This window comes from Micromonospora sp. NPDC048907, from assembly GCF_055586885.1.
Genome location: NZ_JBVJHI010000004.1, coordinates 232,795 through 289,164, shown reverse-complemented (window position 1 = coordinate 289,164; position 56,370 = coordinate 232,795). Strand labels below are relative to the sequence as shown.

Annotated in this window: 53 protein-coding genes (1 of these 53 only partly in view); 41 read left to right on the top strand and 12 right to left on the bottom strand. The window is 75.0% G+C overall.

Annotation, left to right across the window (positions count from 1 at the left end; all coding sequences use genetic code 11):
• The 13 genes from ACZ6PY_RS15370 to ACZ6PY_RS15310 form a co-directional block, all read left to right on the top strand.
• Positions 1-740, top strand: partial view of a carbohydrate ABC transporter permease gene (locus tag ACZ6PY_RS15370; protein WP_466072590.1) — the 3' portion only. Its footprint begins 193 nt before the window's first position; the window shows 740 of its 933 coding nt (coding positions 194-933); its start codon lies off the left edge, out of view; the stop codon is at positions 738-740.
• Position 741: 1 nt separating this feature from the next.
• Entirely contained in the window at positions 742-1,581 is an 840-nt protein-coding gene (locus ACZ6PY_RS15365; RefSeq protein ID WP_466072588.1) for a carbohydrate ABC transporter permease, read from the top strand.
• Positions 1,582-1,620: 39 nt separating this feature from the next.
• Positions 1,621-2,916, top strand: coding sequence for an ABC transporter substrate-binding protein (locus ACZ6PY_RS15360; protein ID WP_466072586.1), 1,296 nt, complete (start codon positions 1,621-1,623; stop codon positions 2,914-2,916).
• A 2-nt stretch (positions 2,917-2,918) separates the two neighbouring features.
• Entirely contained in the window at positions 2,919-4,052 is a 1,134-nt protein-coding gene (locus ACZ6PY_RS15355; protein WP_466072584.1) for an ADP-ribosylglycohydrolase family protein, read from the top strand.
• On the top strand, positions 4,049-5,452 hold the full coding sequence (locus ACZ6PY_RS15350; protein ID WP_466072582.1) for an ADP-ribosylglycohydrolase family protein: 1,404 nt from the start codon (positions 4,049-4,051) through the stop codon (positions 5,450-5,452). The genes ACZ6PY_RS15355 and ACZ6PY_RS15350 overlap by 4 nt, the downstream gene beginning before the upstream one ends.
• Entirely contained in the window at positions 5,449-6,384 is a 936-nt protein-coding gene (locus ACZ6PY_RS15345) for a PfkB family carbohydrate kinase (protein ID WP_466072580.1), read from the top strand. The genes ACZ6PY_RS15350 and ACZ6PY_RS15345 overlap by 4 nt, the downstream gene beginning before the upstream one ends.
• Positions 6,381-8,330, top strand: coding sequence for a formylglycine-generating enzyme family protein (locus tag ACZ6PY_RS15340; protein WP_466072578.1), 1,950 nt, complete (start codon positions 6,381-6,383; stop codon positions 8,328-8,330). The genes ACZ6PY_RS15345 and ACZ6PY_RS15340 overlap by 4 nt, the downstream gene beginning before the upstream one ends.
• Complete coding sequence (locus ACZ6PY_RS15335; protein WP_466072576.1) at positions 8,327-10,474, top strand: alpha/beta hydrolase-fold protein; 2,148 nt, start codon at positions 8,327-8,329, stop codon at positions 10,472-10,474. Before ACZ6PY_RS15340 ends, ACZ6PY_RS15335 begins: the two co-directional genes overlap by 4 nt.
• Positions 10,471-11,664, top strand: a complete 1,194-nt coding sequence (locus ACZ6PY_RS15330) for a CaiB/BaiF CoA transferase family protein (RefSeq protein ID WP_466072574.1) — start codon at positions 10,471-10,473, stop codon at positions 11,662-11,664. The genes ACZ6PY_RS15335 and ACZ6PY_RS15330 overlap by 4 nt, the downstream gene beginning before the upstream one ends.
• Positions 11,664-12,485, top strand: a complete 822-nt coding sequence (locus ACZ6PY_RS15325; protein WP_466072572.1) for an HpcH/HpaI aldolase/citrate lyase family protein — start codon at positions 11,664-11,666, stop codon at positions 12,483-12,485. The genes ACZ6PY_RS15330 and ACZ6PY_RS15325 overlap by 1 nt, the downstream gene beginning before the upstream one ends.
• A gap of 91 nt (positions 12,486-12,576) precedes the next feature.
• Positions 12,577-14,610 (top strand): CehA/McbA family metallohydrolase domain-containing protein, encoded by a 2,034-nt coding sequence (locus ACZ6PY_RS15320; RefSeq protein ID WP_466072571.1) that lies wholly within the window; start codon positions 12,577-12,579, stop codon positions 14,608-14,610.
• 227 nt (positions 14,611-14,837) lie between these two features.
• Entirely contained in the window at positions 14,838-15,752 is a 915-nt protein-coding gene (locus tag ACZ6PY_RS15315; protein WP_466072570.1) for an SPFH domain-containing protein, read from the top strand.
• Positions 15,749-15,994 carry a hypothetical protein gene (locus ACZ6PY_RS15310; RefSeq protein WP_466072569.1) on the top strand — a complete coding sequence of 82 codons (246 nt, stop codon included), beginning with the start codon at positions 15,749-15,751 and terminating at the stop codon, positions 15,992-15,994. The genes ACZ6PY_RS15315 and ACZ6PY_RS15310 overlap by 4 nt, the downstream gene beginning before the upstream one ends.
• 53 nt (positions 15,995-16,047) lie before the next feature.
• Here ACZ6PY_RS15310 and ACZ6PY_RS15305 read toward each other — a convergent pair whose 3' ends face one another.
• The 3 genes from ACZ6PY_RS15305 to shbA are packed head-to-tail and all read right to left on the bottom strand — an operon-like array spanning position 16,048 to position 19,112.
• Positions 16,048-17,658, bottom strand: a complete 1,611-nt coding sequence (locus ACZ6PY_RS15305; RefSeq protein WP_466072567.1) for a sensor histidine kinase — start codon at positions 17,656-17,658, stop codon at positions 16,048-16,050.
• A 42-nt stretch (positions 17,659-17,700) separates the two neighbouring features.
• Positions 17,701-18,537 carry an anti-sigma-D factor RsdA gene (locus ACZ6PY_RS15300; RefSeq protein ID WP_466072565.1) on the bottom strand — a complete coding sequence of 279 codons (837 nt, stop codon included), beginning with the start codon at positions 18,535-18,537 and terminating at the stop codon, positions 17,701-17,703.
• Complete coding sequence (gene shbA / locus ACZ6PY_RS15295; RefSeq protein ID WP_262281841.1) at positions 18,534-19,112, bottom strand: RNA polymerase sigma factor ShbA; 579 nt, start codon at positions 19,110-19,112, stop codon at positions 18,534-18,536. The genes ACZ6PY_RS15300 and shbA overlap by 4 nt, the downstream gene beginning before the upstream one ends.
• 165 nt (positions 19,113-19,277) lie before the next feature.
• Here shbA and ACZ6PY_RS15290 point away from each other — a divergent pair, with 165 nt between their 5' ends.
• The 16 genes from ACZ6PY_RS15290 (at position 19,278) to ACZ6PY_RS15215 (ending at position 37,692) form a co-directional block, all read left to right on the top strand.
• Positions 19,278-20,246, top strand: coding sequence for an ABC transporter ATP-binding protein (locus tag ACZ6PY_RS15290; RefSeq protein WP_466072563.1), 969 nt, complete (start codon positions 19,278-19,280; stop codon positions 20,244-20,246).
• Positions 20,243-21,013, top strand: a complete 771-nt coding sequence (locus tag ACZ6PY_RS15285; RefSeq protein WP_262281840.1) for an MlaE family ABC transporter permease — start codon at positions 20,243-20,245, stop codon at positions 21,011-21,013. The genes ACZ6PY_RS15290 and ACZ6PY_RS15285 overlap by 4 nt, the downstream gene beginning before the upstream one ends.
• Before the next feature lies 1 nt (position 21,014).
• Complete coding sequence (locus ACZ6PY_RS15280) at positions 21,015-21,818, top strand: MlaE family ABC transporter permease (RefSeq protein ID WP_466072561.1); 804 nt, start codon at positions 21,015-21,017, stop codon at positions 21,816-21,818.
• Between the two features lie 2 nt (positions 21,819-21,820).
• Entirely contained in the window at positions 21,821-23,110 is a 1,290-nt protein-coding gene (locus tag ACZ6PY_RS15275) for an MCE family protein (protein ID WP_466072559.1), read from the top strand.
• Complete coding sequence (locus tag ACZ6PY_RS15270; RefSeq protein WP_466072557.1) at positions 23,107-24,141, top strand: MCE family protein; 1,035 nt, start codon at positions 23,107-23,109, stop codon at positions 24,139-24,141. Before ACZ6PY_RS15275 ends, ACZ6PY_RS15270 begins: the two co-directional genes overlap by 4 nt.
• A complete protein-coding gene (locus tag ACZ6PY_RS15265) occupies positions 24,138-25,124 on the top strand; it encodes an MCE family protein (RefSeq protein WP_466072555.1) in 987 nt (328 codons plus the stop codon). Before ACZ6PY_RS15270 ends, ACZ6PY_RS15265 begins: the two co-directional genes overlap by 4 nt.
• Entirely contained in the window at positions 25,124-26,368 is a 1,245-nt protein-coding gene (locus ACZ6PY_RS15260) for an MCE family protein (protein WP_466072553.1), read from the top strand. The genes ACZ6PY_RS15265 and ACZ6PY_RS15260 overlap by 1 nt, the downstream gene beginning before the upstream one ends.
• Positions 26,365-27,798, top strand: coding sequence for an MCE family protein (locus ACZ6PY_RS15255; protein WP_466072552.1), 1,434 nt, complete (start codon positions 26,365-26,367; stop codon positions 27,796-27,798). The genes ACZ6PY_RS15260 and ACZ6PY_RS15255 overlap by 4 nt, the downstream gene beginning before the upstream one ends.
• Positions 27,795-29,033, top strand: a complete 1,239-nt coding sequence (locus ACZ6PY_RS15250) for an MCE family protein (protein ID WP_466072550.1) — start codon at positions 27,795-27,797, stop codon at positions 29,031-29,033. The genes ACZ6PY_RS15255 and ACZ6PY_RS15250 overlap by 4 nt, the downstream gene beginning before the upstream one ends.
• On the top strand, positions 29,030-29,842 hold the full coding sequence (locus ACZ6PY_RS15245; RefSeq protein ID WP_466072548.1) for a hypothetical protein: 813 nt from the start codon (positions 29,030-29,032) through the stop codon (positions 29,840-29,842). Before ACZ6PY_RS15250 ends, ACZ6PY_RS15245 begins: the two co-directional genes overlap by 4 nt.
• A 17-nt stretch (positions 29,843-29,859) precedes the next feature.
• The gene (locus tag ACZ6PY_RS15240; protein ID WP_466072547.1) at positions 29,860-30,360 is read left to right on the top strand and encodes a hypothetical protein; all 501 of its coding nucleotides are present in this window, start codon (positions 29,860-29,862) and stop codon (positions 30,358-30,360) included.
• Between the two features lie 239 nt (positions 30,361-30,599).
• The gene (locus ACZ6PY_RS15235) at positions 30,600-32,240 is read left to right on the top strand and encodes a serine/threonine-protein kinase (RefSeq protein WP_466072545.1); all 1,641 of its coding nucleotides are present in this window, start codon (positions 30,600-30,602) and stop codon (positions 32,238-32,240) included.
• 55 nt (positions 32,241-32,295) lie between these two features.
• Positions 32,296-33,144 carry a hypothetical protein gene (locus tag ACZ6PY_RS15230; protein ID WP_466072543.1) on the top strand — a complete coding sequence of 283 codons (849 nt, stop codon included), beginning with the start codon at positions 32,296-32,298 and terminating at the stop codon, positions 33,142-33,144.
• Between the two features lie 73 nt (positions 33,145-33,217).
• The gene (locus tag ACZ6PY_RS15225) at positions 33,218-34,219 is read left to right on the top strand and encodes a membrane protein (protein ID WP_466072541.1); all 1,002 of its coding nucleotides are present in this window, start codon (positions 33,218-33,220) and stop codon (positions 34,217-34,219) included.
• Between the two features lie 197 nt (positions 34,220-34,416).
• Positions 34,417-35,739 (top strand): MFS transporter, encoded by a 1,323-nt coding sequence (locus tag ACZ6PY_RS15220; RefSeq protein WP_466072540.1) that lies wholly within the window; start codon positions 34,417-34,419, stop codon positions 35,737-35,739.
• A gap of 99 nt (positions 35,740-35,838) precedes the next feature.
• Entirely contained in the window at positions 35,839-37,692 is a 1,854-nt protein-coding gene (locus ACZ6PY_RS15215) for a transketolase (RefSeq protein ID WP_466073552.1), read from the top strand.
• A gap of 37 nt (positions 37,693-37,729) precedes the next feature.
• Here ACZ6PY_RS15215 and ligD read toward each other — a convergent pair whose 3' ends face one another.
• Complete coding sequence (ligD, locus tag ACZ6PY_RS15210; protein ID WP_466072538.1) at positions 37,730-38,695, bottom strand: non-homologous end-joining DNA ligase; 966 nt, start codon at positions 38,693-38,695, stop codon at positions 37,730-37,732.
• A 123-nt stretch (positions 38,696-38,818) separates the two neighbouring features.
• Between ligD and ACZ6PY_RS15205 the strand changes: the two genes are divergently transcribed.
• Complete coding sequence (locus ACZ6PY_RS15205; protein WP_466072536.1) at positions 38,819-39,208, top strand: DUF2267 domain-containing protein; 390 nt, start codon at positions 38,819-38,821, stop codon at positions 39,206-39,208.
• Positions 39,209-39,287: 79 nt separating this feature from the next.
• Here the strand turns inward: ACZ6PY_RS15205 and ACZ6PY_RS15200 are convergent, their stop codons facing one another.
• Positions 39,288-40,064: a FadR/GntR family transcriptional regulator gene (locus tag ACZ6PY_RS15200; RefSeq protein ID WP_466072535.1), complete on the bottom strand. Its 777-nt coding sequence runs from the start codon at positions 40,062-40,064 to the stop codon at positions 39,288-39,290.
• A 138-nt stretch (positions 40,065-40,202) separates the two neighbouring features.
• Here ACZ6PY_RS15200 and ACZ6PY_RS15195 point away from each other — a divergent pair, with 138 nt between their 5' ends.
• From ACZ6PY_RS15195 to ACZ6PY_RS15160, 8 genes are all read left to right on the top strand, one after another.
• Positions 40,203-41,495 (top strand): ABC transporter substrate-binding protein, encoded by a 1,293-nt coding sequence (locus ACZ6PY_RS15195; protein ID WP_466072533.1) that lies wholly within the window; start codon positions 40,203-40,205, stop codon positions 41,493-41,495.
• A gap of 77 nt (positions 41,496-41,572) precedes the next feature.
• On the top strand, positions 41,573-42,523 hold the full coding sequence (locus tag ACZ6PY_RS15190; RefSeq protein WP_466072531.1) for a carbohydrate ABC transporter permease: 951 nt from the start codon (positions 41,573-41,575) through the stop codon (positions 42,521-42,523).
• Positions 42,520-43,335 carry a carbohydrate ABC transporter permease gene (locus ACZ6PY_RS15185; protein WP_466072529.1) on the top strand — a complete coding sequence of 272 codons (816 nt, stop codon included), beginning with the start codon at positions 42,520-42,522 and terminating at the stop codon, positions 43,333-43,335. Before ACZ6PY_RS15190 ends, ACZ6PY_RS15185 begins: the two co-directional genes overlap by 4 nt.
• A 5-nt stretch (positions 43,336-43,340) precedes the next feature.
• Positions 43,341-44,489, top strand: a complete 1,149-nt coding sequence (gene dgoD, locus ACZ6PY_RS15180) for a galactonate dehydratase (RefSeq protein WP_466072528.1) — start codon at positions 43,341-43,343, stop codon at positions 44,487-44,489.
• 4 nt (positions 44,490-44,493) lie between these two features.
• Entirely contained in the window at positions 44,494-45,117 is a 624-nt protein-coding gene (locus ACZ6PY_RS15175; protein ID WP_466072526.1) for a bifunctional 4-hydroxy-2-oxoglutarate aldolase/2-dehydro-3-deoxy-phosphogluconate aldolase, read from the top strand.
• Positions 45,114-46,067: a sugar kinase gene (locus ACZ6PY_RS15170; protein ID WP_466072525.1), complete on the top strand. Its 954-nt coding sequence runs from the start codon at positions 45,114-45,116 to the stop codon at positions 46,065-46,067. The genes ACZ6PY_RS15175 and ACZ6PY_RS15170 overlap by 4 nt, the downstream gene beginning before the upstream one ends.
• Positions 46,068-46,092: 25 nt before the next feature.
• Positions 46,093-47,322, top strand: coding sequence for a D-mannonate dehydratase ManD (gene manD, locus ACZ6PY_RS15165; protein WP_466072523.1), 1,230 nt, complete (start codon positions 46,093-46,095; stop codon positions 47,320-47,322).
• Positions 47,312-47,857 carry a gluconokinase gene (locus ACZ6PY_RS15160; RefSeq protein WP_466072521.1) on the top strand — a complete coding sequence of 182 codons (546 nt, stop codon included), beginning with the start codon at positions 47,312-47,314 and terminating at the stop codon, positions 47,855-47,857. Before manD ends, ACZ6PY_RS15160 begins: the two co-directional genes overlap by 11 nt.
• A gap of 45 nt (positions 47,858-47,902) precedes the next feature.
• On the opposite strand, the gene ACZ6PY_RS15155 is transcribed toward ACZ6PY_RS15160, so the two are convergent.
• Together ACZ6PY_RS15155 and ACZ6PY_RS15150 are read right to left on the bottom strand one after the other, a co-directional pair.
• Complete coding sequence (locus tag ACZ6PY_RS15155) at positions 47,903-48,322, bottom strand: YchJ family protein (RefSeq protein WP_466072519.1); 420 nt, start codon at positions 48,320-48,322, stop codon at positions 47,903-47,905.
• A 21-nt stretch (positions 48,323-48,343) separates the two neighbouring features.
• Positions 48,344-48,895: a histone H1 gene (locus ACZ6PY_RS15150; protein ID WP_466072517.1), complete on the bottom strand. Its 552-nt coding sequence runs from the start codon at positions 48,893-48,895 to the stop codon at positions 48,344-48,346.
• Between the two features lie 212 nt (positions 48,896-49,107).
• Here ACZ6PY_RS15150 and ACZ6PY_RS15145 point away from each other — a divergent pair, with 212 nt between their 5' ends.
• Together ACZ6PY_RS15145 and ACZ6PY_RS15140 are read left to right on the top strand one after the other, a co-directional pair.
• Positions 49,108-49,725, top strand: a complete 618-nt coding sequence (locus ACZ6PY_RS15145; protein ID WP_466072515.1) for a mycothiol-dependent nitroreductase Rv2466c family protein — start codon at positions 49,108-49,110, stop codon at positions 49,723-49,725.
• Between the two features lie 2 nt (positions 49,726-49,727).
• Positions 49,728-50,951, top strand: coding sequence for an MFS transporter (locus ACZ6PY_RS15140; RefSeq protein WP_466072513.1), 1,224 nt, complete (start codon positions 49,728-49,730; stop codon positions 50,949-50,951).
• A 9-nt stretch (positions 50,952-50,960) separates the two neighbouring features.
• On the opposite strand, the gene ACZ6PY_RS15135 is transcribed toward ACZ6PY_RS15140, so the two are convergent.
• On the bottom strand, positions 50,961-51,737 hold the full coding sequence (locus ACZ6PY_RS15135) for an SGNH/GDSL hydrolase family protein (protein ID WP_466072511.1): 777 nt from the start codon (positions 51,735-51,737) through the stop codon (positions 50,961-50,963).
• Positions 51,738-51,817: 80 nt separating this feature from the next.
• Here ACZ6PY_RS15135 and ACZ6PY_RS15130 point away from each other — a divergent pair, with 80 nt between their 5' ends.
• Positions 51,818-52,816, top strand: a complete 999-nt coding sequence (locus ACZ6PY_RS15130; protein ID WP_466072509.1) for a phosphotransferase family protein — start codon at positions 51,818-51,820, stop codon at positions 52,814-52,816.
• Positions 52,817-52,820: 4 nt separating this feature from the next.
• Here the strand turns inward: ACZ6PY_RS15130 and ACZ6PY_RS15125 are convergent, their stop codons facing one another.
• The 4 genes from ACZ6PY_RS15125 to ACZ6PY_RS15110 all read right to left on the bottom strand — a co-directional run bounded on the left by ACZ6PY_RS15125 (position 52,821) and on the right by ACZ6PY_RS15110 (position 56,203).
• Positions 52,821-53,891 carry a magnesium and cobalt transport protein CorA gene (locus ACZ6PY_RS15125; RefSeq protein ID WP_466072507.1) on the bottom strand — a complete coding sequence of 357 codons (1,071 nt, stop codon included), beginning with the start codon at positions 53,889-53,891 and terminating at the stop codon, positions 52,821-52,823.
• A 116-nt stretch (positions 53,892-54,007) separates the two neighbouring features.
• Positions 54,008-54,658: a class F sortase gene (locus ACZ6PY_RS15120; RefSeq protein WP_466073550.1), complete on the bottom strand. Its 651-nt coding sequence runs from the start codon at positions 54,656-54,658 to the stop codon at positions 54,008-54,010.
• Between the two features lie 85 nt (positions 54,659-54,743).
• Positions 54,744-55,229 (bottom strand): hypothetical protein, encoded by a 486-nt coding sequence (locus ACZ6PY_RS15115; protein ID WP_313720268.1) that lies wholly within the window; start codon positions 55,227-55,229, stop codon positions 54,744-54,746.
• A gap of 305 nt (positions 55,230-55,534) precedes the next feature.
• Positions 55,535-56,203, bottom strand: coding sequence for a response regulator (locus ACZ6PY_RS15110; RefSeq protein ID WP_466072505.1), 669 nt, complete (start codon positions 56,201-56,203; stop codon positions 55,535-55,537).
• Between the last annotated feature and the right edge of the window lie 167 nt (positions 56,204-56,370).

Here is a 56,370-nt window from a genome sequence, read left to right as displayed (position 1 = left end):
AGATCAGCTTCACCGGGCTGGAGAACTACCGGGAGCTGCTCGGCGACGAGCTGTTCTGGAACTCGTTCAAGATCGGCCTGCTCTGGGCGGTAGGGGTGACGGTGCTCCAGTTCGTGCTCGCCCTGGGCCTCGCGCTGCTGCTCAACCAGCAACTGCGCTTCCGCGGGCTGGCCCGGGTGCTGGCCGTGGTGCCCTGGGCGATGCCCCCCGTGGTCGTCGGCATCCTGTGGAAGCTGGTCTACCACCCGGACGCCGGCCTGCTGAACGAGTTCTTCCACCGGGTCGGCGCGGACGGCCTGCGCACCAACTGGCTCGGCGACTTCAGCACCGCGCTGCCGGCGGTCATCATCGTCGGCGTCTGGGCCGGCATGCCGCAGACCACCGTCGTGCTCCTCGCCGGGTTGCAGGGCGTGCCGCGCGAGCTGCACGAGGCGGCCGCCGTGGACGGTGCGAGCACCTGGCACCGGTTCCGCAACGTCACCCTGCCCGCCATCGCGCCGGTCGTCGTGGCGATCACCTCGCTCGACTTCATCTGGAACTTCAACTCGTTCGGCCTGGTCTACGTGCTCACCGCGGGCGGGCCGGGCGGCAAGACCATGCTGCCGATGCTCTTCGCCTACGAGGAGGCGTTCCGCTACGGCAACTACGGCTACGCCGCCGCCCTCGGCAACGTCATGGTCGTGATCATCGTCGCGCTGCTCGCGGTCTACCTGCGGCGCCGACTCCGGGAGGCGAACTGACATGTTCGGAAAGCCGAGCCGCACCGGGCGGACCCTCCAGTACGTCGCGCTGACCGGCTACCTGATCTTCCTCGGGTTCCCGCTGGTCTGGCTGCTGTCCACCGCGTTCAAGCCGCCGCGCGAACTGGTGCGGCTGCACCCCACGCTCATCCCCAGCAACCCGACCGTGCAGAACTTCGTGCAGGCCTTCACCGAGCAGCAGCTCGGCCGGGCCGCGCTGAACAGCCTCCAGGTGTCGCTCGCCTCGGCGGTGCTCACCGTGCTGGTCGCGCTGCCCGCCTCGTACGCGCTCGCGCGGTTCCGGACCAGGCTGGGCACCGTGGCGCTGGGCTGGGTGCTGCTGTCGCAGCTCTTCCCGTTCGTGCTGCTGATCATCCCGATCTTCCTGATCCTGCGGCAGGTCGGGCTGGCCAACACCCACGCCGGCCTGGTGTTGATCTACGTGGTCTGGGCGCTGCCGTTCGCGCTGTGGATGCTGCAGGGCTTCGTTCGCAACATCCCGCGCGAGCTGGAGGAGGCGGCCAGCGTCGACGGCGCCAGCCGGCTGCAGGTGCTGCGCCGGGTGGTCTTCCCGCTGCTCGCCCCGGGCCTCGTGGCGACCGCGCTGTTCTCCTTCATCTCCGCCTGGAACGAGTTCTTCTTCGCGCTGGTGCTGGTCAAGACGCCCGAGCTGGCGACCCTGCCGGTCGCCCTGGCCCGGTTCGTCGGCATCGAGGGCACCGCCCGCCTGGGTCCCCTGGCGGCCGGTTCGCTGCTGGCCACCCTGCCGAGCCTGATCTTCTTCGCGGTCATGCAACGCCGCCTCTCGTCCGGGTCGCTCGCCGGCGCGGTCAAGGGCTGACCACGTCCCCCCACAACCACCACCAAGGAGGAATCCCCCATGCTCCGTAGCAGGTTCCGCCGACTCGCCGCGGCCGCCGCGGTCGCGGTCGTCGGGCTCGGCGCCCTCACCGCGTGCGGTGACGGCGGCGGCGAGGACGAGAACTCGTCCGGCCCGGTCAAGCTGCGCTTCCTCAGCCTCGCCTGGCAGAAGGAGTCGCTGCAGGCCAACAAGGACCTGGTCGCCAAGTGGAACGCCGAGCACCCGGACATCCAGGTCGAGTACGTCCAGGGCGACTGGAACTCGATCCACGACCAGCTCGTCACCTCGTTCGAGGGCGGCGACGTGGCCGACATCGTGCACTACGAGGCCTCGGCCATCGGCGAGTTCAGCAAGCAGGGCTACCTGGCCGACGTCTCCAAGCTGCTGAGTGACGACTTCAAGGGCCAGATCGACCCGGGCGTCTGGGACACCGCCACCTTCGACGGCAAGGTCACCGGCGTGCCGTTCCTGCTGGAGTCGCAGGTCGTCATCGCCAACAAGAAGCTGCTCGACGCCGCCGGGATCGCCGTACCGCCCGCCGACGGCGGCTGGACCTGGGACGAGTTCCAGGCCAACGCCCAGAAGCTCACCAAGCCCGGCCAGTACGGCGCCGCGTGGGCGCTCAAGTCGCCCACCAACCGGGTGCTGAACCTGGCGCTGAACTACGACGGCGCGTTCTTCTACGGCGACGGCGGCAAGACCGAGGTCAAGGTCGGCGACGCGGAGAAGGAGGTGCCGAAGCGGATCCACGACATGATCTACACGACCAAGTCGGCCTCTCCGGAGGCGCTGGGCATGAGCGGCGCGGACACCCTGCCCGGCTTCTTCGGCGGCAAGTACGCGATGCTCCCCGGCTCGGTCTCGCTGCGCCAGCAGATGGTCGAGCAGGCCCCAGCCGGCTTCGAGTGGGTCACCCTCCCGCCGGTCAAGGGCCTCTCCGCCAAGCAGGCGGCCAACCCGCAGACCCTGTCCGTCGCCGAGGACAGCAAGCACAAGAAGCAGGCCGCGCAGTTCCTGGAGTGGTTCCTGAACCCGACGAACATGGCCGCCCTGGCCAAGGGTGACTGGCTGGTGCCCACCGGCAAGCAGGCCAACCAGGAGCTGGTCAAGCTCACCGGCGGCAAGCAGGGCTGGGACGTCGCCGCGGACAGCGCCGCCGACCTGACCGTCGCCCCGTTCCAGAAGGCCGACGGCTACCCGGAGTGGAAGACCAAGTACGCCACCCCGGCCCTCCAGCAGTACTTCGCCAACAAGATCACCCTGGACCAGCTCGCCACGCAGCTGGTCGACGGTGGCAAGCAGGTTCTGAGGTAACCATGTCACTCTTGCTCGACACGTCGGTCGGTTGCCTGGTCGGCGCCGCGGTGGGCGACGCCCTCGGCGGGGCCACCGAGACGGCACTCCCGGAGCAGATCCGCGCCCGCTTCGGCGGCTGGGTCGAGGGGATCGTCCCCCCGTACCACGCCGACTGGGCCACCGCGCGGCCACTCGCGCCGTACCACAAGGGCGACGGGCACATCACCGACGACACGTTGATGACCCACGCGCTGGTGCGGGCGTACGCGGCCAAGCGGGACCACCTCGACGCGTACGACGTGGTGGAACTGCTCGTCCCCGACCTGATCGAGCGGGTGGTGTACATCCCGGACCTGGAGCGGGAGGGGGTGACCTTCCACCGCCTGGCCGCGGCCGAGCGGTGGCTGGTCACCCGCCTGCACCACGCCCACGCCGACCCGCGCGAGGCGGGCGTGGGCAACATCGTGAACTGCGGCGCCGCCATGTACATGGCGCCGGTCGGCATCGTCAACGCCGGCGACCCGGCCGGCGCGTACGCCGAGGCCGTGGAGATCGCCGGGGCGCACCAGCACAGCTACGGGCGGGAGGCCGCGGCGGTGTTCGCCGCCGCGGTCGCCGCGGCCGCGACCCCCGGCGCGAGCGTCGACGACGTCGTGGCCGCCGCCCTGGACCTGGCCCGCGACGGCACCCGCGCCGCCATCGACGCGGTGGTCAAGGAGGCCCGCGGGCACGACGACTGGAAGGCCGCCATCCCGGCGCTGCGCGCCGCCGTGGCCCCCTACGACACCGTGGGGGAGGAGTACCGCAGCCCCGGCCTGGGCGCCCGCCGCCCGAGCCGGCTGCACGCCATCGAGGAGCTTCCGGTGGCGCTGGGCATGCTCGTGGTGGCCGGCGGCGACTACCGGGCGGCCGTGCTCGGCTCGGTCAACTACGGCCGGGACGCCGACTCCACGGCGACCATGGCCGGTGCGATCGCCGGGGCGCTCGGCGGCGCGGCGGCGGTGCCGGCGGAATGGTCGGAGGTGGTCGCCACGGCGTCCCGCACCGACCTGGTCGAGCCCGCGCGGGTCCTCGCCGGGGTCGCCACCGAGGTGTTCGACCGCGACCGGGAGCGCTTCGCCCGGCGGGCCGAGCGGTTCGGCGGGCTGGCATGAGCGCTGCCGGCGCGGTGCCCGCCGGCCGGCCGAGGGGGACGGCCGGCGGGCTGCGGCTGACCTGGGTGCAGCCGGAGGACCTGCTGCCGCACGAACTGGCCGCCAGCCGCGACGAGGGCCGCGACGTCACCGCCCTGGCCGACCGCTGGGCGGCGGCCGGCGGCGACGTCACGCCACCGGTCACCGGCGCCTCGCCGGTGCCGGCGCCGCCGGCCCTGCGCGCCCTCGCCGTCGAGCTGCTCGACGCCGCCGACGCGCTGCCCGGCCCGGACGCCGCCGACGAGCCCGCCGACCTCGACGGGGTCCGCAAGACCTGGCCGGGCGCCTGGGACCTGCCGACCACCGTCGAGCGGGACCGGCTGCACGGTGCCTGGCTCGGCCGGGCCGCCGGCTGCCTGCTCGGCAAGCCGGTGGAGAAGATCCCCCGCCACGGGATCCGGGAGATCCTCACCGCCACCGGCCGGTGGCCGCTGCGCGACTGGTTCACCGCGCGGGGGCTGCCGGCCGACGTGGCCGCCCGCTGGCCGTGGAACCGGCGCAGCGCCCCGACCAGCCTCGCCGAGAACATCGCCGGCATGCCCGAGGACGACGACCTCAACTTCCCGCTGCTGGCGCTGCGCGTCCTGGAGACCCACGGACCCGGCTTCACCAGCGCCGACGTGGCCCAGGCCTGGCTGGACTGGCTGCCCGCCGGGCGGGTCTTCACCGCCGAGCGGGTCGCCTACCGCAACCTGCTGCTCGGCCTCACCCCGCCGGACACCGCCCGCCGGCACAACCCGTTCCGGGAGTGGATCGGCGCGCAGATCCGCACCGACGTGTACGGCTGGACCAACCCCGGCCGCCCCGACCGGGCCGCCGAGGCCGCCTGGCGCGACGCGGCCGTGAGCCACGTCCGGGCCGGCGCCTACGGGGCGGTCTGGGTGGCCGCCATGGCCGCGGCGGCCCCCGTGGCCGGCGACGTCGACGCGGTGCTGGACGCGGGCGAGTCGGTGCTGCCCCCGGGCAGCCGGTTCACCGCCGCCGTCCGCGAGGCGCGCGCCCTCGGCGCCGCCGGTGACGACTGGGAGAGCATCGTGGACACCCTCTACGCGCGGCACGGCCACCTGCACTGGGTGCACGTCCGCAACAACGCCGCCCTGGTCGCGGCGGCCCTGGCGTACGGGCGGGGCGACCTGGAACGCTCCATCTGCGCGGTCGTCGCGGGCGGCTGGGACACCGACTCCAACGGCGCCACCGTCGGCGCGGTCACCGGAGCGCTCACCGGCGCCGCCCGGCTGCCCGGCCGCTGGGTCGCGCCGCTGCGCAACCGGCTGGCCAGCAGCATCGCCGGTTTCGACGGCATCGGTTTCGACGAGTTGGCCGACCGCACCCTGGCCCTGGCCGTGGGGAGCCCGGCGTGAGCGCCCGGGTGGTGGTGGTCGGCAGCGCCAACCTGGACCTCGTGGTCAGCGCGCCGCAGCTGCCCCGCCCCGGCGAGACGGTCCTCGGCGACGACTTCCGGATGGTGCCCGGCGGCAAGGGCGCCAACCAGGCGGTCGCCGCCGCCCGGGCCGGCGCCGACTGCGCCTTCGTCGGCGCCGTCGGCGGCGACGGGTTCGGCGGGCTGCTGCGGGACAACCTGGCCGCGGCCGGCGTCGACGTCGCCGGCCTGCGCACGGTCGACGGGCCGTCCGGGGTCGCGCTGATCGCCGTGGACCACGCGGCGGAGAACTGCATCGTGGTCGCCCCCGGCGCGAACGGCGCACTGACCCTCGACGACGACGCCGACCGCGACGCGGTGGCGGCGGCCGGCGTGCTGCTCCTGCAACTGGAGGTGCCGCTGTCGGAGGTCACCCGCGCCGCCGGCTGGGCGCACGCGGGCGGCGCCGCCGTGGTGCTCAACGCCGCCCCGGCCCGGCCGCTGCCCACCGAGCTGCTCGACCTGGTCGACGTGCTGGTGGTCAACGAGCACGAGGCCGCCGTCGTGGCCGGCGTGTTCACCGACGAGCCGGCGGCCCTGCTCGACGCGCTGGTCGGCCTGGTGCCCCGGGCGGTGCTCACCCTCGGCGCGCGCGGCGCGGCCTACGCCGACCGGGAGGGCGCCCGGGTCGAGGTGCCGGCCCCGACGATCGACGCGGTGGACACCACGGCGGCCGGCGACGCGTTCACCGGTGCCCTCGCGGTCGCCCTGGCCGAACGCGGCGGGCTCACCGGCGACACCGCCACCGGCGCGCTGCGCTGGGCGTGCGCCGCCGGCGCGGCCTGCGCCCAACGCCCCGGCGCGTCCACCGCCCTGCCCGAGCGGGCCGCCATCGACGCGCTCGCCGCCGCCACCTACGGAGGGGTCCAGTGAGCTTCAACCCGTACGTGCCGCGGCCGATCGACCGGCCCACCGAGGTCCCGCTCGGCAGCCACGCCGACCTGACCACCCTCGACGAGGCGAAGATCTTCGCCGCCCCCGACGACCCCGCCGCCTGGCCGGCCTGGCGGGAGCAGCTCACCCAGTGGCGGGCCGACGCCCGCGCCCGGCTCGGCTACACCGGAGCGCACTACGACGAGATCGCCGGCGACTGTTTCAGCGTCTGCCTCGCCTGGCTCTGGGACGAAACCTTGTACGACCACGACCGCGGTGAGTTCACCGTCGAGGCGTTCCTCGACGCGGCGCGGCGCGACTTCGGCGGCTTCGACGGGGTGGTGCTCTGGCACGCGTACCCGGTGATCGGCCTGGACGAGCGCAACCAGTTCGACTGGTACCGGGACGTGCCCGAACTGCCCGAGGTGGTCCGCGCGTTCCAGGCCGCCGGGGTCCGGGTGTTCGTCGACTACAACCCGTGGGACACCGGCACGCGGCGGGAGCCCGGCGCGGACGCCGAGGAGGTCGCCGCGCTGGCCGGCCGGCTGGGCGTCGACGGGGTCTTCCTGGACACCCTGAAGGAGGGCGCCGGCGAGCTGCGCAAGGCCCTCGACGCGGTCCGCCCCGGCCTGGTCCTGGAGGGGGAGAGCCGGGTCCCGCTGGCCCGGATCGCCGACCACGCCATGTCCTGGGCGCAGTGGTTCGCCGACTCGGACACCCCCGGCGTGCTGCGGGCCAAATGGTTCGAACGCCGGCACGTCCTGCACCACACCCGCCGCTGGCACCGGGACCACCTCGACGAGCTGCACTCCGCCTGGCTCAACGGCTGCGGTGTGCTGGTCTGGGAGAGCGTCTTCGGCGTCTGGGTCGGCTGGAACGAGCGGGACCGGGCCGTGCTGCGGGCCATGCGGCGGGTGCAGGCCAGCCACGCCGCCTGGCTGCGCGCCGAGGACTGGGTCCCGCTCGCCGACCACCCCGGCGCCGGCCAGGTGTACGCGTCCCGCTGGACCCACGACGACCAGCCGCTGTGGACGGTGGTCAACCGGGGCGCCGACCACGACGGCCCGTGGCTGCTCACCGACGCCCGGCCGGGGCGCTTCGTTGACCTGATCACCGGCGCCGAGCTGACCGTCACCGAACTCGAGGACGGCCGGGTGGCCGTCGGCGGCCCGCTGCCCGCCGGGGCGATCGCCGCCGTGGTCGCCACCGAGACGCCGGTGCCCCGGCACGAGCCGCCGACCGGGGACCCGTCGTTCCCGGCCCGCGCCGCCGTGCGCGCCCGCACCCCGTGGTCACCCCTCGCCGCCCTGCCCGACGGCATGGTGACCATGGAGGGTGGCCGGCACGAGCTGACCGTGCGCCACCGGGTCCGGGAGACCGGCCTCTACGGCGAGGCCCCGTACGTCGACGAGTGGAAGCCGCTGCCGCCGCGCCTGCACCACACCGGCACGCTGCGCCGCCAGGTCCGGCTCGGCCGCTTCGCCATCGACACCCACGAGGTCACCCACGGCGAGTACGCGCGTTTCCTCGCCGCCACCGGCTACCGGCCGGTCCGGCCGGAGCGGTTCACCGCCGGGCAGGGCCCCGCCGACGCCCCGGTTACCGGTGTCGACCTCGCCGACGCCCGCGCGTACGCCGACTGGGCCGGGCTGCGGCTGCCCACCGAGGACGAATGGCAGGTGGCCGCCGAGGCGGGCCTGCTGGTCCGGCGGGAACCCCTCGTCTGGAACCTGACCGAGAGCGAGCACTCCGACGGGCGCACCCGCTTCGTCATCCTCAAGGGCGGCTGCGCCTACCGCGCGGAGGGCTCCGACTGGTACCTCGACGGCGGCCCGCAGCCGCCGGACGTCTCGGTGAAGCTGCTGCTCACCGGCGCCGGCCTGACCCGCTCCACCTCGATCGGTTTCCGCTGCGCCGCCGACCTGCCCGAAGGAGCCCTCCGATGAGAAGAGCGTGGCGCCCCGGCGCCGCCCTGGTCGCCCTGCTGACCGCTGTCGGGCTCGCCGGCCTCGCCCCGGAGACCGCCGTCGCCGGCAAGGAGCGGTCCGGCACCCTCGCCACCGCGGCCGCCCCCTCACCGGCCCTCGGCGCCCCCATCGACTACACCGTCTACCTGCCGCACGGCTACGCCGACGCGGCGAACGCCGGCACCCGATACCCGGTGCTCTACCTGCTGCACGGGCGCGGGGACACCATGCAGGCGTGGACCCGGGTGAAGAGCGACCTGGACCGGCTCATCGCCGACGGCGAGGTCCCGCCGGTGATCGCCGTGCTGCCCGACGCGCCGTGGAGCGAGCGCGGCAACTGGTACGTCGACTCCGCGTACACCGGCGCCGACCGCCCGGGCCGGCCGGTGGAGACCGCGCTGACCCGCGACCTCGTCGCGCACGTCGACGCCACCTACCGCACCGCCGCGCACCGCGACGCCCGGCTGGTCGGCGGCTACTCGATGGGCGGGGCCGGCGCCCTGCGCTACGCCCTGGCCCACCAGGACCTCTTCGCCAACGCGCTGGTGCTCAGCCCGGCCGTCTACCGGCCGCTGCCCCCGGCTGACTCGTCGGCCCGCGAGTTCGGCGCGTTCGGCGACGGCGACGAGCCCTTCTCCGACGAGGTGTACCAGCGGCTGAACTACCCGGCCCTGCTCCCCGGCCTCGACGCCGAGTCGCCGGTGCGGATGTTCATCGCCGTCGGCGACGACGAGTGGGCCAACCCCGACCCGGCCGACGCCGCGCACGACCTCGACTACGAGGCCGCCACCCTCTACAACACGGTGCGCCGGGCCGACGGCGTCGCCGCCGAGTTCCGCGTCCTGGACGGCGGGCACGACTGGGACGTCTGGCGGCCCGCGTTCGTCGACGGCCTGAAGCACCTGGCCGCCACGCTCAGCGTCACCCCGCCGGCCGGGCTGCCCGCCCCGCTGCACGGCACGGCCGGCGCCGACTGGGCCGGCGGGGTCGCCGCCCACCCCGACGGCGACGTCACCCTCGGCTACGCGGCCACCGGCGCCGTGGCCGGACAGCCGTACGCCGGCGGCCTCGACGCCGTGGTCACCCGGCTCGCGGCCGACCGCACGGTCCGCTGGACCAGCCAGTTCGGCACCGCCGCCAACGACCGGCTCTACGGGACCGTGCCGCTGCCCGACGGTGGCGTGCTCACCGCCGGGTACACCCGCGGCGACCTCGACGGCCGGCACCCGGACAGCCCCGCCGACGACGCGTTCGTGGCGAAGCTGACCGCCACGGGGCGGCGGGCCTGGCTCACCCAGGCCGGTGACCCCGGCAAGGCCGACCGTTTCTACGCGCTCACCGCCGCCCCCGACGGCGGCGCGTACGTCGCCGGCTACACCAGCGGCGCGTTCGGCGGCACCAGCGCCGGCGACAAGGACGCGGTGCTCGCCCGGATCGCCCCGGACGGCACGCTGGCCTGGACCCGGCAGTTCGGCAGCCCCGGCGAGGACAAGGCGTACGCCGTGGCGGCCGACGCGAACGGCGTCTACGTGGCCGGCGGCACCTCCGGCGCGCTGCCCGGCACCACGCCGCTCGGCGGGGCCGACGGCTGGCTCGCCCGGTTCACCCCGGACGGCACCCGCGACTGGCTCACCGTGGCCGGCGGCACGGGCGACGACCTGCTCGGCGGCGTCACGGTCACCGGCACCGGCCAGGTGGTGGCCACCGGCGCCACGGCCGGGGACGTGCTCACCGTGGCGTACACGGCCAGGGGCACGCAGCGCTGGCGGACCGTCACCGGCGGGCGCGGCGCGGACGCCGGCACCGACGTGCTGGCCCTCGCCGACGGCACCGTCGCGGTGGTCGGCTTCACGGGCAGCGCCCTCGGCGTGCCGGCCGGCGGCGCGGACGTGCTCACCCTGCGCCTCGACGGCAAGGGCCGGCAGGTCACGGTCGCCCAGTACGGCACCGCCCGCGACGACGCCGCCGACCCGTTCGGCGAGGAGAACGTCTACGCCACCGTCGGGCCCGACGGCCGGCTGCTGGTCAGCGGCCGCACCGCCGGCACGCCCGACGGCGGCGCCGCGCTCGGCAACGGGGACGTGTTCCTCGCCGCCGTCGACCCGATGAAGGGGACGCCATGACCACGACCGCTCCGCTGCACGGCGTCAAGGTGGTCGACCTGGCCACCCTGTTCGCCGGCCCGCTGGCCGCCGCGTTCCTCGGCGACTTCGGCGCCGACGTGGTGAAGGTGGAGCATCCCGCCAAGCCGGACCCGTCCCGGGGGCACGGCCCCGCCAGGGACGGCGTCGGCCTGTGGTGGAAGGTGCTCGGCCGCAACAAGCGGACCGTCACGCTCGACCTTTCCCGGCCGGAGGGCGCGGACCTGCTGCGCCGGCTGCTCGCCGACGCCGACGTGCTGGTGGAGAACTTCCGCCCCGGCACCCTGGAACGCTGGGGCCTCGGCCCGGACGAGCTGCACGCCGTCAACCCGCGCCTGGTGATCGCCCGGATCAGCGGCTTCGGGCAGGTCGGCCCGTACGCGCCGCGGCCCGGGTTCGGCACCCTCGCCGAGGCGATGAGCGGGTTCGCGGCGGCCACCGGGGAGCCCGACGGGCCGCCGACCCTGCCGCCGTTCGGGCTGGCCGACTCGGTCACCGCGCTCGCCGCCGCGTACGCGGTCATGCTGGCCCTGCGCGGCCGCGACCTGACCGGCCGGGGCCAGGTGGTCGACCTCGCCATCATCGAGCCGATCATGGCGATGCTCGGCCCGCAGATCACCTGGTACGACCAGCTCGGCTACGTCCAGCCCCGGCTGGGCAACCGGTCCAACAACAACGCCCCCCGCAACACCTACCGGTGCGCCGACGGGCGGTGGGTGGCGGTGTCCACCAGCGCGCAGAGCATCGCCGAGCGGGTGGTCCGGCTCGTCGGCCGCCCGGAACTCGTGGACGAGCCGTGGTTCGCCACCGGCAGCGGCCGGGCCGCGCACGCCGACGAGCTCGACGCGGCGGTTGGCGCGTGGGTGGGCAAGCGGGACCGCGACGAGGTGGTGGCCGCGTTCGAGGCGGCCCAGGCCGCCGTGGCCCCCGTCTACGACGTGCGGGACATCCTCGCCGACCCCCAGTACGCGGCCCTCGGCACCGTGGTCACCGTGCCCGACGAGGAATTGGGCGAGGTGCGGATGCAGAACGTGCCGTTCCGGATGTCGGACAGCCCGGGGGAGATCCGGCACGCCGGCCGCCGCCACGGCCAGGACACCGACGCGGTGTTCGGCGCGCTCGGCCTGACCGCCGACGAGCTGGCCGCGCTGCGCGAGCGCGGGGTGATCTGATGCTGCTCACCTGGCTCTACGTGCCCGGCGACCGGCCCGACCGGTTCGCCAAGGCGGTCGCGGCCGGCGCCGACGCGGTCATCCTCGACCTGGAGGACGCCGTGGTGGCCGGTCGCAAGGCGTACGCCCGCGACGCCGTCGCCGAGTTCCTCGCCGACCCGCAGCCGCTGCCCGTGCAGGTGCGGGTCACCGAGCTGACCGGCCCGGACCTCGACGCCGACCTGGCCGCCGTCGCGGGCCGGCCGGGGCTGGCCGGGCTGCGACTGCCCAAGGTGGAGTCACCGGCGACGGTGGCCGCGGTGGCAGCCCGCGTCGACACCCCGCTGCACCCGCTTGTCGAGTCGGCCGTCGGGCTGGAGTCCGCGTACGCCATCGCGACCGCCCACCCGGCGGTGGCCTCGCTCGGGCTCGGCGAGGCCGACCTCCGCTCCGACCTGGGCGTCGCCGACGACGACGGCCTGCTCTGGGCGCGCGGCCGGATCGTGGTCGCGGCCCGCGCGGCCGGCCTGCCGCCGCCGGCCATGTCGGTGTACGCCGACGTGGCCGACCTCGACGGCCTGGCCGCCTCCTGCGCGGCCGGCCGGCGGCTCGGCTTCCTGGGCCGGGCCGCCATCCACCCGCGCCAGCTGCCGGTGATCGCCGACGCGTTCCGCCCCGCCGAGCGGGAGGTGGACCGGGCCCGCGAGCTGCTCGCCGCGGTCGCCGACGCGCACACCCGCGACTCCGGCACCGTGGTGCTGCCCGACGGGCGGTTCGCCGACCGGGCCATGGTGGCGGCCGCCCGCCGGGTCGTCGACCTCGCCGCCCGCTACGCCGCCTGACCCGGCGGTTCCGTCCGCACGATCGCCGGATGCCGGGCCGGCGCCACCGCCCGTACGCTGGCCCGGGCCGGCACGGGAGCGGGGGAGCGGCATGGGCGATCGGGCGCGGCTGGACCGGCGGAGCCTGCTCGCCGCCGCCGGTGGCCTCGCGGTCGCCGGGATCGGCGTGCCGATCGGCCTGGCGGCCACCGGCGACCCGTCGCCGCCGGGGCGCGGACGGCGGCCGATCAGCATGGCCATGCACCTGCACGCCTCGTTCAGCGAGGGCGTCGCCAGCTACGCCGCCCACCTCGACCAGGCCCGCCGCAACGCCGTCGACGTGGTCTGGTGGACCGACCACGACTTCCGCGTGGCCGCCCACGACCACCGCCGCACCGTCCACTTCGACGGCCCCGAGGAGCCGGAGGCCGGCCTGGCCTGGACCTGGACGGCGTCCACCGAGGGCGCGCTCACCGCGTCCGCCGCCGACTTCGTCGCCGCCCCCGCCGGCGACCCCGGCCGCGCGCTGCGGCTCACCGCCACCGGCGCCGGCACCCTCTGGTACGCGGGCAGGGCGTGGAACTGGACGCACACCGGGAACATCTCCGACACCACCCTGCACCTCGACGTGCTGCCCGAGGTCGCCGGCCCGGACGCCGCGCTGATCGTCGAGATCGCGCTGTCGCACCATCCGGCGGGTGCCGGCCGCCCCGCCGGCCAGCTCGTCCTCCGCTACCGTCTCGGCGCGGCGACCGCGACCCGGCACCGTGCCGACGGCCGGCACGGCACCGTGGACCTGCCCGCCCCGGCCGGCGCCCGGCGGCGGCACACCCTCGACCTGCTGGCCGACGTGCGGCGGCTCTGGCCGGACCTGGTGGCCGGGGACAACTCGCTGCGCGGGCTGCGCCTCGGGGTGGAGGTCGGGTCCGGCGCGCGCGGGGCGTTCGTGGTCGACCGGCTGGTCTTCGACCGGGCCCGGCGCGCCGGGCAGGGCGGCGAGGAGCTGCGCGCCGAGGTGCTGCGCGGGTACGCCGGGGCCTACCCGGGGGTCACCCACCACCGCGCGTACGAGGTGTCGATGGTCCGGCACCTCAACTGGTTCGGCGGCGACCAGACGCTGCCGCCCTTCCCGTCCCCGCCGTACCGGGACAACGACGTCGGCGCGACCGAGCGGATGGTGGCGTTCCTGCACGGCCACGGCGGGGTGGTCTGCTGGAACCACCCGCTCGACGTGGAACGGCGGGAGTCCCTGGCGCGGCTGCTGGTGGAGCGGCACGCGCTCGGCGTCGACCTGATCGAGATCGGCCGCGACCCGGTCGACGACCACCTCTGGGCGTACGACGTGGCGGCCCGCAACGCGATCCCGCTCACCGCCGTCGGGGTGACCGACGACCACGACGGCACCGACTGGCGCGCCGGGCGGGACCGGCACGTCACATATGTCTGGGCGGCCTCCACGGGTCGCGACGACCTGGTGGCGGCGCTGCGCGCCGGGCAGGCGTGGTTCACCGACCTGGCTCGCTACCGGGGGGCCCTCGACCTGGAAATCGGCGGCCGCAGCGCGATGGGCGCCGTGGTGACCACCGACGCCACCGACCTGACCGTGCGGCTGCGCGCCACCGACCTGCCCGCCGGCGCCACCCTGGAGGTGGTCACCGGCACGGCCGACCGGGCGGGCGTCGCGGACCCGGTCCCGGCGATCGGCATCGGACAGGTTCCCGGCGGCAGCTCCGTGAGGGCTGGCACGACCTGCCGGTCGCCGTCGGTGCCGGGGTGTACGTCCGGACCCAGGTCCGGGGCCGCGACGGCGTGCTCGTCGGCGCGAGCAACCCGGTCTGGCTGCTCCGCGAGCCGCCTCCGCGCGGCATCCCGCCCGCCCGCCGCTTCTGATCCCGCGATCGCCGTCAGGCGCGCCGGATGCGGCGCGCCGTGCCGGACGGCCGTGGCGTCGAGGCCCCGGATCCGCCGGCTTCCGGCGTGGAGCCGGTCATGGCCCGTGAGCCACTACGAACTTGATGACGTGGGTGACTCATTACGGGACCCGGGCCGCGGCGTACGGGGCCCGGCCGCGGCGTACGGGACCCGGCTGCGGCTTACGGGGCCAGGCGCGGCTTACCGGGCCTCGGCCGCCGCGGCGCTGGACTGAGTCGTCGACGACATCAGGTTCGTAGGCGCTGAGCAGAGGGCGCCCGGCCGGAGTGTGCGGGGACGCGTCGGCGCAGCCGGCATCGCCGATGACTCCGTCGTCTGCCCACCGACCGGTACCCTCCCCGGACCGGCCGGTCGCGGTCTCGGCTCGGCGCAGGCGTGAAGCGCGGGGGAGCGGGTACGCGCGCGGCCGGGAGGCGGGCGCCTCCGGGATCGAGGGGGACCATGGCAGCCGCCGCCGTCATCGTGCTGGTCATCGTCGTCGCGCTCGTGGTGCTCGTGGCGTCGCTGAGCATCCGGCTGGTGCAGCAGTACCAGCGCGGCGTGGTGTTCCGCTTCGGCCGGGTGCTGGAGCACATCCGCCAGCCCGGCTTCCAGGTCATCATCCCGGTGGCCGACCGGATGGTGCGGGTGAGCATGCAGACCACGGTCATCGGGGTGCCCGCGCAGGGCGTGATCACCCGGGACAACGTCACGCTCACCGTCGACGCGGTCGTCTACTACCGGGTGGTCGACCCGGTGAAGGCGCTGGTCAACGTCCGCGACTACCCGTCGGCGGTGCTCCAGGTCGCGCAGACCGCGCTGCGGTCGGTGATCGGCAAGGCGGACCTGGACACCCTGCTGCGCGACCGGGACCGGATCAACGCGGAGCTGAAGACCGTCATCGACGCGCCCACCGAGAAGCCGTGGGGCCTGCTCATCGAGCGGGTGGAGGTCAAGGACGTGGCGCTGCCGGAGGGGATGAAGCGGTCGATGTCCCGGCAGGCCGAGGCGGAGCGGGAACGCCGGGCCCGGGTGATCGCGGCGGACGGCGAGTTCCAGGCGTCGCGGCGTCTCGCCGACGCCTCGCGGGCGATGGCGAACACGCCGGGGGCGTACCAGCTGCGGCTGCTCCAGACGGTGGTGGACGTGGCGGCGGAGAAGAACAGCACCCTGGTCATGCCGTTCCCCGTCGAGCTGCTGCGCTTCTTCGACCGGCTCGCCGGCGGGGGCACCGAGCAGGCCGCTCCGGCCGGGCCGGGCGCGACGGAGCAGGCCGGGCCGGGCCCGGCGGAGCAGGCGGGTCCGGCGCTGGGGCCGGTCACCGAGGGCGTCGCCGCGGCCGCCGCCGACGGGGACGGGCGGCGGCCGGCGCCGTGACCGCGCTGGCCGGGTTGCCCCGTGTGGCCGCCGGCCTGGCCTGGACCGGGGTCGCCGGGTGGCTCGTGCTGGTCGGGCCGGGGGTGGCCGACCCGCCGACGTACGTGGTCGACACCCTGCCGCAGTTCGCCCTCGCCGTGGTGGCGGCCGCCGCGCTCACCGTGCCCGCCCCGGCCCGCCTTCCAGGTCGCCGCCGACAGGCGCCCCGTCCACGTCCTCTACGACCTGGAAGCCCGCAGTGAACTGGTGATCTGGCTCTACGTCGCCGGCTGAGCCGCCGCCGGTGGCCCGACGCTCAGGCCGGGGCCACCGGCGCCCGCTCGCCCGCCTGCTCCGGGACGGCGGCCGGGGCGGCCGGCCTCGGCAGGGTGAAGACGAACCGGGCGCCCTCGGCGTATGCGTCGTCGAGCCGCAGCGTGCCGCCGTGGTACTCGATGATCTTCTTGCAGATGGCCAGGCCGATCCCGGTGCCGTCGTAGCTCCCGCGCGGGTGCAGCCGCTGGAAGATCAGGAAGATCTTGTCGGCGTAGCGGGGGTCGATGCCGATGCCGTTGTCCGCCACGGCGAACTCCCAGCCGGCGTCGTCCCCGGTGACCGCCACCCGGATCCGGGGCGTCCGGTCGGGGTGCCGGAACTTGACGGCGTTGCCGAGCAGGTTCTGCCAGAGCATGGTGAGCAGCGTCGGGTCGCCGTGCACCACGGGCAGCGGGTCGGCCACGATCTCGGCGCCCGCCTCGGCGATCCGGTCGGAGAGGTTCGACTCGGCCTGGGCGAGCACGGCGGCCAGGTCCACCTCCCGGTCCTCGCCGTAGACCCGGCCGATCCGGGAGAACGCCAGCAGGTCGTTGATCAGGCTCTGCATCCGGGTCGCGCCGTCCACCGCGTACCCGATGTACTGCCGGGCCCGGTCGTCGAGCTGGTCGGCGTAGCGGCGGTGCAGCATCTGGCAGAACGAGGCCACCTTGCGCAGCGGCTCCTGAAGGTCGTGCGAGGCCACGTAGGCGAACTGCTCCAGGTCCTCGTTGGACCGGCGCAGCTCGGCGGCCTGCTGTTCGAGGGCGTCCCGCTGCCGGCGGCTGGTGTGCAGCGCGTCGACCATCCGCTGCCGCATGGTCTCCACGTCGGCGGTGAGCCGGGCGATGTCGGCCGGCCCCTCCGCGGCGAGGCGGTGCTCGAAGTCGCCGCCGGCGACCCGGCGCACCGAGGCGCCCAGCCGGTCCAGCGGACGCAGTACCGTGGTGCGGACCAGCACCGAGATGACGACGCTGGACAGCAGCAGGGTGGCCAGGATCGCCACGAACAGGAGGTCGCGCAGCGCGCGGGCGCTGTCGAGGTCGGCCCGGCCGGCCGCCTGTTCCCGGTCCAGCCGGGCCTCCAGGCCGGTCAGCGCGGCCTGCGCGGCGTCGAACGCGACCCCGCCCTGCCGCACCACCGGCGCCAGCTCCGCCGCGCCCGCCCCGCCCCGCCGGGCGGCGATCAGCCGGGCCGGGTACTCGGCCCGCCAGCGCTCCGCGAGGGTCAGCGCGCCGTCCAGCTCCCGGCGCGCGTCCGGCTCGCCGCTGAGCAGGTCGCGGGCCCGCCGCGCGGTGGCGCGCTCGGCGGCCACCCCGTCCTCGTACCGGCGCAGCGCCTCCGGGTCGCCGGTGACGACGTACCCGCGGACCGCGGCCACCTGCTCCAGCAGGCCGCTCTCCAGCCGGCTGACGGCGGTGCGGGCGGGGGAGATGTGGTCGGCCAGCCGGTCGGAGACGGCGGCGGTGTGGGACAGGGCCGCCGCGCCGATCCCGCCGCCGGCGAGGACCAGCACGGTCATCCCGAGCATCATGACGCTGAGCCGCCGGCTCGTGGTCATCCGCGCCCGGCGTCCCTCGGTGACGGTCGTGGCCGCCGTCGCTGCGCTGCTCACGGCAGCACAGTAACGGAGTGCCGGTGGCCCGCGCGGATTCGCTCAGTCGAGCAGCCCGCCCCCGGTGGGCAGCGGCAGCTCGGGCAGCGGAAGCCCGGACACCGACACCGACGGCAGGGGCAGCGGCAGCCGGGGCAGCGGCAGCAGCGGGCTGCCGGCCGGGGTGGGCGGACGGCTCGACCCGGCCCTCGGCGTGCCGCCCGAGGTGGCCGGGGCCGACCGGGGCGTACCGGTGACGGTGGGGCTCGGGACGGCGGTGGGCGCGGGGGTGGCCGGGGCCGTGGCGGGCGGCGGGCCGCCCGGCGGCGCGGTCGCCGCACGGGCCGCCGCCAGGTCGCGGGCCAGGACGTCGAGCGCGGCGCCCAGCCGGGTGACCGCCGCCGGGTCCTCGACCCGGGCGAGGTCGCGGCGGCCCTGCGCGACAAGCGCCTCGGCGTCGTCGAGCCGGCCGGCGTCCAGGGCCGCGCGCGCCCTGCCGATGGTGTCCTCGATGCCGCGCACCTCGGCCTGCTGAGGGTGCAGCAGCCGGGTCAGCGACCAGAGCGGGCTGCCCGGTCCGGCGTCGCGGCTGCCGATGCCGAGCCCGGACACCAGGGCCAGCAGCGCCACGGCGGCGGCCGCCAGCCGCAGCGTCCAGGGGCGGGGGCGGCGGACCGCGCGTCGCACGGGCGCCTCGCCGCCGGGTTCCGGCGCGCCGGGGCGGACCGCGGTGGCCGGCTCGTCGGCGAGTTCGGCCCGCCAGAGGGCGAGCACCCCGGCGAGCGCGTCGCCCTCGGGTGCGGCCTCGCCGCGGCCGAGCGCGTCGAGCAGCGCGTCGTCGCGCGCGATGGTCCCCAGGTCCATCGCGTCGTCGCCGTCGCCCGGCGTCCGCCCGGTCATGCCGCCACCTCGTCCAGTGAGCCCCCGGCCAGGGTACGGAGCCGCGTCAGCGCCCGGGACTGGGCCATCCGGACCGCGGCCGCGGACATGCCGACGATGCCGCCGACCTCCTCGGCGGACAGTCCCGCCGCGACCCGCAGCAGGATGATCTCCCGCTGCACGTCGGGGAGCCGGTCGAGCAGCGCGGAGAGCCGCCGGGCCAGGTCGCTCGCCACGGCCTGCTGCTCGGGCCCGGGGGCGGCGTCCGGCCGGTCGACGGGGCTGTCGGTGGGGGTGACCGCGGCGTCGCGGACGGCGGAGCGCTGGGCGTCGGCCACCTTGTGCGCGGCGATGCCGTAGACGAACGCGGCGAACGGGACGCCCTGCTCGCGGTAGCGGGGGAGGGCGCGCAGCACGGCCACGCACACCTCCTGGGCCACGTCGTCGGCGGTGGTGTACGCCCCGCCCACCCGGCCCAACCGGGCCCGGCAGTAGCGGACGAGCCCCGGCCGTACGCCGACGAGCAGCTCCTCGACCGCCGCCGGGTCGCCCGCGGCGGCCCGGCGGACGAGTTCGGATTCGATCACTGTCGTCATGGCGTTCGTGGAACATCCTCATCGCCGGCCGGTTTCCGGCACGTTATCGACACCTCCGGGGTTTTGCATAGCTTGCCGGTCGTCCCCGGCCCGTGACGGAAAGTAGTTGTTGCGTCCGGTCGACCCCGCCCGATGTCCCAGATGAGACACGAAGGGAGGGGAACGATGGGCGTCGAGGTCGCGGTACGCGGACTGACCAAGTCCTTCGGCGGGCACCCGGTGTGGTCGGACCTCACCCTGACCCTGCCCGCCGGGGAGATCTCCGTCCTGTTGGGACCCTCCGGCACGGGCAAGTCCGTGTTCCTCAAGACGCTTGTCGGTCTGCTGAGGCCCGACCGGGGTTCCGTCCTCATCGAGGGCCGGGACCTGCCGAAGCTCTCCGAACGCGAGCTGTACGAGGTCCGCAAGCTGTTCGGTGTGCTGTTCCAGGACGGCGCGCTGTTCGGCTCGATGACCATCTACGACAACGTGGCGTTCCCGCTGCGCGAGCACACCCGCCGGTCCGAGTCGGAGATCCGGGCCGTGGTCACCGAGAAGCTGGAGATGGTCGGTCTGGTGGGGGCCGAGCACAAGCTGCCCGGCGAGATCTCCGGCGGGATGCGCAAGCGGGCCGGGCTGGCCCGGGCGCTCGTCCTGGACCCGGAGATCATCCTCTTCGACGAGCCGGACTCCGGGCTGGACCCGGTGCGCACCGCCTACCTGAACCAGCTCATCGTCGACCTCAACCAGCGCACCGGGGCGACGTTCCTGATCGTCACCCACGACATCAACACCGCCCGGACCGTGCCGGACAACATCGGCCTGATCTACCACGGGCACCTGGCCATGTTCGGGCCGCGGGAGATGCTGCTGTCCAGCACCGAGCCGGTGGTCCGGCAGTTCCTCAACGCCCAGCGGATCGGCCCGATCGGCATGGCCGAGGAGAAGGACGCCGAGGAACTCGCCGCCGAGGCGCAGGCCGGCGCGGAACTCCCGCCGCTGCCGCCGATCCCGCTGCAACTGCCCCCGTCGGACGGGCGGCCGCGCCGGGCCGAGCGCCCGCCGGGCCAGTGGTGCCGCGAGCACGGCGTCACCCCGCCGCCCGGGTCGTTCGACGGCCGCTGGGACGCCGAGCGGAGCGAGGTGGCGGTGTGAGCGCCCCGGTCGCCGCGGTCCGGAACACCGGCGAGTTCTTCGCGTTCTGCCTGGACACCCTGCGCGGGCTGGGCCGCCGGCCGGTGCAGGTCCGCGAGTTCGTGCAGCAGGCCTGGTTCATCAGCTCGGTGTCCATCCTGCCCGCCGCGCTGGTCGCCATCCCGTTCGGCGCGGTCATCGCGCTCCAGCTCGGCTCGCTGGTCCGCCAGCTCGGCGCGCAGTCGTTCACCGGCGCCGCCTCCGTGCTCGCCGTGGTCCGCGAGGCCGGCCCCATCGTCACCGCGCTCATCATCGCCGGCGCGGGCGGCTCGGCCATCTGCGCCGACCTCGGCGCCCGGAAGATCCGCGAGGAGCTGGACGCCATGCAGGTGCTCGGGATCGACCCGATCCACCGCCTCGTGGTGCCCCGGGTGCTCGCCTCGATGCTGGTGGCCGTGCTGCTCAACGGCCTGGTCAGCGTCGTCGGGGTGACCGGCGGCTACGCGTTCAACGTGGTGCTCCAGGGCGGCACGCCCGGGGCGTACCTGGCCAGCTTCCAGGCCCTCGGCCAGCTCCCCGACCTGCTGGTGGGTGAGGTGAAGGCGCTGCTGTTCGGTGCCGCCGCCGCGCTGGTCGCCAGCCACCAGGGGATGACCGCCAAGGGCGGGCCGAAGGGCGTCGGCGACGCGGTCAACCGCAGCGTGGTGATCACCTTCATGCTGCTGTTCGCGCTGAACTTCGTGGTCACGGCCGTGTACTTCCAGGTCGTCCCGCAGAAGGGGAGCTGACGTGACGGTCCTGCGGTATCTCGACGACCTGGGCGGGCAGCTCGCCTTCCACCTGCGCGCCCTGGCCTGGGCGCCGCGCACCCTGCGCCGCTACCGGCGCGAGGTGGTCCGGCTGCTGGCCGAGGTCAGCTTCGGCACCGGCGCGCTCGCCGTGCTCGGCGGCACCGTCGGGGTGATCTGCTTCCTCACCTTCTTCACCGGCACCGAGGTCGGGCTCCAGGGCTACCAGGCGCTCGACCAGATCGGCAGCAGCGCCTTCACCGGCTTCGTCTCGGCGTACTTCAACACCCGCGAGATCTCGCCGCTGGTGGCCGCGCTGGCCTTGTCGGCCACCGTCGGCTGCGGCTTCACGGCCCAGCTGGGGGCCATGCGGATCTCCGAGGAGGTCGACGCGCTGGAGGTCATGGGGGTGCCCTCGCTGCCGTTCCTGGTCACCACCCGCATGATCGCCGGCTTCGTCGCCGTCATCCCGCTGTACGTGGTCGGCCTGCTCGCCAGCTACCTGGCCACCCGCACCATCGCGGTCGGCTACCTCGGACAGTCCGCCGGCACCTACGACTACTACTTCCACCTGTTCCTGCCGCCCGAGGACGTGCTCTGGTCCTTCGGCAAGGTGCTGGTGTTCAGCGTGATCGTGGTGCTCGTGCACTGCTGGTACGGCTACACCGCCCAGGGCGGGCCGGCCGCGGTCGGCGTCGCCGTCGGCCGCGCCGTGCGGACCGCGATCGTCGCGGTCAACGTCGTCGACTTCTTCCTGTCCCTGGCCATCTGGGGCGCCACCACCACCGTCCGGATCGCGGGGTGACCATGCGACACCGTCTGCTCGGCCTCGTCTTCGTCGCCCTGCTCACCGCGGCGCTGACCGCCGCCGTGCTCCAGTACCGCGGGGCGTTCACCCCGGTCGACCGGGTCACCCTCCGCGCCGACCGCGCCGGCCTGCACCTTTTGGAGGGCGCCGACGTGAAGGTACGCGGGGTGGTGGTCGGCGCCGTCCGCTCGGTGCGCAGCGACGGCCACGGCGCGGTCATCGGGCTGGCCCTCGAACCGGCCACCACCGCCCGGATCCCCGCCGACGTGACCGCCCGGCTGCTGCCCAAGACCCTCTTCGGCGAGCGGTACGTGGAACTCGTCCCGCCCGCGGGCAGCACCGCCGGGCCGATCCGCGACGGCGCGGTCATCACCCAGGACCGCAGCCGCACGGCCGTCGAGCTGGAACGGGTGCTCGACGAGGCCCTGCCGCTGCTCCAGTCCGTCCGCCCCGACCAGCTCGCCACGACCCTCGGCGCGATCACCACCGCCCTGGAGGGGCGCGGCGACCGGCTCGGCGCGAACCTGACCCGGCTCGGCGCGTACCTGCGGCAGGTCAACCCGCAGCTGCCGACCCTCACCGAGGACCTGCGCCAGCTCGCCACCGTGCTGGACAGCTACGACGCGGCCCTGCCCGACCTGCTCGCCCTGCTGCGCGACGTGACCGTCACCGCCCGCACCGTCGGCGACCAGCGCGACCAGCTCGCCGCGTTCCTCGCCGACACGACCGACACGGCCGACACCGCCCGCGGCTTCCTGGACCGGCACGGCGACCAGCTCATCCGGCTCGGCCAGGTCAGCCGCCCGGTCCTCGAACTGCTGGCCGCCTACGCGCCGGAGTACCCGTGCCTGGTGCACGGTCTGGTCGACCTGCAACCGCGGGTCGAGGAGGTCTTCGACGGCGGCCGTATGCACATCACCCTGGAGGTGACCCGCGACGGCGGCCCGTACGAGCGGGGCCGCGACGAGCCCGTGTACGCCGCCCACGACGGCCCGGACTGCCGCGGCCTGCCGAAACCCCGGGTGCCCGCGCCGGAGGTGGCCGTCGCCGACGGCTACGACTACGGCGCCGCCCGTACCCCGAAGCCGCTGCCCGTGGGTGTGCCGGCCGGCGGGGCGTCCGCGGCGCCGGCCTCCCCGGAGATGGGCCGGGCCGGCACCGGCGAGGAGCGGGCCCTCGTGAAGCCGCTCGTCGGCGGGCTCACCGGGACACCACCCGCCGAGGTGCCCGACATCGCGGTGCTGCTCTGGGGCCCGCTGCTGCGCGGCGCGGTGGTGACCACCCGATGACCGGGAAGACGACCCCCGCGCTGGTCAAGCTGCTGGTGTTCGCGGCGATCACGCTGCTCGCGACCGGGCTGCTCGCGCAGACCCTCGGCGCGTTCCCGCCCGACGGCACCACCTACCGGGCCCGGTTCACCGACGTGACGGGCCTGCTCGCCGGCGACGACGTGCGGATCGCCGGCGTGCGGGTGGGCAAGGTGGCCGACATCCGGGTGGTCGACGACACGACCGCCGAGGTGGCCTTCACCGTCGACCGGACGGTGCCGGTGGCCGTCGGCGTCCGCGCCGCCGTCCGCTACCGCAACCTCGTCGGCCAGCGCTACCTGGCGCTGACCGAGGGCCCCGGCGACCGCCGGCCGCTGCGCCCCGACGGGCTCATCCCGCTCCGCCAGACCACGGCCGCGCTCGACCTGACCGTGCTGTTCAACGGCTTCCGGCCGCTGTTCACCGCGCTCGACCCCGCCGAGGTCAACAAGCTGGCGTACGAGATCGTCCAGGTGCTCCAGGGCGAGGGCGGCACGGTGGCCAGCCTCCTGCGGCGCACCGCCTCGCTGACCAGCACCCTGGCCGACCGGGACGCGGTGATCGGCCGGGTGGTCACCAACCTCAACCAGGTGCTGGGCACCCTGGCGAGCCACGACCGGGAGCTGGACCAGAGCGTCACCCAGCTCCAGCAGTTCGTCTCCGGGCTGTCCGCCGACCGCACCGCCATCGGCGAGGCGCTGGTCAGCCTCGGCGAGCTGACCGACACCACCGCCGGGCTGCTGCGCCAGACCCGGCCGCCGCTCGCCGCCGACGTCCGCGCCCTCGACGAGCTGGCCGGCACGCTCGGCCGCAACTCCGAGGTCATCGACGCCACCCTGGGCCGGCTGCCACAGCGCTACGAGTCGCTGACCCGGGTCGCCTCGTACGGCTCCTGGTTCAACTTCTACCTCTGCGACTTCGACGGCCGCCTCGCCGTCGACGGCCACGCGCCGCTCACCGTGCCCGGCGTCGACGCCACCGCCGCCCGCTGCGCCACCGGAGGTGCCCGGTGAGACCGTTCCGCGAACGCAACCCGGTGCTCGTCGGCGCGGTCGGGCTGACCGTGCTCGTCGCCGCCCTGCTCGGCGCGTTCCAGCTCGACCGGATCGCCGCGCTCACCGGCAGGTCGTACGCCGCCGCGTTCCACGACGCCAGCGGCCTGGCCACCGGCAACGAGGTGCGGGTGGCCGGGGTGCGGGTCGGGGTGGTCACCGCCGTGGAACTCGCCCGCGAGCCGCGGCCGTACGTGCGGGTCGGGTTCCGGGTCGACGACGACGGCGTGCGCCTGGGCCGGGACACCGGCGCGACCATCCGGATCAAGACGGTGCTCGGGCAGAAGTACCTGGCCCTCGCCCCGGCCGGCCCCGGGAAGCTGCCCGAGCGCGGGCAGATCCCGCTGGACCGCACCGCCGCCCCGTTCGACGTGGTGCAGGCCGTCACCGGCCTCGCCGACACCCTCGACAAGGTCGACACCGACCAGCTCGCCCGGGCGTTCACCACCCTCTCGGAGACCTTCGCCGACACCCCGCCCAGCGTGCACACCTCGCTGACCGGGCTGTCCCGGCTGTCCCGCACCGTCTCGTCCCGCGACGCCGAACTGCGCACCCTGCTGTCCCGGGCGCGCGGCGTCACCGGCGTGCTCGCCGAACGGGACGAGGAGTTCCGCAAGCTGGTCACCGACGGGGAGAAGCTGCTCACCGAGGTCAGCCGGCGCCGGGACGCCATCCACCAGCTCCTGGTCGGCACCGACCAGCTCGCCACCCAGCTCTCCGGGCTGGTCGCCGACAACCGCACCCGGCTGCAGCCCGCGCTGCGCAAGCTGCGCGAGGTGGTCGCCGTGCTGCAACGCAACCGCGACGACCTGGAGCAGACCATCCGCCGGATGGGCCCGTTCGTCACCGCGTTCGCCAACGTCGTCGGCAACGGGCGCTGGTTCGACTCGTACGTGGACGGACTGCTCCAGCCGTACCTGCCCGCCGCCACCGGAGGTCGCTGATGCCCGGTCGGATCCAGCGCTGGCGGCGACCGCTCGCCGCGGCCACCGTGCTGCTCACCGCCGTCGCCGTCGGGGCGGCCGTGTGGCGCCACCAACCACCCGACCGGCGGGTGGTCGCCTACTTCACCCGCGCGGTCGGCGTCTACGCCGGCTCCGACGTGCGGATCCTCGGCGTCCGCGTCGGCGAGGTCGAGAAGGTGGTCCCGCAGGGGCGGGTGGTCCGCGTCGAGATGCGCTACGACCCGGGGCTGCGGCTGCCGGCCGGCGCGCAGGCGCTCATCGTCCCGCCCAGCGTGGTCAGCGACCGGTACGTGCAGCTCACCCCGGCGTACACCGGCGGCGCCGAGCTGGGCGACGGCGCGCGGATCCCGGTCGACCGGACCGCCGCGCCCATGGAGATCGACGACATCTACGCCGCGCTCGACGAGTTCAACCGGACCCTCGGCCCGAACGGCGCCAACGCCGACGGTGCTCTGTCCGACCTGGTCGCCACCGGCCGGGCCAACCTCGACGGCAACGGCGCCGACCTGCACGACACCCTCGACGGGGCCTCCCGCGCGCTGAGCACCCTGTCCGCCGGGCGCGGCGACCTCTTCGGCACGGTGGCCAACCTGCAACGCTTCACCACCACCCTGGCCCGCAGCGACCAGCAGGTACGCCGCTTCCAGCAGCAGCTCGCCGACGTCGCCGAGCAGCTCGCCGGGGAGAAGGAGGAGCTGGCCCGGGCGCTGCGCAACCTGGCCGCCGCGCTCGACGACGTGACCACCTTCGTCCGGCAGAACCGGACCGCCCTGACCTCGAACGTCACCGCGCTCACCGACATCACCCGGGTCCTGGTCCGCCAGCAGCGGGCGGTCATCCAGATCCTCGACGTGGCGCCGCTCGCCATCGGCAACCTCAACCTCGCCTACAACCCCCGCTCCGGCACCCTCGACACCCGGGACAACCCGCTCGGCCCGTACGACCCGGCCACCTTCGCCTGCTCGCTGATGGTCGACCAGCTTCCCGTCGCCGAGGTGCCGGCGATCTGCACCAAGCTCGCGCAGACGCTGCGCCAGCGCGGGCTGCCCCTCACCGACCAGCTGCGCAAGCTGCTCAAGCTGCCGCCCGGCGCCCCGGCGGGAGGCGGGTCCTCACCGGGATCCATCAGCTCCCCCGGTGCGCCGACCGCCGACGAGGCGCCGGGCGGCCCCTCCATCCCGAGCGACCCCACGCTCGGCGGCATCCTGCGGGGTCCGGCGTGACCGCCCCGCCAGCCCGCGCGCGGGCGGCCCGGCTGCTGGCCGGCGCGCTGGCCGTGGCCCTGCTGCCCGCCGGCTGCGGCCTGCCCGAGGTGGCCGACCTGCCGCTGCCCGGTGGACGTCCGACCGGACCCGGCTACACGGTCACCGCGGAGTTCACCGACGTGCTGGACCTGGTGCCCCGGGCCGCCGTGAAGGTCGACGACGTCACCGTCGGCAGCGTCGAGAAGATCTCGCTGGACGGCTGGCACGCCCGGGTCCGGTTGCGCGTCGACCGGGCGGTGCGGCTGCCGGCGAACGCCACCGCCGCCGTCCGGCAGAGCAGCCTGCTCGGCGAGAAGTACGTGGCCCTGGCCCCGCCACCGGCCGAGCCGGCCCGGGGCGACCTCGCCGACGGCGACCTCATCCCGCTGTCCCGGACCACCCGCGGCGCCGAGGTGGAGGAGGTCCTCGCCGCCCTGGGCCTGCTGCTCAACGGCGGCGGCCTGGCCCAGCTGCGCACCATCAACGCCGAGCTGAACCGGGCCCTCGCCGGCCGCGAACCGGCGCTGCGGGACACCCTGACCCAGCTGGACACCTTCCTCGGCGGGCTGGACCGGCAGAAGGCCGACATCGTCCGCGCGATCGACGCCCTCGACCGGCTCAGCGGCCGGCTGGCCCGGCAGCGGCAGGTCGTCGGCGACGCGCTGGACTCCCTGGCCCCGGGCCTGACCGTCCTGGCCCGGCAACGGGCCCAGCTCACCAGGGCGCTCACCGCGCTGGGCCGCCTCGGCACCGTGGGCACCCGGGTGGTGGAGCGCAGTCGGGCGGACACCGTGGCCGCCGTGACGTCCCTGCAACCGATCCTGGAGCAGCTCGCCCGGGCCGGTGACGACCTGCCCAGGTCGCTGGACTTCATGCTGTCGTACCCGTTCCCGCCGAACGTCACCGGCGCGATCGTCGGCGACTTCGTGAACCTGTCCATAACGGCCGACCTGGACGCCGCCAGCATCCTGGCCAACCTGGTGGCCGCCGCGCCCGCGCCGGCGCCGCGGACCTCCCGACCGGCGACCCCGACGGCGCCTCGTCCGCCCGCCACCGGCGGCCCGGCGCGGCCCGGCCCCCGGCCCGGCGGCGGCGTCCTGCCCGACCTGCCCGACCTGCCACTGCTCAGGTGCCTGCCGGACCTGAAGGACTTCCCGGCCATCTTCACCCCGCCGAAGGAGTGCGAGCTGCCGGCGGGCTGCAAGCTGCTCAAGCCCGGCTCCACCGTGCCGCTGGGTGGCCTGCTGCTGCCCAAGGGCCTTGTGCCGCCCGGCACCGCGTTCCCCGCCGGCACCGAACTGCCCGACGGCACCGTGCTCACCAAGGAGTGCGTGCTCCCGCTGACCGGCGCCGTCACCGGCCAGATCGGCGACCTGACCGACGTGCTCGGGGGAGGGCTGATCCCGTGATCGGACGTACCGTGAAGCTCCAGGTGCTCGCGTTCGTGCTGGTGAGCGTCCTCGGCGTCGGCTACGTCGGCGTCCGCTACGTCGGCCTCGGCGACCGGCTGCTGCACGCCGGCTACGTCGTCCACGTCGACCTGGCCCGCGCCGGAGGGCTGTTCGCCAACGCCCCGGTCACCTATCGCGGCGTGCCCGTCGGCCGGGTCACCGCGGTGGCCCTGCGCGGCGACGGGGTCCGCGCCGACCTGCGCCTCGACCGGGACGTCCGGGTCCCCGACGCGCTGCGCGCCGTGGTCGCCCAGCGCTCCGCCGTCGGCGAGCAGTACCTCGACCTGCGTCCCGAGCGCGACGGCGGGCCGTACCTCGCCGACGGGGCGGTGATCCCGGCCGACCGGACCGGCCTCCCGCTGGCCCCGGAGACCCTGCTGACCAACCTGGACGCGCTGGTCCGCTCGGTCGACCCGGACGACCTGACCGTGCTCGTCACCGAGCTGGGCACCGCGTTCGAGGGCAACGAGCAGGCCCTGGCCCGGATCCTCGACGCCGGGGACGCTCTGCTCACCGAGGCGGACCGGCGGCTGCCCGAGACCCTCGCGCTGATCCGCGACGCCCGCACCGTGCTGACCACCCAGGCCGAGTCCAGCGAGGCGCTGCGCCGCTGGTCGGCCGGGCTGGCGCAGCTCGCCGCCACGCTGCGTACCGCCGACCCGGACCTGCGGCGGCTGCTGGCCGGCGGACCGCCCGCCGGCACCGAGCTGCGGGCGCTGCTGCGCGGCCTGGAACCGGACGTCGGCGTGCTGCTCGGCAACCTGGTCACCGTCAACGGGATCGCCGCCCGGCGGTTGCCCGGCATCGAGCAACTGCTGGTGGTGTACCCGATCGCGGTGGCCGGCGGCTACACCGTCACCCCCGGCGACGGCACCGCCCACCTCGGCCTGGTGGTCAACGTGGGCAACCCGCCGTCCTGCGTCTACGGCGGGGGCGCCACCGGTTGCGACGCCGGCGAGCGCGCCGCCGGGGCGAGCGTGCGCGGCGCCGGGAACGCGCCCCGACCCTCCGGCGCCGACCCCGCGCCCCCGCCCGAGGCCGACGGGGGCGGCGACCCCGGGTACGACCCGGCCACCGGCGTCGTGCTCGGCGCCGACGGCCGCCCGTTGCAGTTCGGCGGCACCGGCGGCCAGTACCGCACCGCCGGGGCCCAGTCCTGGAAACAGCTGTTGCTCGCCGGGGTGACCCCGTGACCGGCGTACCCGAGGAGGTGGCGGTGCCCAGCCGCAGGAACACCACGTTGAAGGTCATCAAGGGCGCGAAGGCCGGCGGCCCGACCGTGCCGCGCCGCCGCCTGGTCAACCGGGCGGTCCCCGCAGCCGACGAGCCGATCGAGCGGGTGCTGGAACGGCTCGACCGGGAACCGGTCGAGGACCCCCTCGAGGCCGGGGACCTCACCGTCGTCGGCGACCCGGCCGAGGTCGAGGACCTGCCCGAGCCCGACCCGGAGCCCGCCGAGCCGGACGCCGACGCCGGGCCGGACGCCGACGCCGAGCCGGCCGGCACCGCCCCGCCCCGCCGGCGCCGGGCGCTCGTCGCGCTGCTCGTGGTGCTGCTGGCCGCCGCCCTGGCCGGCGCCGGCGTGCAGGGCCACCGCTGGTACGTCGACCGGGCCACCGACCAGGCCCGCCGGGAGGCCGTGGCCACCGCCCGGCAGGCCGCGGTCAACTTCGTCTCGGTCAGCGCCGCCAGCGTCGACCGGGACCTGAGCCGGATCACCGCCGGCGCCACCGGTGACTTCAAGGACGAGTTCACCCGCGGCCAGGCCCAGGTCCGCGCCGCCGTCGTGGAGAACAAGGTCCAGTCCCAGGGGACCGTGCTGCGTGCCGGGCTCGTCTCCGGCGACCGGCGGCACGCGGTGGTGCTGGTGGCGGTCGACGCCACCGTCCGCAACGTCAAGTCGCCCGACGGCCGGCCCTCGCACTACCGGATCCAGCTCGACCTGGTCCGGGACCGGGACTCGGGGGACTGGCTCGTGACCAAGCTCCAGTTCGTCGGATGACCGACAGGAGGAGACCGATGCGCCTACCGACCGTCCTGCGTCGACCCCGGCCGCGGCCCGTGCCGCTGCTCGTCGTCGCGCTGCTGCTGGCCGCCGCCGTGGCGGTGGCCGGCTGGACCGCCGACCGCCGCGCCGACCAGCGCGACCAGGCCGTACGCCAGGCCCTGGCCACCGCCCCGGCCGCCGCCAAGGCCCTCTTCTCCTACGACTACCGCACCTTCGACGACAGCGTCGCCAACGGCCGGACCTTCGCCACCGGCGCGTTCGCCGACGAGTACGCGCAGACCACCACGGCGCTCAAGGCGACCGCCGCGAAGCAGCAGGCCGTGGTGCTCGCCGAGGTGTCCGCCGCCGGCGTGGTCGACGCCCGGCCGGACCGGGTGGAGCTGCTGCTCTACCTCAACCAGTACCGGCGCAACGTGACCACGGCGGGGGAGAAGGTGGACCAGAACCGGGTGGTGCTCACGCTGGTCCCGGTGCACGGCGAGTGGAAGGTCGTCCAGGCCACCGCCATCTGACCGGCGGGCTTGCCGGTGTCTGCTAGCAGTGGCGGTGTGTCCGTTCCCGACCATCCGCCCGCCGGCCCGCCCGGCCCACGCACGACCGACCCCGGAACCGGCCGGCACCCCGATTCCGGGGTCGCCGTCCGGCGCGGGGAAGCACCCGTTGCGCCGATGGACTCCCGCGCCGGCGCGACCAGAATGACCAGCGAGGCGGAGGCCGACACCCGCCCCTGGAACGCCGTGGAGGCCGTCGCATGAGCGGCTGGCAGCTGTCCGGCTACACGCCGGTCCGTCGGCTCGGCGCCGGTGCGTCGGGCAGCGTCGTGCTCGCCACACACGACGCCACCGGCACCCCGGTCGCCATCAAGTACCTGGTCCGCGACATCGGCGCGGACTCCTCCTTCCGGACCGCCTTCCGGTCGGAGGCCCGGCTCCTCGGCGAGATCGACGACCGGCACGTCAGCCGCCTCTACGAGTACGTCGAGTCGCCGCACGGCGCGGCCATCGTGATGGAGCTGGTCAACGGGGTCTCGCTGCGCCAGATGCTGCGGACGCACGGCCCCACCACCCCCGAGGCGGCGCTGTGCGTGTTGAAGGGCTCGCTCACCGGCCTCGCCGCCGCGCACGCGCGCGGCGTGGTGCACCGGGACTACAAGCCGGAGAACGTGCTGGTCACCGGGGAGGGGTTGAGCAAGCTCGCCGACTTCGGCATCGCCATGCCGGTCGGCCAGGGCTCCGACACCACCGTCTCGGGCACCCCCCGCTACATGGCTCCCGAGCAGTGGACGGGCGCGCCGGCCAGCCCGGCGTGCGACATCTACGCGGCCACCGCCACCTTCTTCGAGTGCCTCACCGGCAAGCCCCCGTACGAGGGGCCGGACCTGTTCGCGCTGCGCGAGCAGCACGCCTCCGCGCCGATCCCGACCGACCCGGCCCCCGCGCCGGTGCACGAGCTGCTCCGGCACGGCATGGCCAAGCGTCCCGACGAGCGGCCCCAGCCCGCCCAGGTGTTCCTGGAGATCCTGGACCGGGTGGCCGGCGCCGGATACGGCGGGGAGTGGGAGGAGCGCGGGCTGCGCGAGCTGGCCCGCCGGGCCGCCCTGCTCGCCGCGCTCTGGCCGTTCCCCGACGGCGCGGGCGGCGCCACCAGCCTGGCCAGCACCACGCTCGGCGCGACGGCCGGGCGCGGCGGCCGGTTCCGCCGGGGCCGCGCGCGCACCGCGCTGGCGGGCGCCGGCCTGGTCGCCGCCCTGCTGGCCGGCGGTGCCGGCTACAGCTACGCCGCCCACGACAACCCGGTCACCGCCGACGGCCCGACCGGCCCGGCCGTCGCCGGCGCCACGACCGCCGACCCGAGCGGCGGCACCCCGACCGACCCGCCGCCACCGTCCGCGAGCGCCACCCCGTCCGCGTCGGCCACGCCGCCGGCGACGCCGGACGCCAGCCCGAGCGGCTCCCGGTCCGCGACCCCCACCCGCCCACCGGTACGCACCAGCGCGCCCGCCCCGACCCCGTCGACCAGCACCACGCCGCCGCCACCCGATGTCACCGCCCCCGCCGTCAGCGACGTCGTCGCCGATCCGGGGCAGCTCGAACCCGACGGCTGCCGGTACGGGTACCGGATCAGCACGGTCACGGCCACCGTCACCGACGACCGCAGCGGCCCGGCCGCCCTCACGGTCACCTTCCGCTACACCCTGGGAGGTGCCACCGGCACGGGGTCGATGGCCTCGGCCGGGCGCGGCGTGTTCCGGGGCACCCTCGGCCCGCTGCCGGCGCCGAGGCAGAGCACCCGCATCCCGATCCAGGTCACCGCCGTCGACGCCGCCGGCAACGCGAGCACCTCGGCGTCCCCGGTGTACGTGACGCTCTACAACTACTGCACCCCCGGCTAGGAGTGGTGACCGTGCCCGCTGCCCAGACCCGCGCCGTGACCCGGGGACGGCCCTCGTGACCCGCCCCGAGGAGCCGACCGAGGCGCTGCCCACCCGCGCGCTGCCCGTCGACCCCGGCGCGACCGTCGACCTGGGTCGCGACGGTGCCCTCGATCCCGCCGACGCCACCGTTCACCTCGGTCCGACGGACCGGACGGTGCACCTCCGCGCGGCGGAGCCGACCGCGCAGTTCGGCGCCCCGACCGTCGGCGCCCCGGGCGCCGCCGGGCCGACGGGGCACCACACCGCGTGGCCCCGGCAGCACCCGACCGGCCCGGCCACGGCGGCCGGCGGCGGGTCGACCGCCGGGGCGTACCGGGAGGCGACGGCGGACGCGGGGGCGGTGGCCGGGGCGCCGGCGCCCGGCGGGGAGCTGCGCTTCGGGCCCGGTGTCCCGGCCACCCCGCCGCCGGCCCCGGCCTGGCCGGCGATGCCTCCGGCGCGGCGGTCCCGCCCGGTCTGGCGCCGGGTCGTCTCGGTGCTGTCCACCCTGCTCACCGCGGCGCTGCTGGTGGTGGTCGGGCTCTACCTGTGGCAGCGGCTGCGGCCGCTGGAGGTCGAGGCCGTCACCGTGGCGGTGCCCCGGCCGCCCGGCGTCGCCTGCGACGTCACCGTCGACGTCGTGGCCACCGTGCGGACCAACGGGCGCGGCGGGGTGATCCGCTACCAGTGGTTCCGCTCGGACGCACCGCCGGGCGGCCTGCTCACCGAGCGGGTCGCGCGCGGCCAGCGGACCGCCACCCTCACTCTCCGGTGGACGATCAGCGGGGTCGGCGCGACCGTCGAGAGCGCCACCGTCAACATCGTCGAACCGTCGCCGCTGCAGGCCGGGACGCAGGTCCGCTACCGCTGCCCCCGGGGCTGACCGCGTTTCCCCGACGGCCGGTCAGGGTAGCTCCAGGCGAACCAACCCTGACTGTGTGCGTGGAGGCCCTTCGATGAAAGACAACTTCGGCGACGCGGTGGGCGACGCGTTCCGTTCGGTGATGCTGTTCCTGCCCAAGGCGGTCGCCTTCATCGCCATCCTGGTCGTGGGCTGGCTGGTCGCCAAGGCCGTGCTGAAGATCGTGGACAAGGTCCTGGAGCGGGTCCACTTCGACCGGGCCGTCGAGCGCGGCGGCATCAAGACCGCCCTCGCGCGGTCGAAGTACGACGCCAGCGACATCGTCGCGAAGCTGGCCTACTACGCGGTGCTGCTGGTCACCCTGCAGCTCGCCTTCGGCATCTGGGGCCCGAACCCGATCTCCGACCTGATCGCCGGCGTCGTCGCCTGGCTGCCCCGGGCGTTCGTCGCCATCGTCATCGTGGTGGTGGCCGCGGCCATCGCCCGGGCGGTGAAGGACATCATCTCCAGCGCCCTCGGCGGCCTCTCCTACGGCCGGGTGCTCGCCAACATCGCCTCGGTGTTCATCCTCGGCCTCGGCGTCATCGCCGCGCTCAACCAGATCGGCGTCGCCACCACGGTGACCACCCCGGTGCTGATCGCCGTGCTCGCCACCGTCGGCGGCATCCTGGTCGTCGGCGTGGGCGGCGGCCTGGTCCGCCCGATGCAGAGCCGCTGGGAGAACTGGCTGGCCCGGGCCGAGGAGGAGTCGCGGACCATCGCCACCCACGCCCGGGCGTACCAGGCCGGGCGGCGGGACGTCGAGGCGCGGTTCGGCGGGACGCCCGGCCCGTACGCCGAGGCCGAGCTGACCCGGCCGGTGGCCGGTGAGGGCGAGGCGGACCGGACCCAGCCGGTGGCCCCGTACGGCGCGGCGGAGCCGACCCAGCCGGTCGCCCCGTACGGCGGGGCCGAGCCGACCCAGCCGGTGCCGGCGTACGCCGACCCGGACCGCACCCAGGCGACCACGCCGCGGCAGCCGACGGCCGAGCAGGCCGCGGACAGCGAGGCCACGATGGTCATCCCGCAGGCGGACGTGGACCGGTCCCGCCGCTGACCGACCGACCTCCGACCGGGGTGGGGCCCTTCCGGGTCCCACCCCGGTCCGTGTGCGTGGGGCGGCGCGGGGGCCGGGCGCCCGGTTACGATCGGCACGTGCACTGGCGACATTGATGCCCTGCCGAGGGTCGAGCCCGCGGGCCACCGCGGACACCGCACGTCCGGTGTCCGTCACGTCCCCGTGGGAAGGTCCCCATGCTCGTCGTCTCCGCGCGCGTGCCCGCCGAGCGCCGGCTCGCCGTCACCCTCTACGCCTACGCGTTCCTCACCGACCTGGTCCTGCTCTACCCGGTCTACACGCTGCTCTTCGCCGACACCGGGCTGTCGGTCGGGCAGATCTCCTCGCTCTTCGTGCTCTGGTCGGTCGCCGGCATCCTGCTGGAGGTGCCCTCGGGCGCCTGGGCCGACGCGGCCTCGCGACGGCTGCTGCTCTGCCTCGCCCCGCTGCTGACCGCCGCCGGGTTCGCCCTCTGGGTGCTCGTCCCGTCCTACCCGGCGTTCGCCGCCGGCTTCCTGCTCTGGGGCGCGGGCGGCGCGCTGCGCTCCGGCGCCCAGGAGGCGCTGGTCTGGACCGAGCTGGACCGGCTCGGCGTCGCCGGCCGGTACGCCCGGCTGACCGGCCGGGCGAGGACCGCCGAGCTGCTCGGGGTGGTCGGTGCCATGGGGCTGGCCGCGCCGGTGCTGGCCCTCGGCGGCTACCCGGCCGTGGGTGCCGCGAGCGTGGCGGCGTGCCTGGCCGCCGCGGCGGTCGCCACCCGGTTCCCCGAGCACCGCGCGGCGGGCCCGGCGGTCCACCGCCGGCCGGGCGCGGACCAGCCCGGCACTGACCGGCCCGGCTCCGGCCGGCCCGGCGCGGACCAGGCTGGCACGCACCAGCCCGACGCGGACGAGCCCGGCTGGCTGGCCAGCCTTCGCGGCGGGCTGGCCGAGGCCCGCGCCGACCGGTCGGTGCGGGCGGCGCTGCTGCTGGTGCCGGCGGTCGCCGCCGTGTGGGGCGGCCTGGACGAGTACACGCCGCTGCTGGCCCGGGACACCGGGGTGCCGGCGGCCACCGTGCCGCTGCTGCTCCTGCTGGTCTGGGCCGGCACCACCGTGGGCGGCCTGCTGGCTCCGGTGGGGGAGCGGCTGACCGACCGGGGCTTCGCCGCGCTCCTGGCGGGGGCCGCGCTGGCCCTGGCCGCGGGCGCCCTGCTCCGTCACCCGGCCGGGTTCGTCCTGGTGGGTGTCGCGTTCGCGGCGTTCCAGCTCGCCACCGTGCTGGCCGACGTCCGGCTGCAGTCCCGGATCAGCGGGCCCGACCGGGCGACGGTCACCTCGGTGGCGGGGATGGCCACCGACGTGACGATCATCGCGGTCTACGCCGGGTACGGCCTCGTGGCGGGAGCCGCCGGCCACGCGGTGGCGTTCACGGTGGCCGTGCTGCCCTACCTGCTGCTGGCCGGCCGTCTGGCCACCCGCCGTCCGGGCCGCCAAGTTCGGGCGAATAGGTCGTTGCCCGAAAATACCGGTGTTTCCTGATTACGGTATGGGCGGAAGTGGCCGGGGGCCGGTCGTCCTCGGGCGCGGCCTGGGCGACCGGCGCTGGGCCGGTCCGGACGGAGGCGACGCGGCGTGACGATGGAAGCAGAGCGCACCCTGCGCGACGAGGAGCTGGCCGGGCTGGCGGACCTCGCCGCGCAGCTCCGGATCGACTCGATCCGGTGCAGCACCCGGGCCGGCTCGGGCCACCCCACGTCGAGCCTGTCCGCGGCCGACCTGCTCGCGGTGCTGATCTCCCGCCACCTGCGCTACGACTGGTCCTACCCGGGCAACCGGGCCAACGACCACCTGATCTTCTCCAAGGGCCACGCGTCGCCGCTGCTGTACGCGGTCTTCCGAGCGACCGGCGCGATCAGCGAGCAGGAGCTGCTGGACTGCTACCGCCAGTCGGGCTCCCGCCTCCAGGGTCATCCCACCCCGGTCCTGCCCTGGGTGGACACCGCGACCGGCTCCCTCGGCCAGGGGCTGCCGGTCGGCGTCGGCGTCGCCCTGGCCGGGCAGTACCTGGACAAGCTGCCGTTCCACGTCTGGGTGCTCTGCGGCGACAGCGAGACGGCCGAGGGCTCCATCTGGGAGGCGCTGGACAAGGCCGGCCACTTCGGGCTGCGCAACCTCACCGTGATCGTGGACGTGAACCGGTTCGGCCAGCGGGGCCCCACCGAGCTGGAGTGGGACCTGGACACCTACCGCCGGCGCGTCGAGGCGTTCGGCTGCCACCCCATCGTCGTCGACGGGCACGACCTGGCCGCGATCGACGAGGCGTTCGGGCAGGCCCGGGAGACGACCGGCCCGACGGTGGTGCTGGCCCGGACGGTCAAGGGCAAGGGCGTGCCGGAGATCGAGAACCGGCCGGACTGGCACGGCAAGGCCCTCGAAGCGGACCAGGCCGAGCGGGCCGTCCAGGCCCTCGGCGGGGTGCGGCAGATCCGGGTCGCCGGGCCGCGGCCTCCCGCCGCGCCGCCGGCCCCCACCCCCGCCGCCACGCCGCCGGAGCTGCCCCGCTACGAGAAGGGGACGAAGGTGGCCACCCGCAACGCGTACGGGGACGCGCTGCGCGCGCTGGGCGTCCGGCCGGACGTGGTGGTCCTCGACGGCGAGGTCAGCGACTCGACCCGGGCGGACAAGTTCGCAGAGGCGTACCCGGACCGGTTCTTCGAGATGTTCATCGCCGAGCAGCAGCTGGTCGCCGCCGCGGTGGGCCTGCGGGTCCGTGGTTACCGGCCGTTCGCGGCCACCTTCGCCGCGTTCCTGTCCCGCGCCTACGACTTCATCCGGATGGCCGGCATCTCGCGGGCCGACATCGCCCTCGCCGGCTCGCACGCCGGCGTGGAGATCGGCCCGGACGGCCCCTCCCAGATGGGGCTGGAGGACCTCGCCGCCCTGCGCGCCGTGCACGGGTCGACAGTGCTCTACCCGAGCGACGCCGTCTCCTGCGCGGCCCTCGTCGCCGCCATGGTAGACCGGGAGGGCGTCAGCTACCTGCGCACGACCCGCGGCAAGTACCCGGTGCTCTACGACAACGCGGAGGAGTTCCCGGTCGGCGGCAGCAAGCTGCTGCGCGACGGGACCGACGTGGCGCTCATCGGCGCCGGGGTGACCGTGCACAACTGCCTCGCGGCCGCCGAGGAGCTGGCCCGCGAGGGCATCGACGCCCGGGTGATCGACCTGTACTCGGTGAAACCCGTCGACCGGCAGCGCCTGCTCGACGCCGTGCGGGACACCGGAGGCCGGTTGGTGGTGGTCGAGGACCACTACCCGCAGGGCGGGCTGGGCTCCGCCGTGCTGGAGGAGCTGGCCGACCTGGCCGAGCCGGTGCGGGTCAGCCACCTGGCCGTACGCGGGCTGCCCGGTTCCGGCACCCCGGCCCAGCAGATGGACCGGGCGGGCATCGGCGCGTACGCCATCGTCGGCGCGGCGCGCGCCCTGGCCTGACGGCGCCCCGGCGGGACCGGCCACGCCGGCCCCCGGCTCACCGCCGCAGCCGGATCTCGGCCGGATCGCGGTCGCTGCGCAGGCCCTTCCAGGAGGGGTGGCGCAGCCGGCCGTCGGGCGTCCACGACCGGAAGGTGACGTCCCCGACCAGCACCGGGTCGACCCAGACGGCGTGCCGGGCCTGCTCGCGCGGCACCGGGACGCCGAAGGGCGGGTCGGGCCGGGTCAGCGGCTCCAGGCGCCCGGCCAGGTCCCGCAGCGCGGCCTGGGTGAAGCCGGTGCCCACCTGCCCGATGTAGTGCAGCCGGTCGTGCTCGTCGTACGAGCCGAGCAGCAGCGAGCCGATGGCGCCGGACCGCCGACCGGAGCCCGGCTTCCAGCCGCCCACGATCACCTCGACGGTCTCGTTGAGCGGCACCTTGACCCACGCCGCGCCCCGGCGGCCCGGCTCGTACGGCGACCGGAGCTGCTTGGCGACGACCCCTTCGAGTCCGAGGTCGGCCGCCGCCGTGGCCAGGTCCCGGCCGGCCTCGCCGGTCCAGTAGGGCGGCGTCTCGACGGTCTCGCCGCTGAGCCCCAGCCCCTCCAGCGCGGCGCGCCGCTCGGTGTAGGGCAGGACCGTGGTGTCCCGACCGTCGAGGTGCAGCAGGTCGAACAGGTAGTACCGGACCGGGGTCGAGGCGACCAGCGCGGCGGCCGGCGCCCGGACGTGCATCCGCCGCTGGAGCGCGGAGAAGCTGGGCCGGCCGCCGGCGTCGAGGGCCACGATCTCGCCGTCGAGCACCGCCCGCCGGCCGGCCAGGAGGTCGGCGAGCTCACCCAGCTCCGGGTACGCCCGGGTGACGTCCCGGTCGTTGCGGCTGAGCAGCCGCAGCCCCCGGTTGACGTACGCGACCGCCCGCACGCCGTCCCACTTGAACTCGTAGCCCCAGCCGGGCCCGGTGGGCAGCGCGCCGAGCCCGGCGAGCATCGGCGGCACGAGCGTCGGCATCCTGGCGGCCACGTCCCGATCCTGGCCGTCGCGGTCCGGTCCGACGCCGGTTTCCGGGCTTTCGCCCGGGCGGCGCTCGTTTGTGGTGGTCGCCTGCGGGTAGCCACGCGGTCTCCAGGACGGAAGGACCGAACGATGGCGGAGCTGGAGTTCGTGGCGAAGGTGGCCGAGCGGGCGGGCGTCCCGGCCGACACCGCGCGATCCCTGACCGAGGCCACCCTGCGCACCCTCGCCGAGCGGATCAGCGGCGGCGAGGCGGCGGACCTGGCCGACCACGTGGCGCACGAACTGCGCCCGCTGCTGGCCCGGGCCCGTCCCGAGGAGCCGCAGGTGTTCGGGTACGACGAGTTCCTGCGCCGGGTGGCCGACCGCGCCGGTACCGCGCCGGACCTGGCCGAGCGTGGCGCGCGGGCGGTGTTGCAGACCCTGCACCGGGTGGTCGGGCACGTCGAGTTCGAGCACGCCCTGGCCCAGCTGCCGCGGGAGATCGGGGCGCTGGCCCAGCCGGTGCCCCGCACGCCCTGACCGGCCCGGCACCCGCGCCGCACGGCCCGGCTCCATCGCCGGGCCGAGGTCGCGTGCCGGCGGGTTGACCGGAGCGCGGTCAGTCCGCCTGGCGGAGGCCCGGGACGGGTTCGGAAATCTGCTCCCAGATCGACTTCATCTCGTCGAACGCCTGTTCCATGAGCTGCACCATCGCACTCCGCGCGCGCTCGCCGTCGTGGCGCTGGATCGCCTGGGCGACCTCGGCGTGCAGGTGCAGCGCCCGCTCGTGCGGGTGGTGCGGCATGAGGTGGTGCTTGTGCCGGCCGGTGAGCACCTCGGCGACCAGGTCCTGCAACCGGACGAACATCTCGTTGCCGGAGGCGAGCAGCACCCGCCGATGGAACTCGATGTCGAGGCGTAGGAACCGCTCCTCGTCGCCGGCCTTGCCGGCGGCCCACATCTTCGCCGCGAGCCCGACGAGATCGCTCGCCTCCTCGTGACCGGCCCGGTCGGCGGCGAGCAGGGCGGCATGGGGCTCGATGGCGGTGCGCAGCTCGGTGATCGACCGGAGCTGGACGATCCGGCTCTCCGAGGCGAGCCGCCAGCGGATCACCTGCGGGTCGAAGACGTTCCAGTCGTGGGCCGGGCGGATGGTCACCCCGACCCGTCGACGGGTCTCGATGAACCCGATCGACGCCAGCACCCGCAGCACCTCGCGGATCACCGAGCGGGACACCTCGTACCGGTCGACGAGTTCGTCGATGTTGAGGACCGCGCCCGGGGCGAATTCGCCCCCGCAGATGGCGGTGCCGAGGTGTTCGAGGACGCGTGCGTGCAGCCCTGCTTCGGCGCGGGCGTGTTGGGCGGTCGTGCCCTCGGAGGGGTGGGGTTCCACGCCGCGGATCGTATCATTTGGATCAACCCCTTGAATAAATCTGCTTTATCGGCCTAGCATCCCGACGTTAAGCGGATGTAAACCGCGAGGTAGCGCCGCTCCGCGCGGGCAGCGACCGGGACTGAAGGAGAGATAAGCGTGCGACGTCGAGCGATAATCGGCACTTCCCTGGCAGTCGTCGCCGCCATGGGCCTGGCCGCCTGCGGCGGCGGGGGCGACGGTGGCGGCAGCGGGTCGAAGACCCTGCGCGTGACGCTGGTGAACCACGTCTGGACGGAGAACATCAAGAAGGCCCTGCCGGAGTTCGAGAAGCAGACGGGTCTCAAGGTCGAGGTCACCCAGCTCGGTGAGGACCAGCTCTCCGACCAGTACAACGTCAAGCTGAACGCCGGGTCCAGCGACATCGACGTGATGATGTACCGGCCGCTGCAGGAGGGGAAGCTGTTCGCCAAGAACAAGTACCTCGCCGACCTGACCGAGCGGACCAAGTCCGACAGCGCCTTCGACTTCAAGGACTTCCAGCCCGGCCCGGTGCAGGCGACCACGTACGAGGACAAGGTGGTCGGCGCGCCGATCATCACCGAGTCGGAGGTCCTCTACTACCGCAAGGACCTGCTGGAGAAGTCCGGCTTCACCGCCCCGCCGAAGACCCTGGACGAGCTCAAGGCGCAGGCGGCGAAGGTCGAGGCGGACAACCCGGGCGTGGCGGGCTTCGTGTCCCGCACCGGTAAGTCGGCCGCCGTCACCCAGTTCTCCAGCTTCCTGTACAGCTTCGGCGGCGAGTTCGTCGACGCCAACGGCAAGGCATCGGTCAACACCGACCAGGCCAAGCAGGCGTACGCCTACTACGGCGGGCTGCTGCGCGAGCACGGCCCGAAGAACATCAGCACCGACATGAGCTGGTCCGAGGCGATGGCCATCTTCACCCAGGGCAAGGCGGCCTTCTACACCGAGGCCAACTCGCTCTACAAGAACGCCACCGACCCGGCCAAGTCGAAGGTCTCCGACGCCGTCGGCTTCGCGGCCTTCCCGGCCGGCCCGGCCGGCTCGAAGCCGTACAACGTCCCGTCCTGGGCGCTCGGCATCAACGACGCGTCGAAGAACAAGGACAACGCCTGGAAGTTCATCCAGTGGGCGGCCGGCAAGGAGCAGTCCCTGGAGCAGCAGAAGGCGGGCGTCCCCGGCGCCCGTGCCTCGGTCTGGGCCAACCCGGAAGGCATCTCCACCTACCCGAAGGACCTCGCCGAGGCCACCGTGGCCGGCAACGCCGGCGGCGTCGGCCACGACCGTCCACTGGTCGTGAAGGTCGCCCAGGCGCGCGAGATCGTCGGCCAGCCGATCGTCGACGGGATCACCGGCAAGGACGCGGCCGCCTCGGCGGACGCGGCGAACGAGGCGTTCCAGAAGTTCCTCGACGACGAGGCGAAGTAGCCCGATCGCGGGGTGGCGGGCCGTCCGGTCCCGCCACCCCGCGGACGCGGCCCTGGCCCTGAACCCCCGGAGTCCTCATGTCAGCCGTCACCACCCCCGTCACCAGATCGCCCGGCGCCCGCCCGACGGACGCGGCCGAGTCGGCCTGGTCGCGCTGGGCCAACGCGCACCGCAAGTGGCTCTTCGCGGCACCCGCCATGGCGTTCGTCGCCGTGCTGATCATCTTCCCGGTCGCCTGGACCGGGTACCTCAGCCTGACCGACGCCGAGGGCTCGGTACGGGCTGAGAGCCAGTTCATCGGGTTCCAGAATTACCTCGACGTGCTCAGCGACACCGACCGGTTCTGGCCGGCGGTGTGGCGCACCGTCTACTTCACCGGGATCGTGCTCCTCGTCGAGGTCGTGCTCGGCATGGCGATCGCCCTGCTGCTGTGGCGGCCGTTCCGCGGTGAGAAGTGGGTCCGGGTCGCCATCCTGCTGCCGCTGGTGGCCACCCCGGTCGCGGTCGGCATGATGTGGCGGCTGATCTTCGACCCCAACATCGGGATGGCGAACCAGCTGCTCGGCTGGTTCGGCATCGGTCCCCAGCCCTGGCTGGCCGGCCAGAGTTCGGCCCTGCCCACGACGATGTTCATCGACATCTGGCAGTGGACCCCGATGGTCGTGCTGATCCTGCTCGCCGGCCTGACGTCGCTCTCCGACGAGCCGCAGGAGGCGGCCCTGATCGACGGCGCCAGCACCTGGCAGCGGTTCCGGCACGTCACGCTGCCGCTGCTGATGCCCACCGTCATCGTCGCGATCCTGCTGCGCGGCATCGACGCGCTGAAGACCTTCGACATCCTCTACGCCACCAAGGGCCGCGGCGGCGGGTCGTTCCACGAGGTCGAGACCCTCAACGTCTACGCGTACGGCCTCAGCTTCGACTACAACGACTACGGCGTCTCATCGACGGTCCTCATCATCTTCTTCCTGATCATCATCGGGGTGATGTGGGCCCTGACCTACCGCAAGAAGGGGCTGGAGCGATGAACCCGAGCCGGCCGTTCAAGGTGTTCCGGGCGCTGGCGCTGGCCGTTGTGGTGATCTCGCTGATCGCGCCGCTGCTCTGGATGGTTTCCGCGTCGTTCAAGACGAACGTCGACATCTACGACACCGACAAGGCGTTCGCCTTCTCGCCCACCCTGGGCAACTACCACACCGTCCTCCAGCAGGCGAACTACGTCCAGTTCATCGGCAACAGCCTCTGGGTGGCGTTCGCCGCCACGGTGCTCTCCCTCATCCTCGGGGTGCCCGCCGCGTACTCGATGAGCCGCTTCAACATGAAGAAGTCCGCTCTCGTCGTGCTCATGGCCCGGGTCATCCCCGGCGTCTCGCTCCTGGTGCCCTGGTACTACGTCTTCTCGAACCTGCAGATGGTCGGCGGCTACACGGTGCTGATCCTCAGCCACATGTTCGTGTCGCTGCCGTTGATCGTCTACATCATGATGGGCTTCTTCGACAGCCTGCCCCAGGACCTGGAAGAGGCGGCGCTGGTCGACGGGCTGACCCACATCGGCGCGTTCCGCCGGATCACCCTGCCGCTGTCCGTGCCGGGCGTCGCCACCGCCGGGATCTTGTCCTTCATCTTCTCCTGGAACAACTTCATGTTCGCCCTGGTGCTCTCCGGCGCGGACACCAAGACCCTGCCCGTGGCGATCTTCGACTTCGTCGGCTACGCCAGCATCGACTGGGGCGGCCTGATGGCCGCGGCCACCGTGGTCACCCTGCCGATCATGGTGATCGCCCTGTTCGTGCAGCGGTACATCGTCTCCGGTCTGACCGCCGGCGCCACGAAGGGCTGAGCGGCATGACGACCATCGCGCGCATCGAGACCTTCCTGGTCGCACCCCGCTGGCTCTTCGTCCGCGTCGAGACCGACAGCGGTGTCGTCGGCTGGGGCGAGGCGACCTGCGAGGGGCGCTCGGAGACCGTCCGGACCGCCGTCGAGCAGCTCAGCGAACTGCTGATCGGCCGGGACGCGCTGCGCATCGAGGACCACTGGCAGGTCATGACCAAGGGCTCGTTCTACCGGGGCGGGCCGATCCTGGCCAGCGCCGTGGCGGGCCTCGACCAGGCGCTCTGGGACATCGCCGGCAAGCACTTCGGCGCCCCGGTGCACCAGTTGCTCGGCGGTCCGGTCCGGGACCGGATCCGGGTGTACGGCTGGGTCGGCGGCGACGAGCCCAGCGAGGTCCGCGACCAGATCAGCGCCGCCGTCGAGTCGGGCCTCACCGCGGTGAAGATGAACGCCTCGGGCCGGATGAGCCCGGTCGCCTCGGTGGCCGAACTCGACGGCGTCGTCCGGCGGGTGGCCGCGGCCCGCGAGGTGCTCGGTGAGCAGCGCGACGTGGCGGTCGACTTCCACGGCCGGTTCAGCCTCGCCACCGCCCGCCGGGTCGCCCCGCTGCTCGAGCCCTACCGGCCGTTCTTCCTGGAGGAGCCGGTCGTCCCGGAGAACTCCCACCTCATCGGTGAGCTGGTGCGGGCCACCAGCACCCCGGTGTCCACCGGCGAGCGGCTCTACAACCGGCAGGAGTTCCTGCCGGTGCTCCAGGCCGGCATCGCGGTCGCCCAGCCGGACCTCTCCCACGCGGGTGGCATCACCGAGGTCCGCAAGATCGCCGCGCTCGCCGAGGTGTACGACGTGCAGCTCGCCCCGCACTGCCCGCTCGGCCCGATCGCCCTGGCCGCCTGCCTGCAGGTCGGCTTCGCCACGCCGAACTACCTGATCCAGGAACAGAGCATCGGCATCCACTACAACCTCGGCGCCGAGGTGCTCGACTACTGCCTCGACAAGAAGCCGCTGACCTTCGTCGACGGCTACGTCGAGCGGCTCACCGGGCCCGGCCTCGGCATCGAGATCGACGAAGACGCGGTGCGGGCGGCGGACAAGCGCGGCCACGCCTGGCGCAGCCCCACCTGGCGGCACCGCGACGGCTCCTACGCGGAATGGTGATCACATGACCGTCAACCTCACCGCCGAACTCGCCGCCGCCCGGATGCTCGCGGTCATCCGCGGCACCGACGCCGCCGGTGCGATCGCCGCCGGCACCGCCCTGCTGGCAGAGGGCGTACGCATCGTCGAGGTGGCCCTCACCACCCCGCACGCGGCGTCCGCCATCGAGGCCCTGTGCGCCGCCGCGCCCGCCGGGTCCCTGGTCGGCGCCGGGACCGTGCTCACCGCCGCCGACGTCGCCGACGTGGCCGCCGCGGGCGCGCAGTTCGTGGTGACGCCGGCCGTGGTCGAGTCGATCCCCGAGGCGGCGCGGCGCGGGCTGCCGGTCGCCGCCGGGGCGTTCACCCCGACCGAGGCGTACACCGCGATGCGGATGGGCGCGTCGGCGATCAAGCTGTTCCCGGCGTCGGTGGGGGGTCCGGCGTACCTGAAGGCGGTGCGCGACCCGTTCCCGGACATTCCGTTCGTCGCGGTCGGCGGCGTCGGCCTGACCGACCTGCCCAGGTACTTCGCCGCCGGGGCGATCGCCGTCGGCGTGGGCGGGCCGCTGGTCGGCGACGCCGCCTCCGGCGGCGACCTGGCCGCCCTGCGCGAACGGGCCCGCGCCTACCTGGCCGCCGTGGCATGAGCGGCGTCGACCTGCTCACGTTCGGCGAGGCGCTGGTCTCGCTGCGCTCGTCCGGGCCGCTCGCGGCCGGCGGCCCGCTCACCCCGCACCTGGCGGGCGCGGAGTGCAACGTGGCCGTCGGCGTGTCCCGGCTCGGCCACCGCGCGGCCTTCGTCGGGCGGGTCAGCGACGACGAGCTGGGCGGGTTCCTGCTGCGCCAGCTGCGGGCCGAGAGCGTGGATGTCACCCACGTGACCCGCGACCCGCGGCGCTCGGCCGGGCTGATGTTCCTGGAGCGGCGCACTGCCGACCTGATCCGCGTCAGCTACCAGCGGTCCGGCTCGGCCGGCTCGGCGCTCTGCGTCGACGACCTGCGCGCCGCCGTGGCCGCCGGCGCCCGCGTGCTGCACCTGACCGGGATCACTCCGGCGCTGTCGGACACCGCCCGGGAGGCCACGACGTGGGCGGCGCAGGCCGCCGCCCGGGCCGGTGCGCTGGTCTGCCTCGACGTCAACCACCGCACGAAGCTGTGGAGCCGGGACGCGGCCCGGGCCGTGCTCACCCCGCTCGCCGGCTACGCCGCGGTCGTCGTGGCCTCCGCGGACGAGTTGGATCTGGTCGGCGCGCCGGGCGCGGACGAGCAGACCGTGGTGGCCGGGCTGCTGGACCGGGGCGTGTCGACCGTGCTGGTGAAGCTCGGCGGCGACGGTGCCCGCGCGTACACCCGGGACGGCTGCCGGCACGCGGCGGCCCTGCCCGTGACGGCGGTGGACACGGTCGGCGCGGGGGACGCCTTCACGGCCGGCTACCTCTCCGGCCACCTGGACGGGCTCGACCTGGCCGGGCGGCTGCGCCGCGCGGTCACCCTCGGCGCCTTCGCCGTCGCCGGGCACGGCGACTGGGAGGGCCTGCCGCGCCGCGAGGAGCTGTCCCTCCTGGACTCCTGGCAACCCGGCGACACCATTCGCTGACCCCCACCCGAAGAAAGGCACCCGCGTGAAGATCGTCGCAGCGGACGTCATCGTCTCCAGCCCCGACCGCAACTTCGTCACCCTCAGGATCACCACTGACGAAGGGCTGACCGGACTGGGGGACGGCACCCTCAACGGGCGGGAACTGTCCGTGGCGTCCTACCTGGCCGACCACGTCGTCCCCCTGCTCATCGGGCGGGACCCGCACCGGATCGAGGACACCTGGCAGTTCCTCTACCGGTCGGCCTACTGGCGGCGGGGGCCGGTCACCATGGCCGCCATCGCCGCCGTGGACGTGGCGCTCTGGGACATCAAGGCCAAGGCCGCCGGGATGCCGCTCTACCAGCTCCTCGGCGGCGCGTCGCGCACCGGCATCATGGCGTACGGGCACGCCTCCGGGCGGGACCTGCCCGAGCTGTTCGACTCGATCCGCCACCACCTCGAGCTGGGCTACCGGTCCATCCGGGTGCAGACCGCGGTGCCCGGCATCAACGCCGTCTACGGGGTGGCCGCGCAGCCCAGCGCCGACGGCAGGCGGTACGACTACGAGCCGGCCCAGCGCATCCCGCTGCCCGCCGAGGAGGACTGGGACACCCGCGCCTACCTGCGGCACCTGCCCGCCGTGTTCGAGGCGGTCCGCAACGAGTTCGGCCCGGAGCTGCCGCTGCTGCACGACGGGCACCACCGGATGACCCCCATCCAGGCCGCCAAGCTGGGCAAGGCGCTGGAGCCGTACGACCTGTTCTGGCTGGAGGACTGCACCCCGGCGGAGAACCAGGAGGCGCTGCGGCTGGTCCGCCAGCACACCACCACCCCGCTGGCCATCGGCGAGGTCTTCAACACCGTGTGGGACTACCAGACGCTGATCCGCGACCAGCTCATCGACTACGTCCGGTCCGCGGTCACCCACACCGGCGGCATCACCGCCATGCGCAAGCTGCTCGACTTCGCGGCCCAGTACCAGATCAAGTCCGGCATCCACGGCCCCACCGACATCTCGCCGGTCGGCATGGCCGCCGCGCTCCACCTGGACCTGGCCATCCACAACTTCGGCATCCAGGAGTACATGCGGCACGGGGCGCTCACCAACGAGGTGTTCCGCCAGTCGTTCACCTTCACCGACGGGTACCTGCACCCGGGGGAGCAGCCCGGCCTCGGTGTGGAACTCGACGAGGCGGCCGCCGCCAAGTTCCCGTACCAGCCGGCGTACCTGCCGTTCAACCGGCTCAAGGACGGCACCGTCCATGACTGGTGACCGGCCGCCCACCCGGCACGTCGTGGTGATGGGCGTGTCCGGCGCGGGCAAGACGACGGTGGCCCGCGGCATCAGCGAGCTGACCGGCCTGCGGTTCGCCGAGGCCGACGAGTTCCACCCGGCCGCCAACGTGGCCCGGATGCGGGCCGGCGTACCGCTCGACGACGCGGACCGCTGGCCCTGGCTGCGCGCCCTGGCCGGGTGGATGGCCGACCGGCACGCCGAGGGGGTCTCCACGGTGCTGAGCTGCTCGGCGCTGAAGCGCGCGTACCGGGACGTGCTGCGGCAGGGGCCGGCGGAGGTCGAGTTCCTGCACCTGGACGGGGCCGCCGAGCTGATCCGGGACCGGCTGGACCGGCGGGTGGGGCACTACATGCCGGCCAGCCTGCTGGACTCGCAGCGGGCCATCCTGGAGCACCTGGAGCCGGACGAGGCGGGCGTGGTGCTGCAGGTGGCGGCGCCACCGGACGAGCTGGTCCGGGCGGCGGTCACCCGGCTCCGCCTGCCGGTACGCGCCGGGGTCGCCGGCGCCTGACCGGCGTCCGCCCACCGGCGGGGCGAGTCCCCCGCCGGCCGGCGGTCAGTCGGGTAGCGCGTCCAGGTAGACCCAGCGGCCGTCGTCCCGGACGAACCGGCTGTGCTCGGCCACCGTGCCGGGCCGGCCGGCCTCCCGGTAGTGCGCCCGGAACCGGACCGTGCCCTCGGTGTCGAACATTCCGCCCCGGCCGGTGTCGAGCACCTCCAGCCGGGTCCACCGGGTGCCCGGGTCCAGCTCCAGCCGGCGTGGTCGGGTGGTCGGGTGCCAGGTACGCAGCAGGTACCCGGCGTCGCCCACCACGAAGGCGCTGTACCGGGAGCGCATCAGCGCCTCGGCGGTCGCCGCCGCCGCGACGCCCCGGTGGATCGGGCCGCAGCAGTCGGCGTACGGCAGGCCGGAGCCGCACGGACAGGGCCCGCTGGTCGGGTCGGCCGCGCTCCGGCGGGCACCGCGTTTCGCCACCGGGTCATTCTCGCCGACGGGTCACCGGCCGCTCGTCCGGGCCGTCCGCCGGGTGCCGAACGACTCCATGGTGGTCGCCTTCTTCGCCGGCGTGCGCGTCGCGGCGACCCGCTGGGCCTTGGCGCCGGCGGCGGCCTTCCTGGCGGTGGCCGCGCGGGCCGTGCCCTTGGCGGCCGGCGCCTTCTTCGCCGTGGTCCGGGTGGCCGCTGCCTTCTTGACCGTCCTCCTGGTGCCGGGCGCCGTCTTGGCGACGGCCTTCCTGGCGGGCGCCTTCTTGGCCGCGGCCTTGGTGGCGGGGGCCTTCTTCGCCGCCGTGGTGGTCTTCTTCGCGGCGACAGCCTTGGCGGTGGGCCGGCGGGTGGGTGTGGCGGTGGTGGCCGATGTGGCCTTCTTCCGGGCCACCCGCGCGGTGGTCGGGGTCGCCTTCCCGCCGGGGGTCTTGGCGGCGGTGGCCCCGGTCGCCCGCTTGGTGGCGGTCGCGACCTTCTTCGCCGCCGCCTTGTTCGGCATCGGGGCCTTGCGGGCCCCGGTGGCCTTCCTGGCGCTGCTCGGTCTGGTGGCCGCCTGGGCCATCGGTCCTCCTCGCGGTCCGCCGCGGCCCGGACGGGTGCGTCCGGCGACGTCGGGCCGGCCGGCCCGCGCGGCGCGCGTGTCTTCCCGCCGCGCCGGTGGTCAAACCCGCGATGGATTGGCCCAATGAAACGTGCGTGGATCGGCACTGCCGATGGGCCGATCGCCCGTCTAGCGTGGGATCGGCACGAGCGAACGAGAGGACCTGGACGACCATGACGACCGTTGACATGTGGTTCGACCCGCGCTGCCCGTGGGCCTGGAACGCCTCCCGCTGGCTGCTGGAGGTGGAGCGGGTCCGGGAGGTCCGGCTCCGCTTCCACGTGATGAGCCTGTCCCTGCTCAACGAGGGGCGCGAGGGGTTGGAGGAGTGGTACCGGGAGTGGCTGAAGCCGGGCCTGGGGCCGGTCCGGGTCTGCGTGGCCGCCGCACAGAAGTGCGGCCCGGAGGTGCTGCGCGACCTCTACACGGCGCTGGGCGAGCGGATCCACCACGAGCGCGCCCCCATCGGCCGGGAACTCTACGTGGCGGCGCTGACCGAGGTCGGCCTGCCCGTCGACCTGGCCGACGCCGCGGACACCACCGACCACGACGAGGCCCTGCGGGCCAGCCACCAGGCCGGGCTGACCCCCGTCGGCGAGGACCTCGGCACGCCGACCATCCACGTCACCGGCGCCGACGGGCGGCTGAACGCCTTCTTCGGGCCGGTGGTGGCCCCCATCCCGCGGGGCGAGGACGCCGGCCGGCTCTGGGACGGCGTGCTGCTGGTCTCCGGCACCGACGGGTTCTTCGAGCTGAAGCGGGCGCGGACCCGCCGGCCGGTCGAGCGCTGACCGTGTCCGGCCGCCTGCTTCCCGCGCCCGGTCCGGCCCGGTCGCTCGCCCTGGCCCAGCTGGCCAACTCGGTCGGCGACGGCGCCTTCCTCGTCACCTCCGCGCTCTACTTCACGCAGGTGGTGGGCCTGTCACCCGGCCAGGTCGGGCTCGGGCTCTCCGCCGGCTGGGCGGTCGGCCTGCTCGCCGGCGTGCCGGCCGGTCACGCCGCCGACCGGCGCGACGCCCGCCGGGTCGCCGTCGGGCTGGCCGCCGCCACCGCGCTGGCGGTCGCCGCCTTCCTGCTGGTCCGCCAGCCCGTCGGCTTCGTCCTGGTGGCCTGCCTCTACGCCGGCTGCCAGACCGCGCTGGCGGCGGTGCGGCAGGCGCTGCTGGCCCGGCTGGTCGAACCCGACCTGCGGACCGCGGTGCGGGCGCGGTTGCAGTCGGTGGCCAACGCCGGGCTCGGCCTGGGCGCGGCGCTCGGCGGCCTGGCGCTCTGGGCGCACACCGCCGGGGCGTACCGGTCGGTGCTCCTGCTCGACGCGGCGGCCTTCCTGACCACCGCCGTGCTGCTGCGGCGGCTGCCCGCCCGGCGCGGCCCGGCGGCCCCGGCCGCGGCGACCGGCGGGCGCCTCGCGGTGCTCCGGGACCGGCGGTACGCGCTGCTCACCGCCCTGAACGCGGTCCTCATGCTGTACCTGCCGCTGCTCAGTCTCGTGCTGCCGCTCTGGGTGGCCCGGCGCACCGCGGCGCCGGCCTGGCTCGCGGCGGCCCTGCTGGTGGTCAACACGGCGGCGGTGATGCTCGCCCAGGTGCGGGTGGCCCGGCGGGTGACCGACCCGGCCGGCGCGGTGCGCGCGCTGCGCCGGGCCGGCGCGGCCATGGTCGTCGCCTGCGTGCTCTTCGCCCTGTCGGCCACCGCCACCGGGCCGTGGCCCGCCGCGGCGCTGCTGCTGCTCGGCGCGGGCGCCCAGGTGTACGCCGAGATGGCGCACGGCGCCGGCGCCTGGCAGCTCAGCTTTGACCTGGCCCCGGCCGACCGGCACGGCCTCTACCAGGGGTTCTTCGGCGCCGGCGTGCCGCTGGCCCGGATGCTCGGCCCGGTGCTGCTGACCTGGCTGATCGTCGAGGGGGGCGGACCGGGCTGGCTGGCCTTCGCCGCCCTCTACGCCACCGCGGCGACCGCCGTCGGCCCGGCGGTGCGGGGCGCGGGCCGACCGGCACCGGCGCCGGCGGCCGGCTGATCGGGCGTCTCAGGACGCGGGCAGCTCCACCGGCAGCGGCACCGGCCGCTTCGCCACCCGGTCGTCGCCGGAGGAGCGCCCGCGCAGGTGCCGGCCCAGCCAGGGCAGCAGGTGCCGCCGGGTCCAGGCCAGCTCGGCGCGGACCGCCTCCCGCCGGGGACGGCGGGCGGCCACCGGCAGCGGGTGCGACCACGAGTCGTCGTACCCCGGCAGGCCGGCGGTGTGCGCGAGCGCCGCGGCGATCCGCTCGTGGCCGGCCGAGTTGGCGTGCAGCCGGTCGTCGCTCCACAGCCGGGGGTCCGAGGCCACCGGGTGCGCGCCCAGGTCGAGCAGGGTGGCCCCGGTCTCGGCGGTGGCCGCCCGGACCGCCTCGTTGAGCGCCAGCACCCGGCCGCGCAGCGGGCGGGCCAGCGGCATCACCGGCGCCGGGTCGGGCAGGGTGAAGGTGAGCACCGTGGCGCCCTGGCCGACCAGCGCGCGCTGCATGGCACGCACGTCCTCGACCACCCGGTCGGCGTCGAACGACGGGCGCAGCACGTCGTTCATGCCGGCCACCACGGTCGCCAGGTCGGGGGCCAGCTCCAGCGCCACCGGCAGCTGCTCGCTCCGGATCCGTGCGGTGGTGCGGCCGCGGATCGCGAGGTTGGCGTATTCCAGGCCGCCCTGGGCGCGGGCCACCGCGAGGGCGAACCGGTCGGCCCAGCCCCGGTAGCCGCCCGCCCCGTCCGGGTCGTCCAGGCCCTCGGTGGTGCTGTCGCCGATCGCCACGTACCGCCGCCACATCATGCGCGCCAGCCTACGAAATCCGCCACGGGCGGTTTCGGGGACAGCGCCGTCCCGCCGCGGCCGCTAGCGTGGTGCGGGACATGAGCCCGACCCAGCGCCTCCTCGACCCGGATCAGGTCCGGCGCTACGTGGCGGCCTCGCTCGGCCCCACGCCCGGGGTGACCGACTGCGGGCCGCTGACCGGCGGCGGGTTCGCCGCCGTCTGGTGGGCGACCCTCGACGACGGGCGGGCCGTGGCGCTCAAGGTGGGCCCGCCGCCGCACGTGCCGCTGCTGCGCTACGAGCGGGACATGATCGGCGCGGAGGCGCGCTACCTGCGGCTGGTCGCCGCGCGGGCGCCCGCCGTGCCCGTGCCGCCCCTGCTGCACCACGGCCGTGACCCGGTGCTCGGCGACTGGCTGCTCACCGGCCTGCTGCCCGGCCGCACCCTGTGGGACCTGACCCGGGCCGGCGCCGAGGTGGCCGGCGTCCGGGCCGAGTTCGGCCGCGCGCTGGCCACGCTGCACGGCGTCACCGGCGACCGCTTCGGCTACGACGGCGGCCGGGCCGGCGCCCCCACCTGGCGCGGCGCCTACACCGCCATGATCGACGACCTGCTCGCCGACGCGGCGGACTGGGCGGTGCCGCTGCCCGTCCCGGCGGCCCGCATCCGCGAGCTGGTCGACCGGCACGCCGCCGTCTTCGACGCGGTACGCCGCCCGGCGCTGCTGCACTTCGACGGCTGGGCCGGCAACGTCCTCGCCCTCGACGATCCCGACGGGACGCCCCGGCTCACCGGGCTCGTCGACGGCGAGCGCCACCTCTGGGGCGACCCGCTGCTGGACCTGGTGTCGCCACTGCTGTTCCGGCGCGCCGAGGACGAACCCGACGACCCCCTCGTGCGGGCCTACCGGGCGGCCGCGCCGTTCCCGCTGGACGCCGGGGCGCGCCGCCGGCTGGGGCTCTACCGGCTGCACCTCTACCTGCTGATGACCGTGGAGATGCCCAGCCGGGGCATCACGGCCCAGTCCGACCCGGGGCGGGTGGCCCTCCTCGCCGAGCTGCTCGACGCCGAACTGTCCGACCTGGACCGGCCCTGACCGCTCAGAGCCAGCCGGAGCGCCGGAACAGCCGGTGCAGGGTGACCGCGGCCGTCGCCATGAGCAGCAGCGCCCCCGCGTAGCCGTAGCGCCAGCCCAGCTCCGGCATGTGCGCGAAGTTCATCCCGTAGACGCCGGCCACCGCGGTCTGCGTCGCGGCGATCGCCGCCCAGGCCGCGATCTTGCGCATGTCGTTGTTCTGCTCGACGGCCAGCTGCGCCAGCCGGGACTGGAGGATCGAGTTGAGCAGGTCGTCGTACGAGCCGATCCGGTCCACCGCCCGGGTGAGCCGGCTCTCCACGTCGGCGAACCAGCGGTGCAGCCCCGGCGGCGGGCCCTCGCCCCGCTGCTCCAGCAGCGCGCGCAGCGGCGCCTGCAACGGCAGCACCGCCCGCTTGAACTCCACCACCTCCCGCTTGAGCTGGTAGATGTGCTGGATGTCGGCGTCCCGGTCGCGGGCGAAGACGGTCTCCTCGACGCGCTCCAGGTCCCGCTCCAGGTGCCCGGCGACCTCCAGGTAGAGGTCGACCATCCGGGCGCAGACCGCGTACGCCACCGCCCACGGTCCCTCGGACAGCAGGCCCGGCCGGCGCTGCACGTCCTCCCGCACCGGGCTCAGCGCGCCCGTCGCGCCGTGGCGGACGGTGAGCGCGAACCGGTCGCCGAGGAACACCATCACGTCGCCGGTGTCGATCACCTCGGAGGTGGCGGTCAGCTCGGTGTGCTCGACGTAGCCCGCGGTGCGCAGCACCAGCAGCGTCACGTCGCCGTGCCGCTGGACGGTGGGCCGGTGCCCGTCGGCGAGGGCCTGCGCCACGGCCAGCTCGTCCAGCCCGAAGGTCCGCCCGACCGCGGCCATCACGGCGGCGCCCGGCTCGTGCAGCCCGAGCCAGACGAACGCCCGCCGGGTGCGGCGGGCCCGCTCGTACGCGTCGGCGTAGTGCGGGCGGCCCGGCTCCCGCCGGCCGGCCACGTAGATCGCGCAGTCCACCACGGCGTCCGGGTTGGCGCGGCGCGGCACCGGCCCGGCGGCCTCGTCGGTGCGGCCGAGCAGGCGGGTCAGGAGACCGGGCATCAGCCGTCCACCCCACCGGGTCCGTGTCGCCGACCGGCCCACCGCGCACCTCCGCCGCCCAGGAACTGACGGCCTACGGTACGGCCTTCGGGCCCCGCGGCGGTGTCCGGCCCGCGTCAGCGGGCGGCGGTGGCGAAGACCACGATGTTGTCCGGGTAGCTGCCGGTGCGCGGGTCGAACCGGCCGCCGCAGGTGATCAGCCGCAGGCGTGCCTCGGCGCCACCGCCGTACACCCGCTCGGTGGGGAAGCGCTCCTTCGGGTACGCGCCGACGCCGTCCACGGTGAACACCGCGACCCGGCCGTCGGCCCGGGTGACCTCGACGGTGTCGCCGGGGCGCAGCCGGCCGAGGTCGAAGAACACGGCGGGACCGCGCAGCGAGTCGACGTGCCCGACCAGTACGGCGTTGCCGGCCTCGCCGGGGGTGGGGCCGCGGCGGTACCAGCCGGCGATCTCCGGATGGTCCAGCGGCGGCACCTCCAGCGCGCCGTTGGCGTCGGTGGCGACCGGAACGATGTCGGCGTCGACGCCGATCCGGGGAATGGCGACGCGGAGCGGCTCCGAGCGGGGGAGCACCGGTCCGGCCGCCCCGGAGCGCTCGGCGGTCGGCGCGGCCGAGGCGCCCGGCTGGGGCGGCGGGTCCGAGGTGGTGCCGAGGCCGGCGGCGACCAGCCCGGCGCCGGTGGCGCCCGCCAGGGTGACCGCGGCGACGATGACGGCGGTGCGGGCTCTCGACCGCCCGTCCGCGGGGTGGCGCTGCGACGACAGGGTCCCACCTCCGTCCGTCGTGGACGCGGCGCCCGCGCCGGTCGGACCGGCGCGGGCACCCGCCCAGGGATGGTGTGGCGGGCCGTCAGGCGACGGCGTTCGCGCGCCGGCGGCGGCGCACCATCACGTACGTCCCGCCGGCGACCGCCGCGGCGGCCAGCGCGCCGCCCGCGACCAGCACGCCGGTGTCGCCGTCCCGGCCGCCGGCGCCGGCCTGCGCGCCGCCGATCGGGGTGACGGTGAAGCTGGCCGTGCCGCCGTTGCTGCCGTCGCCGCAGGTGGCGGTGACCGTGTACGTGCCGAGCGTGAACCCGGCGGTGAAGAGCTCGGCGCTCAGCCCGCCGCCCGCCGCGGCCGTGGTGGATCTGACGTTCTGGTCCCGGTTCGGGCCGGTGACGCGGAAGAGCGCGTCGCCCGCCTTCGGGTTGCACGTCGTGGTGAGCACGACGGTCCCGCCGACCGGGGTGGTGGCCGGTGAGACGGTGGTGTCCGCGAGGGCGGCGGCCGGGAGCAGCAGTGTGCCGAGGCCCACGCCGACCGCCGCCGATCCGAGAACTGTCTTTGCCTTCATCCGCGTCTTCCCTCACTTTTCGTCCGCTGTCTGCGTGGGACGCCGTTCGGGTGGCCAACTCCGTGACTAGCACCGGTGTGGCCAACACTAGGAGGGTTGCGGCGGTCACTCGGCGTAATTGAGAAATCTTCGTTGCCGTCACGTGTTCCCGGTCGCTCCCGGGTCCGACGGACATGCCCGCCCAGCCCGGGCAGCCGGGCGGCGCGGGGCGTCCCGGGCTGCGTGGGGCGTCCCGGTCCCGGCGGCGCCGGCGCGTCTGTCCGGTTCGGCCCCGCCTGCGCCGCTGCGCCCGGCCTGCGGCGCCGTCAGCGGGGCGGTGGCTCGGGGCGGGCCAGACCCACGTCGTAGGCGAACACCACCGCCTGGATCCGGTCGCGCAGGCCGAGTTTGGTGAGGATGGCGGAGATGTGGGTTTTCACCGTGGCGGTGCTGAGGAACAACCGTTCGGCGATCTCCGCATTGGACAGTGCGCGTGCGGCGAGCGTCAGCACCTCCACCTCCCGGGCGGTGAGCGTGGCGAGCCGCCCCCGGTCGGCGGGCGCGCCGGGCAGCCGGTCGGCGAACCGGTCGAGCAGCCGGCGGGTCACCGTCGGCGCCAGCAGCGCCTCGCCCCGGGCCACCACCCGCACCGCCTCGGCCAGGTCGGCCGGGCGGGTGTCCTTGAGCAGGAAGGCGCTCGCGCCGGCGCGCAGCGCCGCGTACACGTGCTCGTCGAGGTCGAAGGTGGTGAGCATGACCACCCGGGCGGGGTTGCCGCCGGACACCAGCTCCCGGGTGGCGGCGATGCCGTCCAGCCGCGGCATCCGCACGTCCATCAGCACCACGTCGGGGCGGGTCCGGTTCGCCACCGCCACCGCCTCGACGCCGTCGGCGGCCTCGCCGACGACGGTCAGGTCGGGCCGGGCGTCGATGACCATGGCGAGCCCGGCACGGATCAGGTCCTGGTCGTCGGCGACCACCACGCGGACGGTCACCGCGCCACCCCGGTTCGCGACTGCGGGGCTCGCAGACCCGGCTCACTCCTCGCGCTCACTGTGCCACCTCGGTTCGCGACTGCGGGGCTCGCAGACCCGGCTCACTCCTCGCGCTCACTGTGCCACCTCGGTTCGCGACTGCGGGGCTCGCAGACCCGGCTCACTCC

What these genes read in the sequence shown, in the direction of transcription:
- ACZ6PY_RS15290 (WP_466072563.1), top strand. Translation starts at nt 19,278, where the DNA reads ATGGGCGTCGAGGTCGCGGTACGCGGACTGACCAAGTCCTTCGGCGGG.
- ACZ6PY_RS15125 (WP_466072507.1), bottom strand. Translation starts at nt 53,891, where the DNA reads ATGCCCGGTCTCCTGACCCGCCTGCTCGGCCGCACCGACGAGGCCGCC.
- ACZ6PY_RS15350 (WP_466072582.1), top strand. Translation starts at nt 4,049, where the DNA reads ATGAGCGCTGCCGGCGCGGTGCCCGCCGGCCGGCCGAGGGGGACGGCC.
- ACZ6PY_RS15240 (WP_466072547.1), top strand. Translation starts at nt 29,860, where the DNA reads ATGCGCCTACCGACCGTCCTGCGTCGACCCCGGCCGCGGCCCGTGCCG.
- dgoD (WP_466072528.1), top strand. Translation starts at nt 43,341, where the DNA reads ATGACGACCATCGCGCGCATCGAGACCTTCCTGGTCGCACCCCGCTGG.
- ACZ6PY_RS15225 (WP_466072541.1), top strand. Translation starts at nt 33,218, where the DNA reads ATGAAAGACAACTTCGGCGACGCGGTGGGCGACGCGTTCCGTTCGGTG.
- ACZ6PY_RS15355 (WP_466072584.1), top strand. Translation starts at nt 2,919, where the DNA reads ATGTCACTCTTGCTCGACACGTCGGTCGGTTGCCTGGTCGGCGCCGCG.
- ACZ6PY_RS15260 (WP_466072553.1), top strand. Translation starts at nt 25,124, where the DNA reads ATGCCCGGTCGGATCCAGCGCTGGCGGCGACCGCTCGCCGCGGCCACC.
- ACZ6PY_RS15360 (WP_466072586.1), top strand. Translation starts at nt 1,621, where the DNA reads ATGCTCCGTAGCAGGTTCCGCCGACTCGCCGCGGCCGCCGCGGTCGCG.
- ACZ6PY_RS15270 (WP_466072557.1), top strand. Translation starts at nt 23,107, where the DNA reads ATGACCGGGAAGACGACCCCCGCGCTGGTCAAGCTGCTGGTGTTCGCG.
- ACZ6PY_RS15275 (WP_466072559.1), top strand. Translation starts at nt 21,821, where the DNA reads ATGCGACACCGTCTGCTCGGCCTCGTCTTCGTCGCCCTGCTCACCGCG.
- ACZ6PY_RS15300 (WP_466072565.1), bottom strand. Translation starts at nt 18,537, where the DNA reads ATGACCGGGCGGACGCCGGGCGACGGCGACGACGCGATGGACCTGGGG.
- ACZ6PY_RS15160 (WP_466072521.1), top strand. Translation starts at nt 47,312, where the DNA reads ATGACTGGTGACCGGCCGCCCACCCGGCACGTCGTGGTGATGGGCGTG.
- ACZ6PY_RS15185 (WP_466072529.1), top strand. Translation starts at nt 42,520, where the DNA reads ATGAACCCGAGCCGGCCGTTCAAGGTGTTCCGGGCGCTGGCGCTGGCC.
- ACZ6PY_RS15365 (WP_466072588.1), top strand. Translation starts at nt 742, where the DNA reads ATGTTCGGAAAGCCGAGCCGCACCGGGCGGACCCTCCAGTACGTCGCG.
- shbA (WP_262281841.1), bottom strand. Translation starts at nt 19,112, where the DNA reads ATGACGACAGTGATCGAATCCGAACTCGTCCGCCGGGCCGCCGCGGGC.
- ACZ6PY_RS15315 (WP_466072570.1), top strand. Translation starts at nt 14,838, where the DNA reads ATGGCAGCCGCCGCCGTCATCGTGCTGGTCATCGTCGTCGCGCTCGTG.
- ACZ6PY_RS15320 (WP_466072571.1), top strand. Translation starts at nt 12,577, where the DNA reads ATGGGCGATCGGGCGCGGCTGGACCGGCGGAGCCTGCTCGCCGCCGCC.
- ACZ6PY_RS15175 (WP_466072526.1), top strand. Translation starts at nt 44,494, where the DNA reads ATGACCGTCAACCTCACCGCCGAACTCGCCGCCGCCCGGATGCTCGCG.
- ACZ6PY_RS15205 (WP_466072536.1), top strand. Translation starts at nt 38,819, where the DNA reads ATGGCGGAGCTGGAGTTCGTGGCGAAGGTGGCCGAGCGGGCGGGCGTC.
- ACZ6PY_RS15145 (WP_466072515.1), top strand. Translation starts at nt 49,108, where the DNA reads ATGACGACCGTTGACATGTGGTTCGACCCGCGCTGCCCGTGGGCCTGG.
- ACZ6PY_RS15135 (WP_466072511.1), bottom strand. Translation starts at nt 51,737, where the DNA reads ATGATGTGGCGGCGGTACGTGGCGATCGGCGACAGCACCACCGAGGGC.
- ACZ6PY_RS15215 (WP_466073552.1), top strand. Translation starts at nt 35,839, where the DNA reads ATGGAAGCAGAGCGCACCCTGCGCGACGAGGAGCTGGCCGGGCTGGCG.
- ACZ6PY_RS15330 (WP_466072574.1), top strand. Translation starts at nt 10,471, where the DNA reads ATGACCACGACCGCTCCGCTGCACGGCGTCAAGGTGGTCGACCTGGCC.
- ACZ6PY_RS15115 (WP_313720268.1), bottom strand. Translation starts at nt 55,229, where the DNA reads ATGAAGGCAAAGACAGTTCTCGGATCGGCGGCGGTCGGCGTGGGCCTC.
- ACZ6PY_RS15235 (WP_466072545.1), top strand. Translation starts at nt 30,600, where the DNA reads ATGAGCGGCTGGCAGCTGTCCGGCTACACGCCGGTCCGTCGGCTCGGC.
- ACZ6PY_RS15220 (WP_466072540.1), top strand. Translation starts at nt 34,417, where the DNA reads ATGCTCGTCGTCTCCGCGCGCGTGCCCGCCGAGCGCCGGCTCGCCGTC.
- ACZ6PY_RS15325 (WP_466072572.1), top strand. Translation starts at nt 11,664, where the DNA reads ATGCTGCTCACCTGGCTCTACGTGCCCGGCGACCGGCCCGACCGGTTC.
- ACZ6PY_RS15130 (WP_466072509.1), top strand. Translation starts at nt 51,818, where the DNA reads ATGAGCCCGACCCAGCGCCTCCTCGACCCGGATCAGGTCCGGCGCTAC.
- ACZ6PY_RS15335 (WP_466072576.1), top strand. Translation starts at nt 8,327, where the DNA reads ATGAGAAGAGCGTGGCGCCCCGGCGCCGCCCTGGTCGCCCTGCTGACC.
- ACZ6PY_RS15170 (WP_466072525.1), top strand. Translation starts at nt 45,114, where the DNA reads ATGAGCGGCGTCGACCTGCTCACGTTCGGCGAGGCGCTGGTCTCGCTG.
- ACZ6PY_RS15150 (WP_466072517.1), bottom strand. Translation starts at nt 48,895, where the DNA reads ATGGCCCAGGCGGCCACCAGACCGAGCAGCGCCAGGAAGGCCACCGGG.
- ACZ6PY_RS15190 (WP_466072531.1), top strand. Translation starts at nt 41,573, where the DNA reads ATGTCAGCCGTCACCACCCCCGTCACCAGATCGCCCGGCGCCCGCCCG.